General features: G+C 69.9%; 47 protein-coding genes and 6 pseudogenes (1 of these 53 running past the window's edge). 23 read left to right on the top strand and 30 right to left on the bottom strand.

Annotated features, from left to right (window positions below):
• The 8 genes and pseudogenes from ACGFU7_RS37665 to ACGFU7_RS37630 form a co-directional block, all read right to left on the bottom strand.
• Positions 1-771: the 5' portion of a PhzF family phenazine biosynthesis protein gene (locus ACGFU7_RS37665; protein ID WP_393702144.1), read on the bottom strand. 51 nt of this gene lie to the left of the window's left edge; 771 of the gene's 822 nt are visible here — the first part of the coding sequence; its start codon is at positions 769-771; its stop codon lies beyond the left edge, outside the window.
• Positions 772-1141: 370 nt separating this feature from the next.
• On the bottom strand, positions 1142-1558 hold the full coding sequence (locus ACGFU7_RS37660; RefSeq protein ID WP_393702142.1) for a VOC family protein: 417 nt from the start codon (positions 1556-1558) through the stop codon (positions 1142-1144).
• Between the two features lie 10 nt (positions 1559-1568).
• Entirely contained in the window at positions 1569-1943 is a 375-nt protein-coding gene (locus ACGFU7_RS37655; protein WP_393702170.1) for a helix-turn-helix transcriptional regulator, read from the bottom strand.
• Between the two features lie 335 nt (positions 1944-2278).
• Positions 2279-4669, bottom strand: a complete 2391-nt coding sequence (locus ACGFU7_RS37650; RefSeq protein WP_393702140.1) for an ATP-binding cassette domain-containing protein — start codon at positions 4667-4669, stop codon at positions 2279-2281.
• 151 nt (positions 4670-4820) lie between these two features.
• A complete protein-coding gene (locus ACGFU7_RS37645) occupies positions 4821-5288 on the bottom strand; it encodes a pyridoxamine 5'-phosphate oxidase family protein (RefSeq protein ID WP_393702138.1) in 468 nt (155 codons plus the stop codon).
• Entirely contained in the window at positions 5289-5645 is a 357-nt protein-coding gene (locus ACGFU7_RS37640; RefSeq protein ID WP_393702137.1) for a VOC family protein, read from the bottom strand.
• Positions 5646-5760: 115 nt separating this feature from the next.
• Positions 5761-5886 carry a hypothetical protein gene (locus tag ACGFU7_RS37635; RefSeq protein WP_393702135.1) on the bottom strand — a complete coding sequence of 42 codons (126 nt, stop codon included), beginning with the start codon at positions 5884-5886 and terminating at the stop codon, positions 5761-5763.
• 5 nt (positions 5887-5891) lie between these two features.
• Positions 5892-6094: pseudogene (locus tag ACGFU7_RS37630) on the bottom strand (AraC family transcriptional regulator); the annotation flags it as partial.
• 271 nt (positions 6095-6365) lie between these two features.
• Between ACGFU7_RS37630 and ACGFU7_RS37625 the strand changes: the two are divergent.
• Positions 6366-6992 (top strand): PadR family transcriptional regulator, encoded by a 627-nt coding sequence (locus tag ACGFU7_RS37625; protein ID WP_393702134.1) that lies wholly within the window; start codon positions 6366-6368, stop codon positions 6990-6992.
• A 68-nt stretch (positions 6993-7060) separates the two neighbouring features.
• Here ACGFU7_RS37625 and ACGFU7_RS37620 read toward each other — a convergent pair whose 3' ends face one another.
• Both ACGFU7_RS37620 and ACGFU7_RS37615 read right to left on the bottom strand, forming a co-directional pair.
• Positions 7061-7492 (bottom strand): SRPBCC family protein, encoded by a 432-nt coding sequence (locus tag ACGFU7_RS37620; RefSeq protein WP_393702132.1) that lies wholly within the window; start codon positions 7490-7492, stop codon positions 7061-7063.
• 61 nt (positions 7493-7553) lie between these two features.
• Complete coding sequence (locus ACGFU7_RS37615; RefSeq protein ID WP_393702130.1) at positions 7554-7775, bottom strand: hypothetical protein; 222 nt, start codon at positions 7773-7775, stop codon at positions 7554-7556.
• Positions 7776-8014: 239 nt separating this feature from the next.
• Between ACGFU7_RS37615 and ACGFU7_RS37610 the strand changes: the two genes are divergently transcribed.
• Positions 8015-8584 (top strand): Clp protease N-terminal domain-containing protein, encoded by a 570-nt coding sequence (locus ACGFU7_RS37610; protein WP_393702128.1) that lies wholly within the window; start codon positions 8015-8017, stop codon positions 8582-8584.
• A gap of 15 nt (positions 8585-8599) precedes the next feature.
• Here the strand turns inward: ACGFU7_RS37610 and ACGFU7_RS37605 are convergent, their stop codons facing one another.
• Entirely contained in the window at positions 8600-9166 is a 567-nt protein-coding gene (locus ACGFU7_RS37605; protein ID WP_393702126.1) for a TetR family transcriptional regulator, read from the bottom strand.
• An 86-nt stretch (positions 9167-9252) separates the two neighbouring features.
• Between ACGFU7_RS37605 and ACGFU7_RS37600 the strand changes: the two genes are divergently transcribed.
• The 3 genes from ACGFU7_RS37600 to ACGFU7_RS37590 all read left to right on the top strand — a co-directional run bounded on the left by ACGFU7_RS37600 (position 9253) and on the right by ACGFU7_RS37590 (position 11916).
• Positions 9253-9741 carry a nuclear transport factor 2 family protein gene (locus ACGFU7_RS37600; protein WP_393702124.1) on the top strand — a complete coding sequence of 163 codons (489 nt, stop codon included), beginning with the start codon at positions 9253-9255 and terminating at the stop codon, positions 9739-9741.
• A gap of 31 nt (positions 9742-9772) precedes the next feature.
• Positions 9773-10801: a DMT family transporter gene (locus ACGFU7_RS37595; protein ID WP_393702122.1), complete on the top strand. Its 1029-nt coding sequence runs from the start codon at positions 9773-9775 to the stop codon at positions 10799-10801.
• Between the two features lie 158 nt (positions 10802-10959).
• The gene (locus tag ACGFU7_RS37590) at positions 10960-11916 is read left to right on the top strand and encodes a DMT family transporter (RefSeq protein ID WP_393702121.1); all 957 of its coding nucleotides are present in this window, start codon (positions 10960-10962) and stop codon (positions 11914-11916) included.
• Positions 11917-11975: 59 nt separating this feature from the next.
• On the opposite strand, the gene ACGFU7_RS37585 is transcribed toward ACGFU7_RS37590, so the two are convergent.
• Positions 11976-12671: a pyridoxamine 5'-phosphate oxidase family protein gene (locus ACGFU7_RS37585; RefSeq protein ID WP_393702119.1), complete on the bottom strand. Its 696-nt coding sequence runs from the start codon at positions 12669-12671 to the stop codon at positions 11976-11978.
• 35 nt (positions 12672-12706) lie between these two features.
• Here ACGFU7_RS37585 and ACGFU7_RS37580 point away from each other — a divergent pair, with 35 nt between their 5' ends.
• Entirely contained in the window at positions 12707-14038 is a 1332-nt protein-coding gene (locus ACGFU7_RS37580; RefSeq protein ID WP_393702117.1) for an aminotransferase class I/II-fold pyridoxal phosphate-dependent enzyme, read from the top strand.
• On the opposite strand, the gene ACGFU7_RS37575 is transcribed toward ACGFU7_RS37580, so the two are convergent.
• Entirely contained in the window at positions 14029-15039 is a 1011-nt protein-coding gene (locus tag ACGFU7_RS37575) for a DMT family transporter (protein WP_393702115.1), read from the bottom strand. The two genes, ACGFU7_RS37580 and ACGFU7_RS37575, sit on opposite strands and share 10 nt — an antisense overlap.
• A gap of 74 nt (positions 15040-15113) precedes the next feature.
• Between ACGFU7_RS37575 and ACGFU7_RS37570 the strand changes: the two genes are divergently transcribed.
• On the top strand, positions 15114-16028 hold the full coding sequence (locus ACGFU7_RS37570) for a LysR family transcriptional regulator (protein ID WP_393702114.1): 915 nt from the start codon (positions 15114-15116) through the stop codon (positions 16026-16028).
• A gap of 18 nt (positions 16029-16046) precedes the next feature.
• Here ACGFU7_RS37570 and ACGFU7_RS37565 read toward each other — a convergent pair whose 3' ends face one another.
• Positions 16047-16523 (bottom strand): pyridoxamine 5'-phosphate oxidase family protein, encoded by a 477-nt coding sequence (locus tag ACGFU7_RS37565; protein WP_393702112.1) that lies wholly within the window; start codon positions 16521-16523, stop codon positions 16047-16049.
• 112 nt (positions 16524-16635) lie between these two features.
• On the opposite strand from ACGFU7_RS37565, the gene ACGFU7_RS37560 reads away from it, so the two are divergent.
• Positions 16636-17310, top strand: a complete 675-nt coding sequence (locus ACGFU7_RS37560) for an isochorismatase family protein (RefSeq protein ID WP_393702110.1) — start codon at positions 16636-16638, stop codon at positions 17308-17310.
• Here ACGFU7_RS37560 and ACGFU7_RS37555 read toward each other — a convergent pair.
• Together ACGFU7_RS37555 and ACGFU7_RS37550 are read right to left on the bottom strand one after the other, a co-directional pair.
• Positions 17307-17759: a Rieske (2Fe-2S) protein gene (locus ACGFU7_RS37555; RefSeq protein ID WP_393702109.1), complete on the bottom strand. Its 453-nt coding sequence runs from the start codon at positions 17757-17759 to the stop codon at positions 17307-17309. The genes ACGFU7_RS37560 and ACGFU7_RS37555 overlap by 4 nt on opposite strands.
• 102 nt (positions 17760-17861) lie before the next feature.
• Entirely contained in the window at positions 17862-20027 is a 2166-nt protein-coding gene (locus tag ACGFU7_RS37550; RefSeq protein ID WP_393702108.1) for a prolyl oligopeptidase family serine peptidase, read from the bottom strand.
• 115 nt (positions 20028-20142) lie between these two features.
• Between ACGFU7_RS37550 and ACGFU7_RS37545 the strand changes: the two genes are divergently transcribed.
• Positions 20143-20526 carry a hypothetical protein gene (locus tag ACGFU7_RS37545; RefSeq protein WP_393702106.1) on the top strand — a complete coding sequence of 128 codons (384 nt, stop codon included), beginning with the start codon at positions 20143-20145 and terminating at the stop codon, positions 20524-20526.
• A gap of 41 nt (positions 20527-20567) precedes the next feature.
• On the opposite strand, the pseudogene ACGFU7_RS37540 reads toward ACGFU7_RS37545, so the two are convergent.
• A pseudogene (locus tag ACGFU7_RS37540) lies at positions 20568-21616 on the bottom strand (amidohydrolase); the annotation flags it as partial.
• Between ACGFU7_RS37540 and ACGFU7_RS37535 the strand changes: the two are divergent.
• Positions 21612-22337: pseudogene (locus ACGFU7_RS37535) on the top strand (cytosine permease); the annotation flags it as partial. The pseudogenes ACGFU7_RS37540 and ACGFU7_RS37535 sit on opposite strands and share 5 nt — an antisense overlap.
• A gap of 139 nt (positions 22338-22476) precedes the next feature.
• Here ACGFU7_RS37535 and ACGFU7_RS37530 read toward each other — a convergent pair.
• On the bottom strand, positions 22477-24426 hold the full coding sequence (locus ACGFU7_RS37530; protein ID WP_393702104.1) for an amino acid transporter: 1950 nt from the start codon (positions 24424-24426) through the stop codon (positions 22477-22479).
• A gap of 236 nt (positions 24427-24662) precedes the next feature.
• Positions 24663-26804: a potassium-transporting ATPase subunit KdpB gene (gene kdpB, locus ACGFU7_RS37525; protein WP_393702168.1), complete on the bottom strand. Its 2142-nt coding sequence runs from the start codon at positions 26802-26804 to the stop codon at positions 24663-24665.
• Positions 26805-27338: 534 nt separating this feature from the next.
• Between kdpB (ACGFU7_RS37525) and ACGFU7_RS37520 the strand changes: the two genes are divergently transcribed.
• The gene (locus ACGFU7_RS37520) at positions 27339-28847 is read left to right on the top strand and encodes a hypothetical protein (protein WP_393702102.1); all 1509 of its coding nucleotides are present in this window, start codon (positions 27339-27341) and stop codon (positions 28845-28847) included.
• A gap of 33 nt (positions 28848-28880) precedes the next feature.
• Here ACGFU7_RS37520 and ACGFU7_RS37515 read toward each other — a convergent pair whose 3' ends face one another.
• Positions 28881-29177: a YnfA family protein gene (locus tag ACGFU7_RS37515; protein WP_393702101.1), complete on the bottom strand. Its 297-nt coding sequence runs from the start codon at positions 29175-29177 to the stop codon at positions 28881-28883.
• Between the two features lie 5 nt (positions 29178-29182).
• Positions 29183-30757 (bottom strand): Na+/H+ antiporter, encoded by a 1575-nt coding sequence (locus ACGFU7_RS37510; protein ID WP_393702099.1) that lies wholly within the window; start codon positions 30755-30757, stop codon positions 29183-29185.
• 257 nt (positions 30758-31014) lie between these two features.
• Between ACGFU7_RS37510 and ACGFU7_RS37505 the strand changes: the two genes are divergently transcribed.
• The 3 genes from ACGFU7_RS37505 to ACGFU7_RS37495 all read left to right on the top strand — a co-directional run bounded on the left by ACGFU7_RS37505 (position 31015) and on the right by ACGFU7_RS37495 (position 36454).
• Complete coding sequence (locus ACGFU7_RS37505) at positions 31015-33570, top strand: ATP-binding protein (protein WP_393702167.1); 2556 nt, start codon at positions 31015-31017, stop codon at positions 33568-33570.
• Entirely contained in the window at positions 33567-34388 is an 822-nt protein-coding gene (locus tag ACGFU7_RS37500; protein ID WP_393702097.1) for a DUF4118 domain-containing protein, read from the top strand. The genes ACGFU7_RS37505 and ACGFU7_RS37500 overlap by 4 nt, the downstream gene beginning before the upstream one ends.
• Positions 34389-34525: 137 nt before the next feature.
• Positions 34526-36454 carry an NAD-binding protein gene (locus tag ACGFU7_RS37495; RefSeq protein WP_393702165.1) on the top strand — a complete coding sequence of 643 codons (1929 nt, stop codon included), beginning with the start codon at positions 34526-34528 and terminating at the stop codon, positions 36452-36454.
• Between the two features lie 83 nt (positions 36455-36537).
• On the opposite strand, the gene ACGFU7_RS37490 is transcribed toward ACGFU7_RS37495, so the two are convergent.
• Positions 36538-37095, bottom strand: coding sequence for a hypothetical protein (locus ACGFU7_RS37490; RefSeq protein ID WP_393702095.1), 558 nt, complete (start codon positions 37093-37095; stop codon positions 36538-36540).
• Positions 37096-37480: 385 nt separating this feature from the next.
• Here ACGFU7_RS37490 and ACGFU7_RS37485 point away from each other — a divergent pair.
• The 8 genes and pseudogenes from ACGFU7_RS37485 to ACGFU7_RS37450 form a co-directional block, all read left to right on the top strand.
• Positions 37481-37765: pseudogene (locus ACGFU7_RS37485) on the top strand (amino acid permease); the annotation flags it as partial.
• 298 nt (positions 37766-38063) lie between these two features.
• Positions 38064-38153, top strand: coding sequence for a K(+)-transporting ATPase subunit F (kdpF, locus tag ACGFU7_RS37480; RefSeq protein WP_018566520.1), 90 nt, complete (start codon positions 38064-38066; stop codon positions 38151-38153).
• Between the two features lie 8 nt (positions 38154-38161).
• Positions 38162-39826, top strand: a complete 1665-nt coding sequence (gene kdpA / locus ACGFU7_RS37475; RefSeq protein ID WP_393702093.1) for a potassium-transporting ATPase subunit KdpA — start codon at positions 38162-38164, stop codon at positions 39824-39826.
• Complete coding sequence (gene kdpB, locus ACGFU7_RS37470; RefSeq protein WP_393702091.1) at positions 39823-41952, top strand: potassium-transporting ATPase subunit KdpB; 2130 nt, start codon at positions 39823-39825, stop codon at positions 41950-41952. Before kdpA (ACGFU7_RS37475) ends, kdpB (ACGFU7_RS37470) begins: the two co-directional genes overlap by 4 nt.
• 5 nt (positions 41953-41957) lie before the next feature.
• The gene (locus tag ACGFU7_RS37465; protein WP_393702089.1) at positions 41958-42626 is read left to right on the top strand and encodes a potassium-transporting ATPase subunit C; all 669 of its coding nucleotides are present in this window, start codon (positions 41958-41960) and stop codon (positions 42624-42626) included.
• Positions 42627-42784: 158 nt separating this feature from the next.
• Positions 42785-43468 (top strand): response regulator, encoded by a 684-nt coding sequence (locus ACGFU7_RS37460; RefSeq protein ID WP_393702088.1) that lies wholly within the window; start codon positions 42785-42787, stop codon positions 43466-43468.
• Between the two features lie 66 nt (positions 43469-43534).
• Positions 43535-46081 (top strand): DUF4118 domain-containing protein, encoded by a 2547-nt coding sequence (locus ACGFU7_RS37455; RefSeq protein ID WP_393702086.1) that lies wholly within the window; start codon positions 43535-43537, stop codon positions 46079-46081.
• A 173-nt stretch (positions 46082-46254) separates the two neighbouring features.
• The gene (locus ACGFU7_RS37450) at positions 46255-48069 is read left to right on the top strand and encodes an APC family permease (RefSeq protein ID WP_393702084.1); all 1815 of its coding nucleotides are present in this window, start codon (positions 46255-46257) and stop codon (positions 48067-48069) included.
• 31 nt (positions 48070-48100) lie between these two features.
• On the opposite strand, the gene kdpA (ACGFU7_RS37445) is transcribed toward ACGFU7_RS37450, so the two are convergent.
• The 8 genes and pseudogenes from kdpA (ACGFU7_RS37445) to ACGFU7_RS37410 form a co-directional block, all read right to left on the bottom strand.
• Positions 48101-49759: a potassium-transporting ATPase subunit KdpA gene (gene kdpA / locus ACGFU7_RS37445; protein ID WP_393702082.1), complete on the bottom strand. Its 1659-nt coding sequence runs from the start codon at positions 49757-49759 to the stop codon at positions 48101-48103.
• A gap of 2 nt (positions 49760-49761) precedes the next feature.
• Positions 49762-50022 (bottom strand): annotated as a pseudogene (locus ACGFU7_RS37440) (potassium-transporting ATPase subunit C); the annotation flags it as partial.
• A gap of 237 nt (positions 50023-50259) precedes the next feature.
• Positions 50260-50640, bottom strand: a complete 381-nt coding sequence (locus ACGFU7_RS37435) for a potassium-transporting ATPase subunit C (RefSeq protein ID WP_393702080.1) — start codon at positions 50638-50640, stop codon at positions 50260-50262.
• A 2-nt stretch (positions 50641-50642) separates the two neighbouring features.
• Positions 50643-52799: a potassium-transporting ATPase subunit KdpB gene (kdpB, locus tag ACGFU7_RS37430; RefSeq protein WP_393702078.1), complete on the bottom strand. Its 2157-nt coding sequence runs from the start codon at positions 52797-52799 to the stop codon at positions 50643-50645.
• The gene (gene kdpF / locus ACGFU7_RS37425) at positions 52799-52888 is read right to left on the bottom strand and encodes a K(+)-transporting ATPase subunit F (protein ID WP_393702077.1); all 90 of its coding nucleotides are present in this window, start codon (positions 52886-52888) and stop codon (positions 52799-52801) included. Before kdpF (ACGFU7_RS37425) ends, kdpB (ACGFU7_RS37430) begins: the two co-directional genes overlap by 1 nt.
• Positions 52889-53021: 133 nt before the next feature.
• A complete protein-coding gene (gene lysA, locus ACGFU7_RS37420; protein WP_393702075.1) occupies positions 53022-54422 on the bottom strand; it encodes a diaminopimelate decarboxylase in 1401 nt (466 codons plus the stop codon).
• Between the two features lie 9 nt (positions 54423-54431).
• Positions 54432-54848: an SAV_915 family protein gene (locus tag ACGFU7_RS37415; protein WP_393702073.1), complete on the bottom strand. Its 417-nt coding sequence runs from the start codon at positions 54846-54848 to the stop codon at positions 54432-54434.
• Between the two features lie 518 nt (positions 54849-55366).
• Complete coding sequence (locus ACGFU7_RS37410; RefSeq protein WP_393702071.1) at positions 55367-55903, bottom strand: universal stress protein; 537 nt, start codon at positions 55901-55903, stop codon at positions 55367-55369.
• 578 nt (positions 55904-56481) lie between these two features.
• Here ACGFU7_RS37410 and ACGFU7_RS37405 point away from each other — a divergent pair.
• Positions 56482-56600, top strand: a pseudogene (locus ACGFU7_RS37405) (SigE family RNA polymerase sigma factor); the annotation flags it as partial.

Raw genomic sequence — 56600 nt, 5'->3', positions numbered from 1 at the left:
CAGCAGGGTGCGGTCGCCGCGCAGAGAGGTGCGGACCAGACCGGAACGGGCGGAGGCCTGCAGCCCGGTCAGCTCGTCACGGCCGAACCGGGCCGACCAGAAGGGGGCCAGCGCGGTGTGGGAGCTGCCGGTCACCGGGTCCTCGTCGATCCCGACGCGCGGGAAGAAGCCGCGGGAGACGAAGTCGTAGCCGCGGGCGGGGTCCTCGGCGGCGGCCGTGGCGATGATGCCCCGCCGGGAGAGGCGGGCCAGTGCGGCGAGATCCGGGGTCAGTCCTCGTACGGTCGCCTCGTCGGCCAGTTCCACGACCAGATCGCCGATGTGAGGGCCGGTGTCGTGGACGGAGAGCGGTTCCGCGCCCAGGGCGACGGCCAGACCGGCCGGGGCGGTCTCCGGTGTCAGCGGGGCTGTGGGGAAGTCGAGCGTGATCGTGCCGTCGGGGTGGGCAGTCGCGGTGAGGATGCCGCACCGTGCCGCGAAACGTACCGTGCCGCTCGCTGCCCGGGTGGTGTGCAGGACGTGCGCGGTCGCGAGGGTGGCATGCCCGCACATGTCGACCTCGGTGGTCGGGGTGAACCAGCGCAGCGCCCAGTCCGCGTCGCCGCCCGGCGGCAGCGGGTGGGCGAACGCGGTCTCGGAGAGGTTCAGCTCCATGGCGATCCGCTGGAGCTGTTCGTCGTCGGCAAAGGCGTCGGAATCCAGCAGAAGGACTCCCGCCGGGTTGCCGGTGAAGGGGCGGTCGGTGAACGTATCGACGATTCGGATCCTCATGACGTGACCGTACGTGCGGCGGAAAGCCACAGGCCAAGGCCAATTCCGTGTTGCTGGACCGAAAAGCCCGGCCGGTGACAGGGACTTCGGCCGTCTGCCACCGATTGCATCTGCCTGCTGGGGCCGGCGGCCGGTGCCATGGCGATGATGAGCAGCCGCTCCAAAGGCGCCTGAGCCTCGGGCTCGTCCGAGCCTCTGAGCTCGTCCGAGTCTGCGGGCTCACCCGAGTCCGCCTGAAGCGGCCGACCGCTGCGGACCCTGAACGACCGCCGTCCGCGAGGGGGCGCGGACGGCGGCCTTCGCATGCCGGGCGTGGGCCTTCAGGACGCGGTCCGGAACCCCAGACCCCTGAGCGGGGCCCGCCAAGGCCTCACTTCCCGAGGGGCTGGGTGAAGCGCAACAGGTTGCCGGCGGGGTCGCGGAACGCGCAGTCGCGGACGCCGTAGGGCTGGTCCGTCGGCTCCTGCAGCACCTCGCCGCCCGCGGCGCTGATGCGCTCGAAGGTGGCGTCGCAGTCGTCCGTCGCGAAGATGACGCCGCGCAGCATGCCCTTGGCCATCAGCTCCGCCATGGCCTGTTTGTCGGCCGGTGAGGCGTTCGGGTCGGCGGCGGGCGGTTCCAGGACGATGTTCACGTCCGGCTGCGAGGGCGCTCCGACGGTCACCCAGCGCATCCCCTCGAACCCGACGTCGTTGCGTACCTCAAGGCCGAGCACATCGCGGTAGAAGGCGATCGCCTTGTCGTGGTCGTCGACGGCGATGAAGCATTGGGAAAGGCTGATGTCCATGCCGTTCACGCTACGGACTGGCGGCGGGGCTCGCGCCACCGTTCCTGACCGGCCGCGTGTGGATCTTGGCCATGCACGCCGGGATGGCGGCGCCTCGGTCATGGCTCCGCGCCCGGTAGGTGCTCGGGCTCTCGCCGACCAGCTGGGTGAAGCGCGAGCTGAACGACCCCAGCGACGTGCAGCCGACCGCGAAGCAGACCTCGGTCACCGCGAGGTCGCCGCGCCGCAGCAGCGCTTTGGCCCGCTCGATGCGGCGGGTCATCAGGTAGCTGTATGGCGTCTCGCCGAAAGCGGCGCGGAAGCTGCGGGAGAAATGGCCCGGCGACATCAGGGCGTCACGCGCCAGCGCCGGGACGTCGAGCGGCTCGGCGTAGTCGCGGTCCATCCGATCGCGGGCCCGCCGCAGCCGGACGAGGTCGTCGAGGTTCTGCCGTCTCACCCGATCAGTTTCCCACAGCACCCGAGGCCGGTGATGAGGAGCATGGACGACGCCCTGGAGTCCAGAGCTGACCGAGGACGAGCCGAGCGACCTGCTCAGCGACCACGACCGCGAGGCTTGCGTCCGCGGCGGTCATTGCCGAAGCCCTCGGGTGGTCCCCCAGGGTGTCGAACGCTCCTTACTCGTCACTCGTCCTACTCGAATACGTCTCGCTACCAGTCGAGTGGGACGAGTCGAAACAGATGAGAGAACTCGTCCCACGGTGTCCGCGAGGGCCTCGGTCAGGTGCCGACGTAGGCCGCGAGGTGCTCGCCGGTGAGGGTGGAGCGGGCGGCGACGAGGTCGGCGGGTGTGCCCTCGAAGACGATCTGGCCGCCGTCATGGCCGGCGCCGGGGCCGAGGTCGATGATCCAGTCGGCGTGCGCCATGACCGCCTGGTGGTGCTCGACGACGATGACCGACTTGCCGGAGTCGACGAGCCGGTCGAGCAGGCCGAGCAGCTGCTCGACGTCGGCAAGGTGCAGGCCGGCGGTCGGCTCGTCGAGGACGTAGACGCCGCCCTTCTCAGCCATGTGGGTGGCCAGCTTGAGCCGCTGCCGCTCGCCGCCGGACAGCGTGGTGAGCGGCTGGCCGAGGCTGAGGTAGCCGAGCCCGACGTCGGCGAGCCGGTCGAGGATGTGGTGCGCGGCCGGTGTGTGCGCCTCGCCGGAGCCGAAGAACTCCTCGGCCTCGGTCACCGACATCGCCAGCACCTCGCTGATGTCGCGGCCGCCGAGGTGGTATTCAAGGACCGATGCCTGGAACCGCTTCCCCTCGCACTCCTCGCAGGTGGTGGCGACGCCGGCCATCACCGCCAGGTCGGTGTAGATGACGCCGGCGCCGTTGCAGGTGGGGCAGGCACCCTCGGAGTTGGCGCTGAACAGCGCCGGCTTCATGCCGTTGGCCTTCGCGAACGCCTTGCGGATCGGGTCGAGCAGTCCGGTGTACGTCGCCGGGTTGCTGCGTCGGGAGCCCTTGATGGCTCCCTGGTCCACCGACACCACACCCTCGCCGGCCGGGATCGACCCGTGCACGAGCGAGCTCTTGCCGGAGCCGGCGACGCCGGTGACGACGCACAGGACCCCGAGCGGGATGTCGACGTCGACGTTGCACAGGTTGTGCGTCGTCGCGCCGCGGATCTCCAGCGTGCCGGTGGGCTTCCGCACCGTCTCCTTGGCGGAGGCCCGGTCGTCGAAATGGCGCCCGGTGATGGTGCCGCCGGCCCGCAGTCCCTCGACGGTGCCCTCGAAGCAGACGGTGCCGCCCGCCGTACCGGCGCCGGGGCCGAGGTCGACGACGTGGTCGGCGATCGCGATGGTCTCCGGCTTGTGCTCGACGACGAGCACCGTGTTGCCCTTGTCCCGCAACCGCAGCAGCAGGTCGTTCATCCGCTGGATGTCGTGGGGGTGCAGCCCGATGGTGGGCTCGTCGAAGACATAGGTGGTGTCGGTGAGCGAGGAGCCGAGGTGGCGGATCATCTTGACGCGCTGCGCCTCGCCGCCCGACAGCGTGCCCGACGGCCGGTCGAGGGAGAGGTAGCCAAGGCCGATCTCCACGAACGACTCGAGGGTCTGCTGCAGCGCGGCGAGCAGTGGCGCCACCGACGGCTCGTCGAGACCGCGGACCCATGCGGCCAGGTCACTGATCTGCATCGCGCAGGCGTCGGCGATGCTGATCCGCTTGATCTTCGACGACCGGGCCCCCTCGCTGAGCCGTGTGCCGTCGCACTCGGGGCAGGTGGTGAAGGTGACCGCCCGCTCCACGAACGCCCGGATGTGCGGCTGCAGCGCCTCCTTGTCCTTGGACAGGAACGACTTCTGGATCTTGGGGATCAGCCCCTCGTAGGTGAGGTTCACGCCCTCGACCTTCACCTTGGTCGGCTCCCGGTAGAGGAAGTCCTGCATCTCCTTCTTGGTGTACTTGCGGATCGGCTTGTCCGGGTCGAGGAGGCCCGACTCGGCGTAGACCCGCACGGTCCAGAAGCTGTCGGACTTCCAGCCGGGGATGGTGAACGCGCCCTCGGCGAGCGACTTGGAGTCGTCGTAGAGCTGGGTGAGGTCGATGTCGGAGACCGTGCCCCGGCCTTCGCAGCGCGTACACATGCCACCGGTGCGGTTGAAGGTTGCCTTCACCGCCTTCTTGGCACCGCGCTCCACGGTGATCGCACCGCTCGCCCGGACCGAGGGGACGTTGAAGGCATACGCGCTGGGTGGGCCGATGTGCGGCTTCCCGAGCCGGCTGAAGAGGATGCGCAGCATCGCGTTGGCGTCGGTGGCAGTGCCGACCGTGGAGCGGGGGTCGGCACCCATCCGCTGCTGGTCGACGATGATCGCGGTCGTCAGCCCATCGAGTACGTCGACCTCGGGCCGCGCCATCGTCGGCATGAAGCCCTGCACGAAGGTGCTGTAGGTCTCGTTGATCAGCCGCTGCGACTCCGCCGCGATCGTGTTGAACACCAGCGAGCTCTTGCCCGAGCCGGAGACACCGGTGAACACCGTCAGCCGGCGCTTCGGGAGCTCGATGCTGACGTCCTTGAGGTTGTTCACGCGCGCGCCGTGCACACGGATCAGATCGTGGCTGTCGGCAACGTGCAGCGCAGGCGACTGCGTACCCGTCCTCTTGGCGGTGCTCATCGTGTCTCCATCTGTTACGCGGACCGCCTTCGCGGTCTCCGCCGGCGTCGCCTGGCTCGATCTGGCCAGCCTCGCACAGTACGTCTGGTTGTCCTTCACTTCGGCCCGTGGAACCTCTGGGCCCCAGCCACGCGGCCTGCCCGCCGAGGCGTCAGACCGCCCAGCGGCCGTCGCGCATCAGCTCGCGGCCGGGCATCTCGTTCACCTCGCGCCAAGCCCGGAACCAGCGGTACGGGGTGGCCGGCGCCAGGGGGTCTCCCCTGCTCGAACGAAGTTGAGAGCTTGGGGAAGGGCCGAAGCCGGTGTGCGCGACGAACCGGTCACCCCGCTCCTGCGGCAGCGCGTCGATCTCGAGGACCTCGACTTCGCCCTCGATCATGGACACGTCGCGGGTGTGGCCCAGCCCCGGCTGAACGGTTCGGGTGGCGGCCAGGTTCCTGCCGGTGGGGCTGTCCGTCGGCGTGGCCACCAGCAGCGCTTCGCCGTCCCAGTCGAAGGACAACGGCACCGGATACGGAGCACCGTCCGCCGAGGCACTGGCCACCCGGACATCGATGTCGTGGGTGAGCCGATGCCCGGTGTCGCGACGACGCCGAGCACGGGAGCGGGGGGTCGGCACTCATCGGTCCTGAAGCAGCCCGAGGACGTTGCCATCGGGGTCGGTGACGGTGGCCACCAGGCGGCCGCCACCGACGTCGTGCGCGGGCTCCTTCACGGTGGCACCCGCGGCGGTCACCTCGGCCAGCTTCGCCTCGATGTCCGGCACGTGCCAGTAGGCCACCGGTGAGGTCATGCCCTGCGGTCCACCGCCCGGCACCAGCCCGATGTGCTGGCCCTCGGCCTCGAAGCCGACGTAGTAGGACTCGTCGGCCTGCGGCCGTACGCCGAGCAGGGCGGCGTACACCTCCTTGGCCTTCGCCAGGTCGGAAACGGGATGCAGCACGGTCTTGATTCCCTGGGTGGAAGAGCCGGTCATGGTCACTCCTGAAGTCGTGGGTCTGGTCGGGATTGTCTGGCTCAAAGACGAACGGGAGTCCGGAAATCGACAGCCCGATCGCCCCGGATGGCGATGTCGCCGTTGGCCGTTCGTCTTAACCGGGCCCAGCCCGCAAGAGAAGAAGGACCACCGGGATCACCTCCGGGCGGTAGCGATGGAAGGCCAGGGATGCGTCCGGGGCGTCGTGCGGGAGGAGGCTCGCGTGAATGGTGATGTCCATGGCGATCACGCTAACTCCGGCTCAAGGGTCCGCGCTTCTCCATTCCTGATCGGTCTGGTCACCTGTTTCGCGACGCACGACGGCATCTCCGCCGTCACGCGAGCTGTCTGGCCCCGGTAGGTGCTGGGCGGCACACCGGCCAACTCGGTGAAGCGGGTGCTGACAGGTGCCCCAGTGACGCGCAGCCGACCGCGAAGCAGACCTCGGTGCACCCCACAGCGGCCACCGTCCGCCGGGTCCTCGCCGAAGCGGATGACGCAGCCTGAGCATCACGTTCAGCTACATGTCGGTTGGTTCGCCGCTCGTCAACGGCACCCCGAGTCGGGTGCTCGCTCGGCGCCACGGGTCGCCTTGCCGATGAAGTCAGTCGCCGTCACTGAGGCAGGTCGCACAGTGACCGACCAGGGTGTTTGTCAAGCGACCGGTTCCGATATATCGTTGACGCATCGCGACAGATCAACGATGGAAGGAGCGTAGCGATGCGTTCACATGGACACGACCATGAGCACGGGCACGGACATGGGCACTGCGGGCCCGGTCATCAGGGTCGGGGCGACTTCGAGGGGCGGCGGGCGGCCTTCGGGCAGTTCGGTCCGCCGTTCGGGGGCGGTCCCTTCGGGGGCGGTCCCTTCGGTGGCGGGCGCGGCCGGGGCGGCGGCCGGGGGAGGGCGCGCCGGGGTGACGTACGTGCGTCGATCCTGGCGCTGCTGAAGGACCGGTCGATGCACGGGTACGAGATGATCCAGGAGATCGGCGAGCGCAGCGGCGGGGCCTGGCGGCCCAGTCCGGGCTCGGTCTATCCGACCCTCCAGTTGCTGGAGGACGAGGGTCTGATCGTCAGTGCGAGCGAGGGTGGCAAGAAGCTGTTCACACTCACCGACACCGGCCGCTCCGAGGCGGAGTCGGGTCCCGACGCGCCCTGGGAGGAAGCCGGGCGCGGAGTCGACTGGGAGAGCGTCAACGAGATCCGGCAGGCCGGCTTCGGTCTGATGGAGGCGTTCGGCCAGGTCTGGAAGACCGGCTCGGCCGATCAGCGTCAGAAGGCGCTCACGGTCATCAATGACGCCCGTAAGAAGCTCTATCTGATCCTTGCCGACGAGCACTGAGCCCCTGGGCAGGGCGCCAAGGGCCTCGCGGCCGAGCCGCGAGGCCCTTCCCGTTGGTCCGGTGGCCGTCAGGCGGCGACGAGTCCGCCCAGTCTGCGCAGCGACTCGACGAGCGCGGCGGTCGCCGAGTCCTTGAGTTTGCCCGCCATCAGGGAGACCGCGGCGCCGGTGAACTCTCCGTCGATGCGGACCGTGGTGGCATCTCCGTCGGGCGTCAGTGAGTAGCGCATGGCCAGATTGACGCCCATGGGCCCCTTGCCCTTGGTGGTCAGCAGTCGGGCGGTCTCCAGCTCCGCCACCGTCCAGGTCACCTCGGCGGGGAAGCCCATGAGCTTCATGTTCTCCTCATAGGTGGCCGCGAGTTCGAGTGTTGCCGGGCCGCCCTTGGGGAAACCGGTGTGGGTGGCGTTCCACCGGCCGTACGCGGTGAAGTCCGTCAGCTGGGCCCAGACCTTCTCGGCCGGTGCTTCGATGCGTGCTTCTGCACTGACTTCGGCCATGCGACCACCCCTTCTCGGCGGGTTACGGTGTCGCGGAACGTAGCCGCAGCGACGCGAACATTCAATACTGATGAACTGTCAGATCTGCGTGGTCCGTTCCTCCCGCTCCCGCCCGCCAGATCAGTGCGGCATCGAATCGATCGGATACGCGCGGGTGCGGGCCGTCGTCATGGCAGTGGAACGCGGCCCAGAAGAGATCGGCGCGCAGTGCGTCCGCCGGTGCGTGGATCCGGTATACGTACTCCCGTCCGTCTAGCGCCGGCAGGGCGACCAACCAGGACACGTCCGCAGTCTCCCTTCCGGCTGCCGTATGGATGGTGTGGGACGTACGAGGGCGGCTTGCGGTTGCTCCAGGAGTGCGGCGCAAGGCGGCGCGCGCCGTTTTTCCGGATCGGATCCCGGAATGGCGAGATCTCATCCGCAAGGAGGAGGAACCGCTCTGGTGTGCCCAACTTGCGTGGGATGCCTAAATGGGCCCCTCCGGTGATGCCTCGGCGCTGTGGGACTGATGGGGTAAGAGGTGTGCAAAACCGGACGCCGCGGATCCCTCAGCAGCCCGCACCGAACCGTGCTGAGTTCGACGCCAGACTCACTGTGGAGCTGGCCGCCGTGGTGACCGGTGCCCGAAGGCGTGCACTTCGCGACGGTGACCGGCAGATCGACACTGCGCATCTGCTGCACTCCCTCATCGAATCGGACCCCGAGGTGCGGGCGGCCTTCGAGGGCGGACCCCAACTGGCCAAGGTGCTCGGCTATCTCGTCCAGCGCAGTATCGGATACGGGCTCCGATGGCAGGGCGCGGTGGAGGACTCCGGCGCTGTCCGGGTCGTCGAGAACCTGGATTCAGCTGTGCGGGACACCGGGGTGGAGGGCTGGTCGCCCTCGGCCGCTTCGGCGATGGCCGAAGCCCGCGAGCGGGCGGAGCTGCGCGGCGACGCGCGGGCCGGAGGGCTCGATCTGCTCGCGGCACTGGCCTCGGACCACGAGTGCCGGGCCGTCGAGGTGCTGGAGCGGGCCGGCGTCGACGCGGGGCAGCTCGCGGCCCGGATCGTGGGGGCGTCCGGCCAGGGGTGGCGGGGGGCCGGGGGCTGACGTGCCGGAGCCGATTCAGTGCGGCGGTTCGGTCAGGGCCTTGAAGGCCGGGCGGAGCAGGGCGGCGATGCGGTCGGCGGGGGCGTCGCGGAGGGCGTCGAGGCCCAGGAGCTGGTGGCCGATGGTGACGCCGACCATGGTGGTGATGACCAGTGCGGCGCGCAGCTCGGGGTCGTCGACCTCCGGCAGTGCCGCACCGATGCTGTCGATCTGCCGGCCGAGGCTCTCGCGGGCGTGATCGGCTGCGGCTGGATCGGTGAGCATGGAGCGCATCATTGCCAGCGTGCCGTCGGGAAGGCCGCCGAGCTTGAGGCCGAGTGTGGCGAGCAGTTGATCCACAAGTGCGTCGGCGGCGGTGTCGGCAGGCAGGGCGGGGGGCGCCTGCAGAGCCTGGGTGAACAACTCGCGTTTCGACCCGAAGTACTGCATGACCAGCGCCGGATCGACGCCTGCCGCGGCTGCCACGGCGCGGATGGTGGCGCGATCGAAGCCCCGCTCGGCGAACAGCTCGCGGGCGCAGTCGAGGATGCGTGCCTCTGTGGCTCGGCGGCGGTCGGCGCGGGAGATGTGAGGGGCGGTCACGAGTTCACTCTACAGGCGTTGACCGATGCCGGACGGGCTCGTACCGTCATTGGGTCAACACTCGTTGAGTGAATGGAGTGAGTTCTGTGTCAGGTCTGCAGAGATCCTCGGCCCGTACGCCCCGCGAGGTGCTGGACCGCTACCACCAGGCCATGCTCGACAAGTCCGCGGACGACCTCGCCGACCTCTACGCAGTGGACGCGGTGCATGAGTTCCCGTTCGCGTCCCCCGGCTTTCCCCCGCGTTATGAGGGGCGCGAGGAGGTGCGTGCCGGATACCGGGCGGCCTGGGGTGCCAGTTCGGTTCGCGTGGAGGCGATCGAGGGCATCGAGATCCACGAGACCGCCGATCCGGAGGTGATCATCGGTGAGCATGTCGTGATCGGCGAACTCCCGGCCGGCGGTGGCACCTTCACCGTGCCCGGGATGCTGGTCATCCGCGTCCATGACGGGATGATCGCCGGGGTCCGCGACTACATGGACGGCGTGGCCGTCGCCGGGCTCGGACAGCTGATGGCGAAGGCCGCCGTGGAGCGGGGCGCCCGAGAGGGGGTGCGTCAGGGGTCACAGGGGTGACGCTCCTGACCGTAGCTGTCATGATGTGCCGATGCACGCGTCTCAGGGGAGAAGCGCCGGCCTGGGACTTGCCCTGGCCTCGGCGTTCGCATTCGGTGGTTCAGGGGTGGCGGCCAAGCCGCTGATCGAGGCAGGTCTCGATCCGCTCCATGTGGTGTGGCTACGGGTGGCGGGCGCCGCCCTTGTCATGCTGCCCGTCGCCTGGCGCCACCGGGATCTCGTGCGCAGCCGGCCCGTCCTGCTGCTGGGGTTCGGGCTGCTCGCCGTGGCCGGTGTGCAGGCGTTCTACTTCGCTGCGCTCTCCCGTATCCCCGTCGGTGTCGCTCTTCTCGTCGAGTATCTGGCGCCCGCACTCGTGCTCGGCTGGGTCCGCTTCGTCCAGCGCCGGCCGGTCACCCGTCGTGCCGCGGTCGGTGTGGTGCTCGCCGTCGGGGGACTCACCTGCGTGGTCGAAATCTGGTCGGGGCTGAGCTTCGACGTGGTCGGGCTGCTGCTCGCGCTCGGCGCCGCCTGCTGCCAGGTCGGGTACTTCGTCCTGTCGGACCAGGGCAGCGCGGACAGCGCGGGAGGGGTCGAACCTCCGCATCCGGTCGGTGTCATCGCGTACGGGCTGCTGATCGGCACGGTGGTCCTCACCGCGGTCGCACGGCCCTGGGGCATGGACTGGTCGGTCCTGGGTGGCAGTGCGGGCATGGACGGCACGGATGTACCCGCCGGGCTGCTGCTCGTCTGGATCGTGCTGGTATCGACGGTGATCGCCTACGTCACCGGGGTGATCTCGGTCCGGCTGCTCTCACCCGCGGTGGCGGGCGTCGTCGCCTGTCTTGAGGCGGTCATCGCCACCGTGCTGGCCTGGGTGATGCTCGGCGAGCACCTGTCGGCGCCGCAGCTCATCGGCGGTTCCATGGTGCTGATCGGTGCCTTCATCGCCCAGTCGGCGACACCGAAGACGCCCTCCGGTCCCGTCGCATCGGGACGGGGCGAGGGGCACGTTGCGGGATCGGACGGGGACCGCGGCGCTGCTGAGGGGGAGTTGTCCGCCGGCCGCGCCGCGACGTAATGTGACGACCATGCATTCGACCGTACTTCCGCCGCCTGCCGCATAGCGCGGGCGGCCACTCCTGACGAAGACCGGGCTCGGGCAGTCCCCGAGCGGTTCGTCGCTGCCCGTGTGCGGAGCCGAGCGACCACCGTCCTGTCTTCATCTGGAGAAGTCACGTGTCGAACCCTGTTTCCGGCCTGCCCGTCGGGCGGAGCCTCTTCTATCTGATCGTCGCCGGTGTGGCCTGGGGCACAGCCGGAGCCGCCGCTTCGCTGATCTTCGAGGTCAGCGATCTGGGCCCGCTCGCCCTGTCGTTCTGGCGCTGCCTGGGCGGCCTCGTGCTGCTGCTCGCCGCGCTGGCGCTACGGCCCCGACGCGCGGACGTCCCCGCCGAACCGCGCCGCCGTCGGCTGCTGCGCATCCTGGGAACCGGCGTGGGTCTCACCGTCTTTCAGAGCGCGTACTTCGCGGCCGTCGAGGCGACCGGCCTCGCGGTCGGGACTGTCGTCACCCTCGGAGCGGGCCCCGTGTTCATCGCGGTCGGCGCGCGGCTGACCATGGGGGAGCGGCTGGGACGCGGCGGACTCACCGCGGTGGTGGGCGCGCTGGCCGGGCTCGCCGTACTGGTGCTCGGCGGCGACGGCGCCACCGTGCGGCCCGCCGGAGTCGCCCTGGCACTGCTCTCCGCGGCCGGTTACGCGACGATCACCCTGCTGACCCGGTGGCTCGGCCGCCACGGCGGCGCCACCGACTCGCTCGCCACCAGTGCCTGGGCCTTCGGGATCGGAGCCGTCGGACTGCTGCCGATGGCTGTGGCCGAAGGACTCGTACCGCACACCGCTCAGGCAGTGCAGGTGGTGACGCTGCTGGTCTACGTGGCGGCGGTACCGACCGCGCTCGCCTATGCGCTCTACTTCGCGGGCGCCGCGGTGGTGCGTGCCGCGACGGTGTCCGTGATCATGCTGCTCGAACCGGTCAGCGCGGCGGTCATCGCTGTGGTGGTGCTCCGTGAGCAGCTCACCGCGGCCACCGTCATCGGGACGCTGCTGCTCCTTGCGGCCGTGGCGGGACTGGCGCTCGCCGAGGCGCGCAGCGCCGCGCAGGCCCGCCGACGGGCGGCCGTGCCGGCCTGACCACCAGGGGCGGACGGGCCCGCGTACCCGGCGGCGGGCCCGTACATCCCTGGGACGGTTCAGAGCGCGGTGATGTAGTCCGGCACCCCGATGGCGGGATCGAGGTCGTCCGAAGGGAGCGGCGTCGCATAGCCGTGGGCGAGCGGGACGACGCCCGCCCAGTGGGGCAGCGCAAGGTCGCGGGGTTCGTCGTTGGGGCCGCCGGTGCGGATCTTGGCGGAGACCTCCTGGAGGTCCAGGCGGATGACCGCTGTCGCGGCCAGTTCCTTTTCGTCGGCGGGCCGCGAGTCCGCGGACCGGCCCGGCACCACGTGGTCGACGATCGCGTCGAGGGCGGTCCGCCGCTCCTGCGGGTCGGTGACCGTGCGCGCGATGCCGTGGACCACCACGGAGCGGTAGTTGATCGAGTGGTGGAAGGCGGAGCGGGCCAGCACCAGCCCGTCGACATGCGTCACCGTCAGGCAGACCGGCAGGCCGGGGTCGGTACGGCCGGTCTCCCGCAGCGGCCGGGAGCCGGTCGAGCCGTGTACGTAGAGCCGCTCGCCGATCCGGCCGAAGAGCGTCGGCAGGACGACCGGCGCACCGTCACGGACGAAGCCGAGATGGCAGACGTACGCCTCGTCGAGTATCGAGTGGACCATTTCCCGGTCGTACGCCGCGCGATCGCGGGAACGGGTCGGGACGGTCCGCTCGGTCGGCTGGTATCCCTCTGCGGCGTCCGGGCCCGTGGTCTGCGGCGGTGCGGTGTCCGGCATTGCGTACTCCATTGCACTAGTGCATAATCTGTTTTGTGCTAGGAGAGTATCGGATCGTCGGGCAGCGTGCATCGGAAATTGCCGTCAGTGTGGAGCGCGGGGTCGGCTCGGGGGACCTCGCGCCCGGGCAAGTGCTGCCGCCCATGCGGGAGTTGGCGCAAGTGCTGGGGGTGAATCCCAATACTGTGGCGGCCGCCTACCGCACGCTCCGCGAGCGCGGGGTGATCGAGACGGCCGGGCGCCGGGGCAGCAGGGTGCGGCCGCGCCCCGCAAGTACGGCGCGCGGTTCGCTCCGGGTCGAGGCGCCGCCCGGGGTGCGGGACCTGGGAGAGGGGAACCCCGATCCGGCACTGCTGCCCGCGCTGGGGGAGGCGTTCGCGGCGGCCACGGACGAATATGCGCGGCGGCCCGGAATGTACGGACAGGCGCCGGTGGACCAGGAGTTCGCCGCACTCGCCCGCGCCGCGCTGGATGCCGACGGAGTGCCGGCCGGGTCCGTGGTCGCGACCTCCGGATCGCTGGACGCGATCGAGCGCGTACTGGTCGCGCACCTCAAGCCCGGTGACGCGGTGGCCGTCGAGGACCCGGGGTGGGGCAGCCTGCTGGATCTCGTGCCGGCGCTGGGGCTGCGGCCCGTACCCGTCGCGCTCGACGACGAGGGACCGCTGCCCGATGCCGTCGAGCACGCGCTGAACGCCGGTGCCCGCGCGCTGGTGGTCACCGACCGCGCGCAGAATCCGACCGGGGCCGCGATCAGCGCCGGGCGCGCCTTCGAGCTGCGGGGCGTCCTCGCCGGACACCGCGGCGTCCTCCTGATCGAGGACGACCACGGTCACGCCATCGTCGATCTGCCGTTGTACCCGCTGGCGGGCGCCACGGACCGCTGGGCGTTCGTGCGGTCCGTCGCCAAGGCGTACGGGCCTGATCTGCGGGTCGCCGTACTGACCGGCGACCCGGTCACGGTCGATCGCGTGTCGGGCCGGCAGCGGCTGGGCCCCGGCTGGGTCAGCCGACTGCTGCAACGGGCCGTGGCGCACCTGTGGTCCTCGGGTGCGGTCGACTCGGGCGAGGTGGCGCGGGCGTACGCGAAGCGGCGGGACGCACTCGTGAAGGCGCTGGAGGAACGGGGCGTGGAGGCGCACGGGCGCAGCGGCATGAACGTATGGGTGCCGGTCAGCGACGAGACCGGTGCCGTGGCACGGCTGCTGCACGCGGGCTGGGCGGTGGCGCCCGGGGCGCGGTTCCGGATGACCGCACCCCAGGGGGTCCGGCTCACCGTCTCACCGCTCACCGCGGCCGACATCGGGCCGCTGGCCGATGCGGTGGCGGCAGCGGCGGGACCGGCGAAACCGCTGAACTACGGCTGAGCCTCGGTCCTGGCCCTGGTGCTGCGCGCCCTGCTCTGGGTGAGAGCGGCACCTGCCAGGACCACGAGCGCGCCGACCGGAGTGTTCCAGCTCAGCTGCTCACCGAGCACGACCACTCCGGCCACGGTGGCGATCACCGGAAGGAAGTAGGTGACCATCTGTGCTGTCGTCGGTCCGACCTCCTCCACCACGCCGTACTGCATCAGCACCGCGAGGCCCGTGCCGAGCGCCCCCAGGGCAACCACGGCAAGCGTCGGGATCAACGGGAATCCATCGGGAGCCGAGGTGAACAGCGGGGTCACCAGGGCTAGCTGCACCGTGCCGAGAAAGAGCTGGCTGCCGGTCAGGGCGAGCGTGGAGGAGCTGTTGTCCGCCAGCGTCCTGCGGACGTAGATCCAGCCGATCGGATAGCTGAGGGAGGCGAGCAGAGCCATGGCCGTACCGCTGAAGTCCAGCCCGGAGAAGCCCTGCCAGGCGCCGAGCACGGTCAGTACACCGAGGAATCCGAGCCCGAGTCCGGCGACGCGTCGACGGGTCGGCCGGTCCTCGGAGAGCGCGACGAGCGAAAGCGCCATGCCCCACAGGGGCGAGGTCGCATTGCATATACCGGCCAGCGTCGACGGGATGCTCAGCTCGGCATACGCGAAGAGCGAGAACGGCAGTGCGTTCAGGAAGAACGCGGCGACGGCCAGATGCCCCCACGTACGGGCGCCGCGTGGCAGCCGCGCACGCCGTACCGCCATCGCGACGGCCAGCACCGCCGTGCCCGACAGGAGGCGGCCGAGAGTGACCTGGAACGGTGCGTACCCCTCGGTGCCGACCTTGATCAGAAGGAAGCTGAAACCCCAGATGAGCGAGAGCGCCCCGAACCGGATCCGCCAGTCCAGCGCCCGTCGCGCGGCAGGTGCTGAGGCCGGAGCCGGTGAGGTCGTCCCGGCCGGCAGGGCAGGGGTGGAGGACTTGGTGGGAGGAGTGGTTCTCGGCGTGGCAGGGGCGCTCATGGGGTCAACCATGACGAAAGCAATCGCGTAGGACAAGTGAGATTTTCTGCGGGAATTCGCGTAGCATTGCTTACATGTTGAACCTGGAGCGCCTGCGCACCCTGGATGCCCTCGCCCGGCACGGTTCGGTCAGCGGTGCCGCCGAGGGGCTGCATGTCACCACATCGGCGGTCTCCCAGCAGATGTCGAAGCTGGAGCGGGAGGTGGGGCAGCAGCTCCTCGCCAAGAACGGCCGCGGGGTCCGGCTCACCGACGCCGGTCAGCTGCTCGCCGACCACGCCGCCCGGATCCTGTCCCAGGTCGAGCTGGCCCAGTCCGACATCGAGGCGCAGCGAGGCGAGGTGGTGGGCGAGATCCGGCTCTCCGCCTTTCCGACCGCGGCGCGCGGACTCTTCCCCGCGGTGCTCCTCGCGCTGCGTGCGGACCACCCCGAACTACGCGTGTGCACACGCGAATTGGAGCCCGATGCCGGAATTCGGGCGGTGATCAGGGGGGACGTCGACCTTGCGGTGGTGCTGGACTGGAGCAACAAGCGGCTGCCGGTGCCCGGTGGCCTGGCCAAGGCCGAGCTCCTGGACGATGCGCCGGACGTCGCGATGCCGGCCGGTCATCGGCTCGCGGACCGGGCGGAGGTGGACCTGGAGGAGTTCGCCGACGACGACTGGGTCTCCTGGCCCGAGGGGGAGTTCTGCTACGACTGGCTGATGTTCACCCTGCGCTCGCAGGGCATCGAACCGCGCATCGCGCATCTGGCGGGCGAGCATCACACCCAACTCGCCCTGATCGCTGCCGGGATGGGAGTCTGTGTGGCGCCTCGACTGGGCCGTGGGCCGGTGCCCGACGGGGTACGACTCGTGCCCGTACGGCAGAAAATGCGACGGCACGTCCATGCCGTGTGGCGTACCGACGCGGACCGGCGTCCGTCGATCAGGGCGGCGGTGGCGGCGCTGCGGACGGCCGGTCGGGAGCTGGCTGCGCCGTCGGCGTAGGACCCGGAAAGGGCGTCCTCAGGTCGCGGACGGCCCTGCGAGCTTCCGGAAGTCCCAGGAGGTGATGGCCTCCGGCGTGAGTCGCAGCCAGGCGTGCCGGCCGTCGTGCGGCATGGCGTCCATCCCGAAGTACTTCGCCGCGAACAGCCGTTCCGGCACGTCGAGTTCGGGGCAGGGTTCGCCGGTACGGGGTGCCTCGCCGACAGGGACGGCCGCGCCGGAGAGTTCGATGCCGCGCAGATCCGCGTACTCCACCCCGTCGTCCACGACCACCGCGATCCTCGGGTCGTTGCGCAGCTGGGACCAGCGCAGGCTGCGGGTGATCGAGTACTGCCAGAGCGAGGTGCCGTCCCAGACGAACCAGAGGGCGCCGATATGCGGGCGGCCGTCCGCGGACACGGTGGCGACCCGGCAGGTGCGCTGCCCGGCGAGATAGGTGTCGCGTTCCGCGTCCGTCATCATGATCCGACGGCCTCGTCGCTGAATGGCGGTCATGGGACGCCCCCTCCCGATAGCTGACGTTGTGTCAGAGATCATGGGGCCTCTTCCCTCATCACGCAATGGCGGTTAACCTCGCGCGCCCGATCCGCCACCGAAAGGGGCAGCCGTGCCGTCGAAGGAACAGCTCGCCGAGCAGCTCGATCCGGCCACCACCGTGCTTCTGACGGTCGAATGCCAGCAGGGTGTCGTGGGCCCCGGGAGCGCGCTGCCCGAACTGGCCGAGGAGGCCAGGTCCTCCGGCGCCCTCCACCGCGTCGCCCGACTGGCCGCAGCCGCCCACGAGGCCGGGGTCCAGGTATTGCACGCGGTGGCCGAACGCCGTCCCGACGGGCGGGGTGCCAACAACAATGCCCGCCTTTTCCGGGCCGCCGGCCGGTTGCCCGTACAACAGCACTCGGGCACCACGGCGGTACGGATCGCCGCGCCCATCGTGGTGGCGGACGAGGACCTCGTCGTGCGCAGGCTGCACGGTCTCTCGCCCATCGCCGGTACGGATGTGGACGCGCTGCTCCGCAACCTCGGCTGCCGGACGCTCGTCGTCACCGGGGTATCGGCCAATGTCGCCATCCCCAACGCCGTGTTCGACGCGGTGAATCTCGGATACACGGCGGTGGTGCCGTCCGACGCCATCGCGGGGGTGCCGGCCGACTACACCCCCGCGATGATCCGCAACACACTCGCCCTCGTCGCCACCATCACGACCACCGATGACGTACTCGGCTGCTGGCTGGGCCGAGGGCGGTCCAGGGCCTGTCCGGCGGATCAGGGTCGAACGGCCTAGGGCGCGAGCGTGATCGAGTCGCCCGCGACCGTGATCGGCCGGGCGGGCAGCGGCTGAGTGGCCGGACCTGACGCGACGCTGCCCGTCGCCACATCGAACTTGCTGCCGTGACACGGGCAGTTGATGGTGCCGTCCGACACGCTCGACACCGCGCATCCCTGGTGGGTGCACTTCGACGAGAACGCCTTGAACTCGCCGGCCTTGGGCTGCGTCACCACGACGCCCTTGTCGGCGAAGATCTTTCCGCCGCCCTCCGGGATATCAGCGGTCTTCGCCAGAGCGTCCCCGCTGCCGTCCAGTCCGTCATCGGCCGGCTTGACCGCATCCGAACCGCCCGAGTCCTTCTGGTTGCCGCACGCGGTGAGTACGGCAGCCACCGAGACGGCCCCGACCGCTGCCACAACGGTCCGACGCCCGGGACGGACCTCGTGGTCCTGCGATGCGCTCATGCTGGCTTTCCCTTCCGCGATGTTCATAACTTCGGTGTTCACGACTTCGGTGTTCACGACTTCCGTGTCCGACCAGAGGTACGCGCAGCGGGACCCCCGTGTTCAACGGCCCAGGGACTTCTTGAGGAAGTCCCGCTCCAGCAGCAACAGATTGCTCACCGTCTCCTCCTGGGTGACCAGATGGCCGGCCCCGGACAACGGCAGTACCGTGTGTGACCGGCCCGCGGCCAGGAGCGCGGCGGAGAACCGCAGCATGTGGGCGACGGCCACATTGTCATCGGCAAGTCCGTGCACCAGCATGAGCGGGCGCGTCAGCCCGGCCGCCTCCGAGAGCAGTGAGCTGCGCTCGTAGTTCTCCGGAAGTACATCCGGGTGGCCGAGAAACCGTTCCTCCCAATGGGTGTCGTAGAGCCGCCGGTCGGTCGGCGCACCACCGGCGACCGCCGCGTGGAAGACCTCCGGGTGACGCAGCACAGCGGCAGCCGCGAGATACCCGCTGAACGACCAGCCGCGCATGGCGACCCGCGCCAGGTCCAGCTCGGGATACTGTGCGGCGGCCGCGTACAGCGCGTCGATCTGGTCCTCGAGAACGGCCGTCAGCCGGTCTCCGTACACCGATTTCTCCCAGGCCTCTCCACGCCCCGGAGTGCCGCGGCCATCCGTGACCAGCACCGCGAAACCCTGCTCGGCGAACCACTGGGCGACCGCGACCCACCAGGTACGCACCTTCAGGACGACCTGCATGCCGTGGCCCGCGTACGGGTTGAGCAGCACCGGCAGCGGGGCGTCCCCCGGCCGGTGCCACGACGGCAGATACAGCCTGCTGCGCAGCTCACGCTTCCCGAGGCTCAGCACAGCGGGCCGTGGGGTGACCGAAGGAGTCTCGGTGAGGACCGCGATCCGTCCCACCGGTGCCCCGTCGCGGAGCACGGTCACCGTCTGACCGCCCGGGGTCCTGCTGTCCAGCACCACGGTGGGGCCGCCGACCGAGGCCGTGTGCACACCGGGTGCCGTGCTGACGCGCACGAGAGCGTCTCCGGGGGCTCCGCTCGCCCAGGACCAGACATGGACCTCGGTCGGTTCCTCGCTCGCGGTGAAGAACACCCTGTCACCGGCGGTGCCGACCACCTCACGGACCTCAAGGCCCGGAGGTGTCGGCCTGTCGCCGATCCTCAGCCCCTGCGTGTCGCCGCCCGGCTGCGCGGGAACGACGAGCGCCCCGGACGGAAGCCGCAATGGCGTACCCGGCCTGAGGGCGACCCACGCACGGTCATGGGCGCGGCTCAGGATTCGCGTCTCTCCCGTGGCGGCATCCACCGCGAGGACGTGCACCGAACGCTGATCACGCGTCTGTACGGAGACCAGCGGGCCGTGCCCGTCCCACGCCGCCGACGCCACGTACTCGAACGACCGGTCCGTCCACACCCCCTCGGGATGGTCCTCGCCGGCGGCAGCGGGCAGCCGGACCGCGCGCCGCTCCCCTGACACCCGCACGAGGTGCAACGACACTTCGGCGTTCGCCGTGCCCGCCGCCGGATACGCGATCTCGCGCGGCGGTCGCTCCGGGTGGGCCGGATCGCCGATGTACCGGCGCGGCACCATCGAGGTGTCCACCCGCGCCACCAGAAGCGCATCGCTTCCCGGTGACCACCAGTGGCCGCGCGAGCGTCCGATCGACTCGGCCGATACGTAATCGGACAGTCCGTAGGTCACCTGCTCGCCGTCCGGGGCGGCGAGCGCACGGTCGTCTGTGCCCTCCGTCGTCACGATCCGGAGCGCACCCCCGGACACGTACGCGATCAGGGCGCCGTCCGGTGAAGGCCGGGGATCGACCACCGGACCGGCGGTGACGATCCGGCGCGGAGCGCCCCCGTCCGTCCGTACCACCCAGAGTTCGCCGCTCAGCGCGAAGGCCACGAGCCGCACCTGTGCATCGGTCGCGTAGGACACCACGCCCGACGAGGTCTCCCTGGCCCGTTCGCGGCGGGCCAGCTCCTCCGGTGGCACCGCACCCGACGTGTCGTCGCTGTGGCCCGCCCCGAGCGGATCGGCGAGCATCCGCTCCTTGCCGTCCTCGTACAGCCAGAGCCGGCTCACCTGATCCGTACCGGACGTGGTCCGTACGAAGAGCACCCGGGCGCCGTCCGGTGAGACGGAGAACTGCCGGGGCACTCCGAGCGAGAAACGCCGGGTGCGGGCGAACTGCCGGGGAAACCGCAGGGCGTTGTTGAGAGCGTCGTCAGCCGTGGAGTCGAATGGGGGAGTCATGGAGACACCATGACAGGCGGAATCCGGATCGACCGGCCCGTGCCCGGGCACGGGCCAGGCTGCGGGGGCCATGCATCGCGCGTGATTGTCAGAGGCGTCTGCGAGGCTGAGAGGCATGACACCGCTGAGGAACGTCGACGACCTTGAGCAGGCCATTCGCGGTGGTTGGGGTGCGGACACCGCGACGCCGGATCACCGTCCGAACTGGACCCCGGACAATCCGGCGCGCGACCAGTGCGGTGTCACCGCCCTGGTGGTGAACGATCTGTTGGGCGGTGAGCTGATCCGCGGCGAGGTTCATGTCAACGGCGAGCGAGTGGACTACCACTGGTGGAACCGTCTGGGCATGGGGATCGAAGTCGATCTCACCCGCGAGCAGTTCGGCCCCGACGAGACAGTCGTCGGCGGAGATGTGATTGAACGGCCTGCGGAGATCGTGCGGCTCCGTGAGGAGTATGAGCTTCTCCGCAGCCGAGTCGAGGCGGTGCTGCGTTCGTAGGCGTCGGAGCCATGGGCAGTGGGTCGGTGGCGGCGAGCGTGTCAGAGGCTCGGTTCGCGATGGGTGGGCTGTCCGTCGAGGACGGTGAGCAGCACAGGGAGTTGGGGCAGGTCCGTGGCCGGCGTGCTGAGCGGGCTGTCCGCGAAGACGGTGAGGTCGGCGCGGTGGCCGACGGCGAGGCGGCCGGCATGCCGTTCTTCGCCCGCGGCGTAGGCGGCGTTGAGGGTCATTCCCTGGAGCGCCTCCAGCGGTGTCAGCGCCTGTTCGGGGCCGTGCGGGGGCTGGGTCAGGTCACGGCCGGGGCGGCGGTGGCGGGCGCCGGCCATGACAGCCAGCGGGGGATAGGGAGCGATCGGCCAGTCGGAACCGAGGACGACGGTGGCGCCGGAGTCCCACAGGTCCCGGCGGCGCCAGGCGCGTGAGGCGCGCTCCTCGCCGAGGCGCCGGGACCAGTTGTCGGTGTGGTCGGCGCGGGTGAAGTCGCAGCAGTGCGTGGGCTGCATGGAAGCGATGACGCCGAGTTCCGCGAAGCGGCGCAGCGTGTCGTCGGGGACCGTCTCGATGTGTTCGATACGGTGCCGGACGCCCGTGTCCCCGATGGTGCGCGCCTTCTCGACGGAGTCGAGTACGCGCCGCACCGCAGCGTCTTTGATGGCGTGCGTCGCGGTGGGCACACCGGCGTGGTGGAGCTCTGCAACGACCTTCGTACAGGCGTCCGGGTCGGGCCAGTATGCGTGCGTGGACTCGCCGTGGCAGTCGGGGCGCTCCAGCCATGCGGTGCCGCTGTCGATCGTGCCGTCCATGAAGAGCTTGACGCCCTCCGTCCGCCACAGCCTGCCGCCCCTGCCCTGCTGGTCCATGAGCGCGCGCAGTGCCTCCGCATCGGTGCCGGGCCGGCACCAGGGGCGACCCGTAGCCGGAGCGGGAGCGCGTCGTCGGCGTCGAGTTCGGTGTACAGGGGGAGGCTCTCGCCGTTGGCGTCCATGGCGTGGCCGCCGGTGAGTCCGGCGGCAGCCATGCTCTGGAGGGTGGCGGCGAGGCGGCCACGGAGTTCTGCGCGGGTGGGCTGCGGGGTCGCGGCTTCGACGACTCTCGCGGGCGGGATCGCCCTCATCGCCTCGGGGCCGCTCTCGTACACCAACAGCGCGGACTTCTCTCGCCATCTGCCCCGTACGACCTCTCCTCGGGCGGTCGCGGGCTGGACGGCGCCGGGCGGATTCCTGCCGAGCGTCCTGGTCACCGCACTGGGCACCTGCGCCGCCACCGCGATCGACATGACCGACCCGCAGACCGCGCTCGAAGCGATCCTGCCCCGATGGTTCACGCCACTGTTCCTGCTCGCCCTCGTCCTCGGCACCATCGCCATCAACGCGATGACGGCCTACAGCTCAGGCCCAGCCCTGCAGGCCGTCGGCGTGCGCATCCGCCGGTCCCTCAGCGTCATCGTCGACGGGGTCTTCGGTGTGGCCCTGACGCTCTACGCACTGCTCGTGTCCAATTTCCTCGACACCGTCAGCAACGTCCTCCAGCTCACCGTCGTGCTGCTCGGCCCCAGTATGGCGATCTACGCCGTCGACATCCTGCTGCGCCGCAACCGGTACGACGGCCTCGCACTGACCGACGAGACACCGAACAGCCCGTACTGGTACGTCGCCGGCGTCAACTGGGCAGGTGCCATTGCGCTGGCCACCGGCACCGCCGCCGCCTTCCTCTGCGTGAACACCGAGCTGTACGAGGGCCCGCTCGCCCGAGCCCTGGGCGGCGCCGACCTCGCCCTGCCCGTCGGAGTCGTGGTCGCGCCGACCGTCTAGGCGCTCATGATGCGCTCCGGCCTCGGGCTCGGCTCCCGTGCCCGCGCGGCAGGCTTGCCGGTCCGCTCCGCACGGCAACGGACGGATGATGCCAGGAGGTTTGTGGATGGAGCAGATGCCGGTCCGCTGTGCGCGGCGCTCAGCCGACGTGCACCCGCGGCCGCCGCTTCCGGTCGGGTTCGGCCTCGCGGAGGACCTCGCGGGTGACGGGAGCGACCTCGCCCTGGCCGAAGAGGAAGAAGCGCAGGAAGTTGGCGAAGGGGTTGCCCTCCGTCCACTCGAAGTAGATGTGCGGGCGCTGTCCGGTGATGTCGCGGACGTGCAGGACCAGGGCGGCCAGGGCGTTGGGGACGGAGGAGCTCTCCAGGGTCAGGACCCGGTAGCGGCCGTGCAGGACTTCGCCGCGTACGGTCAGGCCCGCCTCGAACTCCGAGGGGTCGAGAACGGTGACCTCGACGAAGACGAAGTCCTCCTGGGTCGGGACGTCGTTGTCGTGACGAATCTGCTCGATCTTGTCGCGGTACTCGGCGATGTCGCGGTTGTCGGGTTCATTGGCGATGAACCGGATCCTGCGGCTGGCGACGTCCCGCACGAAGCGCTCCGCCATGTCGTCCAGCGTCACGCTGGTGACCCGAAGCTCGAAGGCGCGGGCCAGCCGTGAAAGGAGGGAGACGAGGATGATTCCGGCGATGAAGCAGGCACCGATTTTCACGCCGTCGGGGCGCTCGATGACGTTCACCACGGTGGTGTAGAGGAAGACCGCCGAGATGACGGCGAAGGCAATGGTCCAGTTGCGCTGGCCGGCCTTGCGCGCGGCGATGGTGACGGCGATGGCGGCGGAGCTGATCAGCACGAGGACGCCGGTGGCGTAGGCGCCACCCTGGGCGTCGACATCGGCGTCGAAGATCCATGTGACCAGGAATGCGACCAGCGTGAAGACGATCACCATCGGGCGGACGGCGCGCGCCCAGTGCGGGGCCATGCCGTACCGGGGCAGGTAGCGGGGCATCAGGTTGAGCAGGCCGGCCATGGCGGAGGCGCCTGCGAACCACAGGATGGCGATAGTGGAGACGTCGTAGACCGTGCCGAAGGTGTTTCCGAGATACTCGTGCGCCAGATACGCGAGTGCGCGGCCGTTGGCCTGGCCGCCCGACTCGAACTCCTTCTCCGGGATGAGCACGGTGGTGATGAAGCTGGTGGCGATCAGGAACACGCTCATGATCACCGCGGCGGTGGTCAGCAGCTTCTTCGTGTCCCGGATGCGGCCGGTGGGCTTCTCCTCGGTGTCGTCGGGGTCGCCTTCGACGTGCGGCATGACCGCCACGCCGGTCTCGAAGCCGGACAGGCCAAGGGCCAGCTTCGGGAAGACCAGCAGCGCGACGCCGACCATGGCGATGACGTTTCCGTGCTGGGTGGTCAGGGCGGTGGTCCAGTCGGTGACCACGTGCGCAGCGGAGGCGACGTGCCACAGGCCCACCACCACGACGACGACGTTCAGGGTCAGGTAGATCCCCACCAGGACGACCGCGACGCCGATCGCCTCCAGGAAGCCCTTGAGGAACACCGCGCCCAGCAGCGCCACGAGAATGAGTGTGATCAGCATCTGTTTGTCGTGCAGCGCATCGGTCAGGTGGGGGTTCTCCACCAGGTGGGTGGAGGCGTCTGCTGCCGACAGCGTGATGGTGATCAGGAAGTCGGTGGCGGCGAAGCCGAGCAGCGTCAGGACGAACAGCTTGCCCTTCCAGAACGACAGCAGCCGCTCCAGCATCGCGATCGAGCCCTCGCCACGCGGGCTCTCCTCAGCCACCCGCCGGTAGACCGGCAACGCGCCCGCCAGAGTGACGATCACGAGCACGATGGTGGCCACCGGCGACAGGAGCCCGGCCGCGAGGGCGGCGATGCCCGGCTGATAGCCCAGCGTGGAGAAGTAGTCGACGCCGGTCAGGCACATCACCCGCCACCACCGCTGCCCTTTGTGCGCGGGCACCGGCTTGGCATGCGGCCCCTGCTGATGCCCGGCCATGTCGGACAGGCCCTCCAGCATCCACGCGCGCAGGCGACTCGTACGGACGTGGGCGGGGGTGGTCATCGGTGTGCTCCTGACGTACGGCTATACGAACGGTTCCGGCCATCAAGGAGACCGCCGCATCAGCGTACGCAAGGAGTGATCCACGGCCGAGGGCTCCCCCGCACCGAGAAGAGACGTGTCCGCGCCGAGCGCGACTGTCTCCACCGGCCCTCGCAACGCCTTCAGTGCGCGGACCTCGTTCTCCTTTCCCTGCGCGCCTCTGACGTGCGAAGACGCCTTCTTGACGAGTACGTGACTCAGCCCAGCCCCGGCAGACCTGAGATGAGCAGATCGATCAGCTTGATGCCGGCGAAGGGGAGGACGAGCCCGCCGAGTCCGTACCGCATGAGGTTGCGGCGCAGCAGGTCGTGCGCGGACGACGGCGTGTAGCGGACGCCCCGCAGCGCGAGCGGGATCAGGGCGATGATGATGAGCGCGTTGAAGATGATCGCCGAGGCGATCGCGGACGTCGGGCTGTGCAGACCCATGACGTTGAGCGACTCCAGGCCCGGATAGACCGCCGCGAACATCGCCGGGATGATCGCGAAGTACTTCGCGACGTCGTTCGTGATGGAGAACGTCGTCAGTGCGCCCCGGGTGATGAGGAGTTGCTTGCCGATCTCCACGATCTCGATGAGCTTGGTCGGGTTGGAGTCGAGGTCGACCATGTTGCCGGCCTCCTTGGCGGCCGACGTACCCGTGTTCATCGCGACACCCACGTCCGCCTGCGCCAGGGCCGGCGCATCGTTCGTGCCGTCACCGGTCATCGCGACGAGCTTGCCGCCCGCCTGCTCCCGTTTGATCAGCGCGAGCTTGTCCTCAGGAGTTGCCTCAGCCAGGTAATCGTCCACGCCCGCCTCTTCGGCGATGGCGCGGGCGGTGAGCGGGTTGTCGCCCGTGATCATCACTGTGCGGATGCCCATGCGGCGCAGCTCGGCGAAGCGTTCGCGGATGCCGTCCTTGAGATGGATCAGGCCCAGCACGCGCGGTCCGTCCCAGTCGTGCACGGCAACCAGCAGGGGAGTGCCGCCAGAGGCCGCTACGGAATCGGCGAACCGCCGTGCCTCGGGCGGGACTTGGCCGCCGTACATCTCCACCCACTCGATGATCTGCTGGGCGGCGCCCTTGCGGATGGCGCACACCGCGCCGTTGTCCCAGCGCAGGTCGACGCCGCTCATTCGGGTCCGGGCAGTGAACTTCACCCATCGCGCGTGGCTCAGCTCGCCCTGTGCGGGGGCGCGCAGCCCGTACTGGGCCTTCGCCAGTACGACGACGGAGCGGCCCTCGGGTGTCTCGTCGGCCAGGGACGACAGCTGTGCGGCGTCGGCGAGTTGGACTTCGGTGATGCCGGGCAGCGGGACGAAGGCGGCCGCCTCGCGGTTGCCGAGGGTGATGGTGCCGGTCTTGTCGAGGAGCAGGGTGTTGACGTCGCCGGCGGCCTCGACCGCGCGGCCCGACATGGCGAGGACGTTGCGCTGGACGAGACGGTCCATGCCCGCGATGCCGATCGCGGACAGCAGCGCGCCGATCGTCGTAGGGATGAGGGTGACGAGGAGAGCGACCAGCACGGTAGTGGACTGGGCGGCGCCGGCGTACTCGGCCATCGGCTGGAGCGTGACGACGACCAGGATGAAGATGATCGTCAGCGCGGCCAGCAGGATGTTCAGCGCGATCTCGTTCGGGGTCTTCTGGCGGGAGGCGCCTTCGACGAGCGCGATCATCCGATCCAGGAAGGAGTGTCCCGGGCGTGCGCTGACGCGGACCACGATCCGGTCCGACAGTACCGTCGTGCCGCCGGTGACACCGCTGCGGTCGCCGCCCGACTCCCGGATGACGGGCGCCGACTCGCCGGTGACGGCGGATTCGTCGACCGCCGCGATGCCGTCGATGATGTCGCCGTCGGCGGGGATCAGTTCGCCCGCCTCGACCAGGATGACGTCGAGCGGCTTGAGGTCGGTGGCGGGCACCGCCTCCGTCTCGGCGTGCCGCGCGTCGGTGCCATAACTCCAGTGGCGCAGGCGCAGCGCGACTGTGTCGGTGCGGGCCTTGCGCAGCGACTCGGCCTGCGCCTTGCCGCGGCCCTCGGCGACGGCTTCCGCGAGGTTCGCGAAGACCACTGTCAGCCACAGCCAGGCGCTGATCACCCAGGTGAAGACGGCTGGGTGGAGGACCGCGGAGAGTGTGGTCAGGACGGCTCCGACGGAGACGACGAACAGCACCGGGTTCTTGACGAGGACCCGCGGGTGCAGTTTGCGCAGCGCCTCGGGGAAGGACCGCGCGAGCTGGACGGGTTCGAACAGCCCGCTCGGCGTGCGGCGTCTCGGACCCCCCTCCGATCCGGGCTGGGGCGTGCGCTGAGGGCGGGACGGCGGGGCCTGCTGGGGAGCGGCGGGAAACATGGGGACCTTCATGCCTCGGTGGGGAACCGCGCCCACGCGCAGGGCGGCGCGTCGGCGACCGGTCGGGCTGACAGAGTGTGTGGTGGCCGCCTGGCCCCGGCACCGCAGGGCTGCGCACGGACATCGGCGACGGGACGCCGCCGCGTGCTGGGCCGCCCGTGAGGTGCCCTGGCTGGTAGCACCCGATGGATGCACCCGGAGGAGAGCCGTCATGCCACTGACGTCCGCGTGCCTCCGCGGCGGCCGAGGGGAAATCTAGCCCGGCCGGATGTCCGAACTGCGCCGTCCGGTACGGAATTTGCGCCCCTCTTACGGCCCTTCGGGCGACCGCGTCAAAGCCCTGTCAACGGCAGCTGAAAAGGCGTCAGAGGGGCGTCAATGGACCACGCACGTGGCTGATTCCGGTCGCAGGCTGAGCGGCACGGGGTGACACGGGCGACCGTCCGTGGCGTGACGTTGGAGGGCTCGTGACCATCACGGCCGGTACCACACGCAGTCCTGTGGCGGGGGCCAGTACGGTGGCACAGCCACAGCATGGACCGGTCGCCCCGCCCGGGGGTGGGCCCGGCCCGCGGCCGCTACGGGGGTCGCCGGCCGGGCAGCCCGGGGCGTCGCCTCCGCAGCGGGGCTGTGGCCGCGTGGGCCGCTCTGCGCCGCCGCTGCTGGGCCACCCTGCCCGCGCGGCTGCGTCTCCTGCGCGCGGCCACGGTCTCGCTCGCAGCCGCCCTCGCCCTGCTGCTCGCGCCGGCCGGACTCGCTGCCATCGGCACCTGGGACGCCGTCGCCGGTCGCGACGCGCCCCGCACCACCAGCGCCGCCGACCTCAACTTCGCCCTCAACGACATGGATGCGCAGGCCGCCAACCTCCTGCTGTCCAGCGGCAACGCAGGCACTGGGCGCCTGCACACGCCGTACGACAAGGCAGTCGCCTTCTACCGTGACGCCCGCCGCGAGATCGGCCACGACCTGCGTGCCCTCGCCGTCGCCGCCCAGGGCAACCGCACCGACGAGCGGACCGTCGAATCCCTCACTGACAACTTTGCCGAGTACCAGGAGCTGATAGGACGCGCTCTCGAAAACGACGGCCGCACCGGCGGCAAGGCGTCCGCACTCGTCGACTACCGGAAGGCGACGGACCTGCTCCAGCGGCAGCTCCTGCCGGAGTCACGAGAGTTGGTGGCCTCCAACAATCTGGCGTTCAACACGCGGTACGCGCAGGACCGCTCGGCCCTGTCGGCCCAGCTCGCCGCCGCCATCGCGCTCGGCGTGGCGCTCCTCGCCTCGCTCGGTGTCCTCCAGTGGTACTTGGCGCGCCGCTTCCATCGGATCCTCAACCCCGTCGTACTGGCCGCCACCGTCTGCGCTCTGCTCGCCGTCCTCCTCGGTGCCCAAGCGCTCTACGGCACAGCCGAGAATCTGCGCGGCGCCCGCCGCGATGCCTTCGACTCCGTCGTCGCCCTCTCCCGCGCCCGCGCGATCGCGTACGACGCGAACGCCGACGAGAGCCGTTACCTCCTCGATCCGGAGCGTCGCGGTCAGTACGAGCGCGCGTTCCTGGAGAAGTCGCAGAAGCTGTACGGCATGCAGGGCGCGACCCTCGCCACGTACGACGACGAACTCGTCACGACCTGGCAGGCGTACCGCTCCGACCACGAAGAACTGCGCTTCACCGGCGAGTTCCGGCGCGAGCTCGACAACGTCACCTTCCCCGGCGAGCGGGCCGCGGCCGAGAAGACAGTCGAGACGTACGCCGTCTACCAGCGCGACGACCGCAAGGTCCGCGCACTGGTCGCGCAGGGCAAGGAACGCGAGGCCGTCGCGTTCGGCATCAGCTGGGAGCCCGGCATGTCCAACGCGCACTTCGGGGCATGGATGACGGCGCTGGACAAGGTGACCGAGATCAACCGCCGCCACTTCACCGCCTCGGTACAGGCAGGCCGCTCCTCGGTGGGCGATCTGCTGCCCTGTGCTCTTGGCACCCTCCTCGCGGCGGCCGCACTCACCGTCATCGGGCTGCGGCCGCGGTTCGCCGAGTTCCGCTGAAGCGCACGGCGCGGTTGCGTCTGGTCGAGGAGGTCAGTGGCTGCGGGGCGCGTACATGATGACGGCCATTCCGGCGAGACAGACGAGTGCACCGATGATGTGGAACCGGTCGGGAAGGCAGCCGTTGGCGACCATGCCCCAGGCGATGGACCCGGCGACGAAGATGCCACCGTAGGCGGCCGGGATGCGGCCAAAATTGTCGCCGTTCTGCCAGGTGGCCACCACCCCGTACAGGCCGAGATCGATGACGCCGGCACCGATCCGGATCCAGCCTTCCCGACCGAAGGGACTTGTGATTTTCCGGCCTCGGAAGAGGATGTGCGCTCGCATACCCACTAGGCGTCCGCGAGGCGCGCCTCCTCCAGGTCGAGTGAGCGTTGCAGCCGACGGCGCGTCGTGTCGCCTATGCGGTGCTCGTCGTACAGGCGCTGGAGCTCGGCCGCCTCCACGGTGATCAGGTCGCGGCGCAGCTGGCGGTAGGTGAGGTCGGCGGATTCCGTCGGGGTCCCATCGCCGTTGGCCTGCGCGAGCCGGTCGCGGGCGTGGTCGAGTCGGGCCGTCAGGCCGCGGCGGAGGCGGTCGAGGACGACGTCCGGGACGGCTTCCAGGTCCGAGATCTCCTCCAGGCGGCTCAGTCCTGCGGTCGCCAGGCTGCAGCGGGCCTCGGCCTCCTCCCGTTCCGTGTGGTCGGGTTCCAGGGCGATGCCGGAGCGGCGGACGACCGGGGCGAGGGTGAAGCCCTGGACGACGAGGGTGGCGACCACGACCGAAGTGGTGAGGACGAGGACGAGGGGGCGTTCCGAGAGCGTGGCCCCCGCCTTTGTGGTCACCGGGATGGACAGGGCGGCGGCCAGCGGTACGACACCCCGGGTGCCGGCCCAGGTCAGCACCACCGGCACTCGCCAGTTCATGCGCTGGATGCCGCCCTTGCGCTGCACCACCGCCGACAGCGGCGCCAGCCACAGCATGCGCATGGCGATCAGCGTGGCGGCAACGGCGAGCGCATACAGCGGCCACGCCCGGTCACCGTCGGAGAGCGCGCGTACCTGGGCCGGCAAGGCCAGGCCGATGAGGCCGAAGACGACGCTCTCCAGCAGGAAGACCACGGTGCCGTAGACGGCGTGCAACTGGAGCCGTATGCGGGCGTTGGTGAGCCGATCGCCCCGGCCGCCCAGGACGACACCGGCCACCACCACGGAGGTGACACCCGACGCGTGCGCCGCCTCGGCCAGAACGTAGGCCGCGTACGGGGTGACGAGGGAAATCACCGTCTCCAGAACCGGGTCCTCCGTACGCCTGCGGATCAGGGCCACCACGCTCGCAACGGCCGCCCCGATGACCATGCCGCCGCCCGCCAGCAGCGCGAACTCCCCTGCCGCAGCACCCCAGCCGACCGCTGCCGATGCCACGGCGACGCTCACCGCGACCCGGAACAGGACCAGCGACGTCGCATCGTTGAACAGGCTCTCGGCCTGGACCAGTACCTGCACCTTGGGCGGCAGCGCCAGGCGCCTGCCCAGCGCGGTGACGGCCACCGGGTCCGTACTGGCCAGCACCGCGCCCAGCACCAACGCCATCTGCCACGACAGCGGAGTGACGAGGGACGCCACCGCGCCGACCGCTGCCGCCGAGGCCAGCACCAGGCCGATCGACAGCACCCCGACCGGCTTCCACACCGCGCGCAGCTCGCGCCAGGACAGCTCCTCGGCGCTCGCGTACAGCAGTGGTGGCAGCACGACGAGCCCGATGATCTCGGGGCTGATCTGGATATCGGGAGTGCCCGGCAGTAGGGCGACGGCGAGGCCGGCGACCACAAGAAGAGAGGGAGCGGGGATCCGCCGGCGGCGCGCGAAGGTCGCCACCACGGTGGCGAGTACCACGAGAGCCAGGACCGTTCCTACGCTGCGCATGCCGTCCCCTTGGCCATGAGAAGGAGACCTTTTGGCTCCCTGCCGACCAGACTTCCCGGCGCACCGTCTTCACCCTATCGGTCCAGGGCTCGTCAAAGTGGTGTCAACGTCCACGTGACCGGTGCCAAGGATGCGTCAAGGGGCGCGCCGAGTGACTCGCACGAGCGCTTCGGTAGGGGGAAGCAACCCTTCCCTCCGGGGAGTTGATCGCCAGTGAGCGGAGCACGTCGGCTGCAATGAGTGACGTACGGGCCAATATGACTGTCGTACGGACCGGTGGGGGTGAGGTACGGACCGGCGGCGGTGGGGTACGCCCCGGACGCCTGAAGGTCTACCTCGGGGCAGCCCCGGGGGTGGGCAAGACCTACCGCATGCTCGACGAGGCGCGACGCAGGGCGGCGCGCGGCGCCGATGTCGTCGTGGGGTTCGTCGAGTGCCACGGGCGCCCCGGCACGAAGGCGATGCTCGACGGCCTGGAAGTCGTCGAGCGAGCCTCGTGCGCCTACCGTGGCGGCGAGTTCACGGAGATGGACCTCGCCGCAGTCCTGGCGCGCCGCCCGCAGGTCGCGATCGTCGACGAGTTCGCCCACAGCAACGTCCCTGGCGGCGACCGCAACCCCAAGCGCCGGCAGGACATCGAGGAGCTGCTCGCGGCGGGGATCGATGTCATCAGCGCGCTCAACATCCAGCATCTCGAATCCCTCAACGACGTCGTTGAGAAGATCACCAGGGTGCCGCAGCACGAGACGGTGCCCGATGAGGTCGTCCGCAGAGCCCATCAGATCGAGCTGGTGGACATGCCACCCGAGGGGCTGCGCCGCCGGATGGCGCACGGCAACATCTATGCGCCCGAGAAGGTCGACGCGGCGCTCGCCAACTACTTCCGCCCCGGCAATCTGACCGCGCTGCGTCAGCTTGCCCTGCTGTGGGTGGCCGACCGCGTCGACGAGGCGCTTCAGTCGTACCGCGCCGAGCACGGCATCGGCGGGGTGTGGGAGACCCGGGAGCGGGTCGTGGTCGCGCTCACCGGCGGCCCCGAGGGCGACACCCTCATCCGGCGGGCCGCCCGCATCGCCGACCGGTCGGCCGGCGGTGACCTGCTCTCCGTCCACGTCACGCGCAGCGACGGGCTCGCCGCGGGCGCCTCGCACGCCTCCCTGGTCCGGCAGCGGCGGCTGATCGAGGACCTCGGCGGCAGCTACCACTCCGTGGTCGGCGACGACGTCGCCACCGCCCTGGTGGAGTTCGCGCGTGCCGAGAACGCCACCCAGCTCGTACTCGGCACCAGCCGCCGGGGCCGCCTCGAACGCTTCGTCACCGGACGCGGCACCGGCGAGACGGTCGTCGAACTCTCCGGCGACATCGACATCCACACGGTCACGCACGAACGCGCCGGGCGCGGCACACTGCTGCCCTCGCGCAGACGTACTTTGTCGACCGTTCGCCGGATCGCGGGCCCGGTCGCCGGCCTGCTGCTGCCGGTGGCGCTCACCTTCCTGTTGGATCTGGGCGCAGCCCGGGACAGACTCAACCTCACCAGCGAGGCCCTGCTCTTCCTGCTCGCTGTGGTGGGGGTGGCCTGCATAGGCGGGGTCGCGTCGGCGGTGATCGCGTCGGTGACGGCGTCCCTGCTGCTCAACTACTGGTTCATCCCGCCCATCGGGCAATTCACGCTGAACGATCCGAATGCGCTGCTGGCCCTGGCGGTGTTCGCGGTGGTGGCCGCCATAGTGGCTGCTGTCGTCGACCGTTCCCTGCGTCTGTCGAGGCGCTCGGCGCGGGCCACCGCCGAGGCGGAGACCATGTCGTCCCTCGCGGGCACCATCGTGCGCGGCGGCGCGACGATCCCGGCGCTGGTGGAACGCACCCGCGAAACCTTCGGCATGGACTCGGCGGAGCTGGTGGACGAGCCGCCCGGAGGGGATGACGTGACGGCCGTACCCGCGGGACCCGGCGCCTTCCTGGTGCTGCGCGGCCGCCCCCTCCCGTCCTCCGAACGGCGCGTCCTGGCCGCCTTCGCGGCGCACGTGGGCGCCGCCGTCGAACGGGCCCGGCTCGCCGAGGCCGCCGCCGAGGTCGAACCGGTCAAGGCCGCCGACCGGATGCGTACGGCGCTGCTGCGGGCGGTCGGCCACGACCTGCGCACCCCGCTCGCCGCCGGCTGGGCAGCCGTCTCCTCGCTGCGCAGCCGTGACGTGGAGTTCTCCGACGAGGACCGGGGCGAGCTCCTCGCCACCGCCGACGAGTCGATGGCCAAGCTGAACCGACTGGTGGAGAACCTGCTCGACCTCAGCCGGCTGCAGGCAGGGGCGCTCACCCTGAACCTGCGCGCCACCACATTCGAAGAGATCCTGCCGGCGGCGCTGGCAGACACCCCTGAGGTCGAGGTGGGGGACCTGGAGGAGGTTCCCGCCGTTCTGGCCGACCCGCCCTTGCTGGAGCGGGTGGTCGCCAACCTCGCGGGTAACGCCGCCCGCCACAGTCCGGCCGGGCACAAGGTGCTGCTGACCGCCAGCATCCACGCAGGCCGTGTCGAACTGCGCGTCGTCGACCGCGGCCCCGGCCTCCCGCCCACCGACCGCGACCGCCTCTTCGAACCCTTCCAGCGCCTCGGCGACACCGACAACACCACCGGACTCGGCCTGGGCCTGGCCCTCTCCCGGGGCCTGACCGAGGCGATGGACGGCACCCTCACCCCGGAGGACACTCCCGGCGGGGGCCTGACCATGGTGCTGTCCCTGCCCTTCGCCGAGCGGGCGGAGCACCCCAGTGGTACGCAGAGTGTAGGGGGAGAGCGTAGGAGGGGCGTATGACCCCTGAAATCGGCGTACGAGGGCGCAGGCCCGGAGCCGCCGCAGTGAATGCAGGAGGTGACGGCGTGATGACCGGCTATCCGCTCCGGGACCGGCTCGCCCTGCTGGCGGGCCTCGCTGGACCGTTTCTGGTGGCGCTCGCACTTGTGCCCTTCCGTACCGACCTGTCGCGCACGAACGCGGCGCTGATCCTGGTCGTGGTGGTCGTCGCGGTGGCCGCCATCGGGAGCCGTATGGCGGGCGCGCTCGCGGCGCTCTCGGCCGCCGCTTGGTTCGACTTCTTTCTCACCCGCCCGTACCGGACCTTCAACATCACCGCCTCCGCCGACATCGAGACAGCGGTACTGCTCCTGGTCGTCGGCGTGATCGTGTCCCAGCTCGCGGCCCGCGCCCGCCGCCTCGAAGTAATCACGGTGACGGACGCCGGTTACCTCGCCCGCATCCACGAGACTGCCGACCTCGCCCAGTCCGCCAAGTCCTCGGACACAGTGGTCGACCACGTCCGCAGCCAGCTGACCGAGCTGCTCGGCCTGCGCGCCTGCCGCTTCGAGTACGGCACTCTCATGGGAAAGCCGTCCCGCCTGCAACAGGACGGGAGCGTCGCGGTCGGCCGCAAGCGCTGGGACGTCGACAGCCGGGGCTGGCCGGAGGGCGAGATCGAACTTCGCACGTACGGCAAGGGCCACTACCTCGGCCGCTTCATGCTCACCCCCGGCCCGGGCCCCGTCCCGCCGCTCCAGGCCCGCCTCGTCGCGGTGACCCTCGCCGACCAGACGGGCGCGGCCCTCGACACGGCCGGACCCGTGAAGGACGGCTGAAACCTGGTACGGCATGGGCGGCCGGCCCGCGGGACGCCAGACACGCCCCAAACCGCTGACGGACGCATACGGAATGTTGACGCCGAACCCTCGCTCACCTGGAACCGGGCACGTCTGCCCTGTCGTTCTTGACTGATGTGACGTCAACTCTCCATCTCCGCACGGAGCTTGGCCCCCGCTCCCAGCACATGGTGATCTGCGGCGACGACGGGCTCGCCCGCCGGCTCGCCGTCGAACTGGACGCCGTTTGCGGCGAGGCCGTTACCGTCGTACTGCCGTCACGACGGGACGAGCACGGCGCCGAGATCGCCGCGCTGCACCGCGACCCGCACTCGCCCATCGAGCTGCTGGTGGCGACGCACTTGGACGAACAGACCCTGCGGGCCGCGGGTGTACAGCGCGCCGCGGCCCTCGCGCTGACCTACGCCGACGACCAGGTCAACATGACCGCGGCGCTGCTGGCCCGCGGCCTCAACCCGTCCATACGCCTGGTCATCCGCATGTTCAACCGTGAGCGCGGACGCCACCTGGAGCGCCTCCTGGACCGTGCGGCCGCTGAGGCCAGGGGCGGAAGCGACGACGATTCCCGGCCGGACATGTCGACCACGGTGCTGTCCGATGCCGACCCCGCCGTGCCCGAGCTGGTGGCCGCCGCTGCGGTCGGCCACGGCCACACCCTCCAGGTCGAGGGCAAGGTCTTCCGCGGCGTCGTACGAGCCGCGGGCGCGCCGCCTCGGTCGACCGATCTGGCCACACTCGCCGTGCTCTCCGGCGCGCACCAGGACGACCCGGCGAGCGACGACAGCCCCGAGACACCGGGCGAGGACGGCACCCAGCTGCTGCCGGACACCCGCACCGCCTACCACCGGCAGTTCACACACGGCCGGCTGATGCTCGAAGAGGTCACCCACCACCACGCGCCCGAGCCGGCCGCCCGGGAGCGGCGCGGCCCCGTCGGCGGCTGGCTGAGGGCGCGGCTCGCGCATCTGCCGTGGAGGGTCTTTCTCTCCCGCGAGGTCATCGCCGTCTTCGGCGCGCTGGCCGCGATCGTCGTCGCGCTCACGGTCGCCACGGCGTTGTTCGCACACGAGCACCCTTGGTGGAAGAACGTCTACCTGCCCTTGCTGGACATCTTCACCATGGGCGACCCGGCCACCGACGAGGCAGCGGCCCGCCGGGTGCTGCAACTGATCGCGGGCTTCGTCGGGCTCGCCGTGCTCCCGCTCGTCGTGGCCGCGACCATGAACGCCACCGACGCGTTCCGCACCGCCTCCGTCGGCCTCCCGCCCGCCGACGACCTCACCGACCACATCGTCGTGATCGGTCTCGGAAAGATCGGCACCCGTGTGCTCGCTCAGCTGCGCACCACCGACCACAAGGTCGTGGCCGTCGAACGGGACCCGCACGCGCGCGGCGTCGCCCTCGCCCGCGAACTCGACGTACCGCTGGTGCTGGAGGACGCCGGAGCACCAGGTGTCCTCGACCGGGCGCGCATCCGGCACAGCAAGTCGCTGCTGGTCCTCACCCGCGACGACAGCGAGAACCTCGACATCGTGATGGCCGCACGTGAGACCACCCCGGGTGTACGAGTGGTGATGCGGCTGTACGACGACGACTTCGCGGCCACCGTCCAGCGCACCCTGCGCGCCTCCTACCCTCAGGCCCCCACCCGCAGCCGCAGTGTCTCGGCGCTCGCCGCTCCGTCCTTCGCCGCCGCGATGATGGGCCGTCATGTGCTGGGGGTGATGCCGGTCGAGCGCGGCTCGCTGCTGTTCACCGTGGTGGACGTGGCCGGGCATCCCGAGCTCGAAGGACGCTCGATCCACCAGGCGTTCCGGGAGCACGAGTGGCGGGTCCTGGCCGTCGGTTCGGCCGTGGCCCAGCCCACGCCGTCCTCGACGGATACCCTCGCCGGCATCCGGTTCCGCCAACCCGGCTTCGACTGGCGCCCGTCGCACGGGCGGGTTCTGCGTGCGGGCGACCGTGTCGTGCTGGCGACGACGCGGCGAGGCCTGGACATCCTCATGACTGGGGTGCAGCCGCATCCGGCGGACAGGCGGGGATGAGGTCTGCCGGTTTCGCCACCACCGGTGTTGCGGACACCCGACCGGTCTGCCGTGCGGGACTTCGTGTGACGGGCGCGGCGGGCTCAGTCCAGGCCGGACATTTTGAACACGGTCAAGACCGTCTCGCGGTCGATCCGCTCCGAGATCTGGCGCAGCGCGGTTGCCCCGCAGGTCAGGGATCCGCAGGCGTCGGACTTGCGGGCGTCCTCGTCGAGGCGGTGCCACAGATCGGGGTTGTTCACGAGGACCTGGGGGTTGATCTCGACCCGTCCGCCGAACGCGTCCCGCAGGCGGAGCCGTTGGGAGACGCCGTCCAGGCAGCGCACCGACACCAACACGTCGGTGCGTACCCGCTGCTCCCGCAGGAGACCGCGTGAGGCCAGCCAGCCCTCGCCCGCGGTGACCCGGGCGGGGTACAGGACCACGAACAGCAGGACGGCGAGCCCGGCCCACAGCGCGCCGCGAACGATCGTGAGGCCGTCGGCCCCCCAGTCGACCAGCAGCAGAAGGCCGAGGAGCACGGCCGAACAACGGATCGAGCTGCGCAGATCCCCTGCCCAGCGGCGGTCGTACGTCACTTCCGAGGGGGGCTCTTCGTGACTGTGGACCGCGTCGTTTCGCGTGGCGTTGCGGCGTCGCATAGCGCCGACGGTAGAGCCCCCGGGGAGCCGGGACCCCGTACCTTGACGCGACTCTGATGGGCTTCCTGCCCCTCCTTGACGCCCCGGTCGTGGTGGGGGCCGCCGGGAGGGTTTCACTCCGGCGGGAGTCGTGTGAGTCACATGACGGTCAAGGCCACGTCAAGGTCCGGGGCTTCGGCGCGAAGAAGCCGCAAGGAGCGGTCGGAGACGGCGGGAAAACGACAGAACCTGGGCGCACCCGCGCATCGCCTCCCCGCGTGCGCGGGCCTTTTCGTGAAGGAGCACGTAGTTCATGTCTGCCCTGACCATCGAGCCGGCGCCACCCACGCCGACGAGGAGCCGCCGGATAACGGTGAGCGCCACCGGGTGACTGCCCTCACCGGCCGCCCACGCCCATGCGCCGGCGCGCGACCAGGCGCAGTGGAACCCCGGAGTGCCGCTGATCCAGCTCACCTCAGAGCGGCGCGCCCTGGGCCGCCCGATCGCTGCGTACGCAGGCGAGACGGCCGCTGCCGAGCCCGGTACCCGCGTATCCGTGTTGATCCCCGCGGTCGAGCCCGACTGGCTGTGGCAGCGGCTGCTGCAGAACCAGCGGGGCGCGGTCGTAGTCCACGCGGTGTGCCGGGACACGGACGCGGTGATCTGCCGGCTTCGGTTCCGTCCCTCCTGATGCCTGATTCCGACGCCCGCACCGCGCTGCCGAGGGCCACCGGCGTGTTCGGACAGATGAGGGGGGATTGGTTCCCGTAGATGGATCAGTTGTCCGTAAGAGTTCTATCAAAAGCGTACGAGCTGCCGTAAGGGAGGTGTCAACGGCGACCGATTCCGGCCACGGAGACGGTTTCCTCAAACCGTCCGTTCGATCCGAACCTCATCTAGGAGCACACGATGGCCGACCTGGCCTTCGTCGTCACCACGATCGCGGTGTTCGCGCTGGTGGCTCTCGTCGCCAAGGGGGTGACGAAGCTGTGACCGCCGAAAACGTCGTCGGCCTGATCGTGGCCGTCGCCCTGCTGGGCTATCTCGTCCTCGCCCTGATCTTCCCGGAGAGGTTCTGAGAAGCGATATGAGTCCCGTCCTCGCCGGCGTGCTCCAGCTGCTCGCCCTCATAGCGGCACTGGCACTCGCCTACCGTCCCCTCGGCGACTACATGGCCAAGGTCTACTCCTCCGACAAGCACCTGCGTGTGGAGAAGTGGATCTACAAGGGCATCGGCGCCAACCCGAACACGGAGATGCGCTGGCCCGCCTATCTGCGCGGCGTCCTCGCCTTCTCCGCCGTCAGCGTCCTGTTCCTGTATCTGCTGCAGCGTGTCCAGGGCAGCCTGCCCGGCTCGCTCGGCTTCTCCTCGATCGATCCGGACCAGGCGTTCAACACCGCTGCCTCGTTCGTGTCGAACACCAACTGGCAGTCGTACTACGGCGAGCAGGCCATGGGCCATGTCGTGCAGACCGGTGGCCTCGCGGTGCAGAACTTCGTCTCGGCCGCGGTGGGTATCGCGGTCGCGGTGGCGCTGGTGCGGGGCTTCGCCCGCTCGCGCACCGGTGAGCTCGGCAACTTCTGGTCCGACCTGGTGCGCGGCACCGTCCGCATCCTGATCCCGATCTCCGTGATCGGCGCGATCGTCCTGGTCGCGGCCGGCGCGATCCAGAACTTCGCCGGGATCCACGAGGTCGGCCAGTTCATGGGCGGCTCGCAGCAGTGGAACGGCGGAGCGGTCGCCTCCCAGGAAACAATCAAGGAGCTGGGCACCAACGGCGGCGGTTACTTCAACGCCAACTCGGCCCACCCCTTCGAGAACCCCAACGCCTTCTCCAACCTCTTCGAGATCTTCCTGATCCTGCTGATCCCGTTCGCGCTGACCCGCACTTTCGGAAAGATGGTCGGCAGCATCAAGCAGGGCTACGCGATCCTCGCCACCATGGCCACCATCTGGATCGGGTTCACCGCGCTGATGATGTGGACCGAGTTCCACCACGGCGGACCGGCGTTCGACATCGCGGGCGGGGCGATGGAGGGCAAGGAGACCCGCTTCGGGGTCGGCGGATCGTCGATCTTCGCGGTGGCCACCACGCTCACCTCGACGGGGGCGGTGGACTCGTTCCACTCCTCGTTCACCGGCTTCGGCGGCGGCATCACCATGCTGGGCATGCAGCTCGGCGAGATCGCCCCCGGTGGTACCGGCTCCGGCCTCTACGGCATGCTGATCATGGCGATCATCGCGGTGTTCATCGCGGGTCTGATGGTCGGCCGTACCCCCGAGTACCTCGGCAAGAAGATCGGCACCCGCGAGATCAAGCTCGCGGCCTGCTACATCCTGATCACCCCGGCGCTGGTGCTCATCTTCACCGCCGCGGCGATGGCTCTGCCGACCCCGGGCAACTCGATGACCAACTCGGGCGCGCACGGCTTCTCCGAGATCCTGTACGCCTACAGCTCGGGTGCCAACAACAACGGTTCGGCCTTCGCGGGTCTGAACGCGGACACGCAGTGGTTCAACACCACGATCGGGCTGGCCATGCTGCTCGGACGGTTCCTTCCCATGGTGTTCGTCCTCGCCCTGGCCGGTTCGCTCGCCGAGCAGAAGCCGGTCCCGGCGACGGCAGGCACGCTTCGTACCGAGAAGCCGCTGTTCACGGGTCTCCTCGTAGGCGCGATTCTGATCATCACCGGTCTGACCTACTTCCCGGCGCTGGCGCTGGGTCCGCTGGCCGAGGGGCTGGCGTCATGACCACTCGTATAGAGAAGCAAGAGGACACTGTGTCCACGACTACTCCCACTCGGGCGCCGCACAGCGACGTGCCCACGGGGCACAAGGATGAAGGACGTGTCGGCGCGGGTCTGTTCGACCCGAAGCAGCTGATCAAGTCGCTGCCGGACGCCGTCCGCAAGCTCGACCCGCGGGTGATGGTCAAGTCCCCCGTGATGTTCGTGGTCCTCGTCGGCTCCATGCTGACGACGATCTTTTCCTTCAAGGACCCGAGCGACTGGTTCGGCTGGGTGATCAGCGCCTGGCTGTGGCTGACCGTGATCTTTGCCAACCTGGCGGAGGCGGTGGCCGAGGGACGTGGCAAGGCTCAGGCGGACACGCTCAGGAAGGCCAAGACGGACACGGTCGCCCGCCGGCTGGTGGGGGACCGCGAGGAGCAGGTGCCCGGCACCGAGCTGCGCGTGGGCGACCTGGTCGTCTGCGAGGCGGGCGACATCATCCCCGGCGACGGTGACGTCGTCGAGGGTGTCGCTTCGGTCGATGAGTCGGCCATCACCGGTGAGTCGGCTCCGGTCATCCGCGAGTCCGGCGGTGACCGGTCCGCGGTGACCGGCGGTACCAAGGTCCTCTCCGACCGCATCGTCATCAAGATCACGACGAAGCCGGGCGAGACCTTCATCGACCGGATGATCGCCCTGGTCGAGGGCGCCGCTCGGCAGAAGACGCCCAATGAGATCGCGCTGAACATCCTGCTCGCGTCGCTGACGATCGTCTTCCTGCTCGCCTGCACCACGCTGCCGCCGTTCGCCGACTATGCGGGCACGCACCTCACGATGGTCGTGCTGGTGGCCCTTCTGGTCTGTCTGATCCCGACGACGATCGGCGCGCTGCTCTCCGCGATCGGTATCGCGGGCATGGACCGGCTGGTCCAGCGCAACGTACTCGCCATGTCCGGAAGGGCCGTTGAGGCCGCAGGCGACGTGTCGACCCTGCTCCTCGACAAGACCGGAACCATCACCCTCGGCAACCGCCAGGCCTCCGAATTCGTGCCGGTCACCGGCACCACCGAGGCTGAGGTGGCCGACGCCGCCCAACTGTCCTCGCTGGCCGACGAGACGCCCGAGGGCCGCTCCATCGTCGTACTGGCAAAGGGGAAGTACGGGCTGCGCGAGCGGCACCAGGGCGAGCTGTCCGGAGCCGAGTGGATCGCCTTCACCGCCCAGACCCGTATGTCGGGTGTGGACGTCGACGGGCGCAAGATCCGCAAGGGTGCTGCCGGCTCGGTCATCGCCTGGGTCCACGAGCAGGGCGGAGAGGTGTCCGAGGACGCCGATACCCTCGCCAACCGGATCTCCGAGGCGGGCGGCACCCCGCTGCTCGTTGCCGTCGAAGACACGGACGGCGCTCGCGTGCTGGGTGTCATCCACCTCAAGGACGTCGTCAAGGAAGGCATGCGGGAGCGGTTCGACGAGCTGCGCCGCATGGGCATCAAGACCGTCATGATCACGGGTGACAACCCGCTGACGGCCAAGGCGATCGCCGAGGAGGCAGGCGTCGACGACTTCCTCGCGGAGGCGACTCCCGAGGACAAGATGGCGCTGATCAAGCGGGAGCAGGCGGGCGGCAAGCTCGTCGCGATGACCGGTGACGGCACGAACGATGCGCCGGCCCTGGCGCAGGCGGACGTGGGTGTCGCGATGAACACGGGTACGTCGGCCGCCAAGGAGGCCGGCAACATGGTCGACCTCGACTCCAACCCGACCAAGCTCATTGAGATCGTGGAGATCGGCAAGCAACTCCTCATCACCCGGGGCGCGCTGACGACGTTCTCCATCGCCAACGACGTCGCGAAGTACTTCGCGATCATCCCGGCGATGTTCGCGGTGGTCTACCCCGGCCTCGACAAGCTGAACATCATGCAGCTGTCCTCGCCCGACTCCGCGATCCTGTCCGCGGTCATCTTCAACGCGCTGGTCATCATCGCGCTGGTGCCGCTGGCCCTGCGGGGTGTGCAGTACCGGCCGGTGAGCGCCGACAAGATGCTCCGCCGCAACCTCGGGATCTATGGTCTCGGCGGGCTCGTCGCGCCCTTCATCGGCATCAAGATCATCGACCTGATCATCTCCCTCATCCCCGGAATCGGCTGATCGCCATGAACAACTCGGTTACGAACACTGCCCGGTTGCTCTGGGCCGGCCTGCGCGCCCTCCTGGTGCTCACCGTGGTGACGGGCGTCCTCTACCCGCTCGCCGTCACCGGCGTCGCCCAGGGCCTGTTCTCGGACAAGGCGAACGGCTCGGAGATCAAGGCGAACGGCAAGGTCGTCGGCTCCTCGCTGATCGGCCAGTCCTACAACTTGCCGCTGAAAAAGGGGCAGGAGACCCCGGAGCCGGACCTCAAGTGGTTCCAGCCCCGCCCGTCCAACGGCCTCGGCGCCAACAGCGTCAACACCCAGTACAAGCTGATCCTGTCCGGCGCCACCAACCGTTCCGGTGACAACAAGGACCTGATCGACTGGGTGACCGCAGCCAAGAAGGCCGTCATCAAGGACAACTCGGTGAACGGCTACACGGTCAAGCCCTCAGACGTACCCGCCGACGCGGTGACGTCCTCCGGCTCCGGCCTGGACCCGGACATCTCCCCGGCCTACGCCGACCTTCAGGTCCACCGCATCGCGGAGAAGAACAACCTGTCCGTCGCCCAGGTGCAGAAGCTGGTCAAGGCCCAGACCGACGGCCGCGCCCTCGGCTTCATCGGCGAACCCCGCGTCAACGTCCTCGAACTCAACATCGCGCTCAAGGAACTCGTGGTGAAGAGCTGATGGTCTTAGAGGGACCGCCCCCCAATTGCCGGTCCCTCTTACGTGCACCACGCGGGAGTTGGCGGACGGGGCGACACCTCCGATTCGTCAACTCCCGCCGCCATGAGGCCGGTTCCTCAGGCTTCGGCCCTCCGCACAACCTGGAAAGGCGGACACCGATGCCCTGGGTACTGGTGGTGGAGGACGATCCTCAGCTCGTCCGGGCCCTCGTGATCAACCTGCAGGCCCGCCAGTACGGAGTGGAGCCCGCGCCCGACGGCGCCACCGGCCTACGCCTCGCCGCCGCGCGCCGGCCTGACGTGGTCATACTCGACCTGGGCCTGCCGGACATGGACGGAGTGGACGTCATCAAGACGCTGCGCGGCTGGACCCGCGTGCCGATCCTGGTGCTGTCCGCCCGGCGGGCCTCGGACGAGAAGGTCGCCGCGCTCGACGCGGGCGCCGACGACTACATCACCAAGCCGTTCAGCATGGACGAACTACTGGCCCGGCTGCGGGCCGCCGTCCGCCGCACGGAGACCGCGCCGCTCACCCCCGAAGCCGTCCTCGTCGCGACGGACGACTTCACCATCGACCTGCTGGCCAAGAAGGCCACCCGAGGCAGACAAGACGTACACCTCACCCCGACCGAATGGCACCTGCTGGAGATCCTGGTCACCAACCCCGGGCGTCTCATCACGCAGAAACACCTGCTCCAGGAGGTGTGGGGCACCTCCCAGAGCAACAAGACCAACTATCTCCGCGTCTACATGGCCCAACTGCGCCGCAAACTGGAGACGAACCCCGCCCACCCCCGTTACCTCATCACCGAGCCCGGCATGGGATACCGCTTCGAGAACTGAATCGGGCTTCGAGACCGTCCCCGGCACCCCCACAGGGTCCGCCCGTAGAGACGAAGAAACGAGAAGATGGCACGCGGCAAGCTTCGTATATACCTCGGTGCGGCACCAGGCGTCGGCAAGACGTACGCGATGCTCTCCGAGGCACACCGCCGCGTCGAGCGGGGTACCGACTGTGTGGTCGCCTTCGTGGAGCACCACAACCGCCCGCGCACCGAGGTGATGCTGCACGGGCTGGAACAGATCCCCCGCAAGGAGATTGAGTACCGGGGCACCGTCTTCACCGAGATGGACGTGGACGCGGTGCTCTCCCGGAACCCCCGGGTGGCCCTCGTCGACGAGCTGCCCCACACGAACATCCCCGGCTCCCGCAACACCAAGCGCTGGCAGGACGTCGAGGAACTGCTGGCCGCCGGGATCGACGTGATCTCGACGGCCAACATCCAGCACCTGGAGTCGCTCGGCGACGTCGTCGAGTCCATCACCGGCATCCGGCAGCAGGAGACCGTACCGGACGAGACCGTACGACGGGCCGACCAGATCGAGCTGGTCGACATGTCGCCCGCTGCCCTGCGCCGCCGCATGGCGCACGGCAACATCTACAAGCCGGACAAGGTCGACGCGGCTCTGTCGAACTACTTCCGGCCCGGAAACCTGACCGCCCTGCGCGAGTTGGCGCTGCTGTGGGTGGCCGACCGGGTCGACGAATACCTGACCGAGTACCGCAGCGAGCATCGAGTATCGAAGATCTGGGGCTCCCGTGAGCGGATCGTCGTCGGCCTCACCGGCGGTCCCGAGGGCCGCACGCTGATCCGCCGTGCCGTGCGGCTGGCGGAGAAGGGCGCGGGCGGCGAGGTGCTCGCCGTCTACATCTCCCGCAGCGACGGACTGACCAACGCCTCGCCCAAGGAACTGGCCGTCCAGCGCACCCTAGTGGAGGAACTGGGCGGCACCTTCCACCACGTCATCGGGGACGACGTACCGACGGCGCTCCTGGACTTCGCCCGCGGCGTCAACGCCACCCAGATCGCCCTCGGGGTGTCCCGGCGCAAGGGATGGCAGTACGTCTTCGGGCCGGGCGTCGGCGCGACGGTAGCCCGGGAGTCGGGGCCCGACCTCGACGTCCACCTCATCACGCACGACGAGGCGGGCAAGGGGCGCGGGCTGCCCGTGGCCCGGAGTGCACGGCTGGGCCGCCCCCGGGTCATCTGGGGCTGGCTGGTCGGGGTGGCCGGCCCGGCCCTCCTGACGCTGCTGCTCACCGGCGTCACGTCTGAAGTCGGCCTGGCCAACGACATGCTGCTGTTCCTGACGCTGACGGTGGCCGCGGCCCTGCTGGGCGGGCTCTACCCGGCGCTGGCCTCGGCAGTGGTGGGCTCCTTGCTGCTGAACTGGTTCTTCACCCCGCCTGTCCACACCCTGACGATCGCCGACCCCAAGAACATCGTCGCTATCGCGATCTTCGTCGGCGTTGCCGTCTCGGTGGCTTCCGTGGTGGACCTCGCGGCCCGGCGCACGCATCAGGCTGCGCGGCTGCGCGCCGAGTCGGAGATCCTGTCTTTCCTGGCCGGCAGCGTGCTGCGTGGGGAGACCAGCCTGGAGGCACTGTTGGAGCGGGTCCGCGAGACCTTCGGCATGGAGTCGGTGGCGCTGCTGGAGCGGGAGAGCGACGTGGCCCCGTGGACCTGCGCCGGCAGCGTGGGCCCGGGCCTGCGCGTCGAGCGGCCGGAGGACGCGGACGCGGACATGCCGGTCGGCGACCGCATGGCGCTGGCCCTGTCGGGGCGGGTGCTGCCGGCCGAGGACCGGCGGGTCCTGGCTGCGTTCGCCGCCCAGGCCGCGGTGGTCCTGGATCGCCGGCGGCTGAAGTCCGATGCCGACCAGTCTCGCGCGCTGGCCGAAGGCAGCCGCATCCGCACCGCGCTGCTGGCCGCGGTCAGCCACGATCTGCGTACCCCGCTCGCCGGGATCAAGGCCGCCGTGTCCTCGCTGCGGTCCGACGACGTGGCCTGGTCCGAGGAGGACCAGGAGGAGCTGCTGGAGGGCATTGAGGAGGGCGCCGACCGGCTGGACCACCTGGTGGGCAACTTGCTGGACATGTCCCGCCTTCAGACCGGCACGGTCACCCCGCTGATCCGCGAGATCGACCTCGACGAGGTGGTGCCGATGGCGCTCGGTGGGGTTCCCGAGGACAGCGTGGACCTGGAGATCCCGGAAACCCTGCCGATGGTCGCCGTCGACCCCGGCCTGCTGGAGCGGTCGGTCGCCAACCTGGTGGAGAACGCGGTGAAGTACAGCCCCGCAGGCGAGCGGGTCCTGGTGTCCGCCAGTGCCATCGCCGACCGGGTGGAGGTGCGGGTGGTCGACCGTGGCCCTGGTGTCCCGGACGAGGCCAAGGACCGTATCTTCGAGCCCTTCCAGCGTTACGGCGACGCCCCGCGCGGGGCGGGCGTCGGCCTCGGTCTCGCGGTGGCCCGCGGCTTCGCCGAGGCCATGCACGGCACATTGAACGCCGAGGACACCCCCGGCGGCGGACTCACCATGGTCCTCACCGTCCCGGCCGCGTCCGGCCTCCAGCCGGTCCGCCCCGACCTTCCGGCGGACGCCACCTCCTAGCCGGCCCTGGGCCCGGCCGTGCGAGCCGCACGGTCCCGGCAGCAACCCGGCACAGAGGATTCCCCGCCGAAGCTCGGAGCCTTGGCGCGTCCTTGACGCGCCTTGCGTGGTGGCCCGGCCACACTGGCCTCGAACAGCCCCCATCCCGCTGCACCCTGCACCGCGAGGTCCCCATGGCGTACGGCTTGGCCCGCCGCGAACTGCGGCCGAAGGTTCCGTTGCGGCCCGGGGAAGGCGAACGGCACCACCTGACCAGTCTCGAAGGGCTCGCCGCGCTGTCCCTGGACGCGCTGAGTTCGGTCGCGTACGGGCCCGAGGCGATCGTGCTTGTCCTGATCGCGGCCGGGACGGGGGCGCTGACAGCCACGCTGCCGGTGACGCTGGTCATCGCCGCGCTGCTGGCCGTGCTCGTCGTGTCGTACGGGCAGGTGATCGCTGTGCATCCGGACGGGGGTGGCGCCTACGCGGTGGCGAAGAAGGACCTCGGGCCCAGTACGAGTCTCCTCGCGGCGGCCAGTCTCGTCGTGGACTACGTGCTGACCGTGACCGTCAGCCTGGCGGCGGGCGCGGCCAGTCTCGCCTCCGCCTTTCCCTCGCTCGGATCGCATCTGCTCGAAATCTGTCTCGCCGGGCTCGCGCTGCTCACCCTCGTGAATCTGCGAGGTGTGGCCGAGAGCGCCCGGGTGCTGATGCTGCCCACCATGCTGTTCATCGTGAGCATCCTCGGCATCATCGTGCTCGGTCTGCTGCGCGACCACCCTGCGGCTGTCGTCGGGACCGCCCACCCCGTCCATGCCACCCAGGCGTTGGGGGTGCTGCTGCTCCTGAAGGCGTTCTCCTCCGGCTGCTCGGCGCTGACCGGAGTGGAGGCCATCGCCAACGGCGTGCCCGCGTTCCGCGAGCCGCGCGTGAAGCGGGCGCAGCGCACCGAGCTGATGCTGGGCGCGTTGCTCGGGCTGATGCTGATCGGCCTGGCGGTGCTGATCCGCCGTGACCATGTGGCCCCGCGCGGCGGTGTAACCGTACTCGCGCAGTTGACGGCCGGCTCGTACGGGACGGGCTGGGCGTACTACGCGACCAACCTCATTGTCACGCTGGCGCTCGCGTTCGCCGCCAACACGAGTTTCGGAGGTCTGCCCGTCCTGATGAGCCTGCTGGCCAAGGACCACCGGCTGCCGCATCTGTTCGGGCTGCGCAAGGAACGCCCCGTCTACCGCTGGGGCGTGGTGGCCCTGGCCCTGCTCGCGGCGCTGCTGCTGATCGCCGTGAACGCCGACACGCACCGGATGATCCCGCTGTTCGCGATCGGCGTGTTCATCGGCTTCACCATCAGCCAGATCGGGCTCGTACGGCACTGGGCGGGGCAGCGGCCGCGCGGCTGGCTCCGGCGTGCGGTGCTCAACGGCGTCGGCGCGGTGCTGACCACCGTGGCATTGCTGGTCCTGCTGACCACCAAGTTCCTCGAAGGGGCCTGGGTGGTGGTCGTGGCCATTCCGCTGCTGATGCTGCTGTTCGCCCGCGTCCAGCGGTACTACACGGCGGTCGGCCTGGAACTCGGGCTCGGTGAGGTTCCGCCGCCGCTCCGCGTCACCGGCTCCCTCGTCATCGTGCCGGTCGGCGAGGTCAGCAAGCTCACCCAGCACGCGTTGACGGCCGCCCGAGCCCTGGGTCACGACGTCGTGGCGGTCGCCGTGCAGGCCGATCCCGCCAAGGTCAGTGCCCTGGAGGAAAGTTGGAGCCGCTGGAACCCGGGCGTACCTCTCGACATCATCGACAGCCCGCAGCGCTCGCTCGTGCAGCCGATTGTCGAGTACGTCCAGCGGGCGGCGGAGGGGGGACAGCAGATCGCCGTCCTCATCCCCGAGGTGGAGCCCCTCCACCGCCGGTACCAGATCTTGCAGAACCAGCGCGGCCTCCTGCTGGCCGCCGCGCTGAGGGCGCGTACCGATGTCGTCGTGTGCGTCGTGCCGTACCGGCTGAACCTGTGAGGGATCGCAGGCTCAGCCGGTACCCGGGCGGCTACAGCAGTCCGTCGGCGATGGTGCCGAGGGAGAGTGCCGGAAGGAAGTTGAGCAGCGCCAGGACGACGGCCGCCGCGGTGGCCAGGACGACGAAGTTGGCGCCCTGGGCGCGCAGCGTGCCGACCGTGACGACGCCCGGCTGCTGCCTGGCGAGGCGTCCGGCCAGGGCCAGGACGCAGAGGATCGGGAGGTAGCGGCCGGCCAGCATCGCGAACACCATCAGCAGGTTGTGGAAGTCGGTGGCGCCGTTGAAGCCCGCCATCGCGCTGCCGTTGCTGTTGGTGTTGCTGGTGTAGGCGTAGATGAGTTCGGTCAGGCCGTGCGCTCCCGGGTTGCCCATCGAGGTCTGGCCGTCGCCGAAGGCGAGCGCGATCCCCGTGCACGCGAGGATCACGGTGGGCGGGATCAGCGCGTACACGACGACCCAGCGCATCTCCGCGTACCCGATCCGCTTGCGCAGGTATTCGGGTGTGCGGCCGACCATCAGGCCGCCGATGAAGACGGCCACCAGGACGACCACGATCAGGCCGTAGAGGCCGCTGCCGGTGCCGCCGGGGGCGATCTCGCCGAGCATCATCGCGGACAGCAGCACCCCGCCGCCGATGCTGGAGAAGCTGTCGTACGAGGAGTTGGCGGCGCCGTCCGCGGAGCCCGTGGCCGCCACGCCGAAGAGCGTGGAGCCGGGGATGCCGAAGCGGGCCTCGGTGCCTTCGTACTGTCCGCCGACCGCCTGGGTGACCGTGCCGGTGTGGGCGCTCTGCGCGAGCGTGCCCGCGGCGAGCAGCAGGCCGAAGAGGATGCCGACGACCGTGAGCAGCGTCCAGCTCTGCTTCAGGCTGCCGATCATCCGGCCGAACATGCGGATGCAGGCTGTCGGGATGAGCAGCATCAGCACGATCTCGAAGGCGTTGGTCCACGCCGAAGGGTTCTCGAAGGGGTGGGCGCTGTTGGCGTTGAAGACGCCGCCGCCGTCGCCGGTGAACAGCTTGATCGGTTCCCAGGAGGCGACCGGTCCGTCGAGGATCGTCTGCTTGCCGCCCGCGACCGTGGTGACGGTGTGTCCGGCGCCGAGGCTCTGGATGACGCCGCCCGCCATCAGGATCAGCCCGCCGACGACCGCCATCGGGACCAGGATGCAGAAGATCGTACGCAGCAGGTCGACCCAGAAGTTGCCGAGGTCTTCCGTGCTGCGCCGGACCAGACCCCGGATCAGGGCGAGGGCGGCGCAGAGGGCGACGGCCGCCGACGCGAAGGCCTGGACGCCCAGGCCCGCCATGACGGCGAGATGCCCGGTGGTCGACTCGCCCGCGTAGTTCTGCCAGCTGGTGTTGGTCGTGAAGGAGACGGCGGTGTGCAGCGCGAGCCGCCACGGCATGCCCTCGTGCCCCGTCGCCCAGGGCAGCTTGCCCTGCAGGGTGAAGAGGGCGAAGAGCGCCGCGATGCTCATGACGGAGAAGGCGAGCAGGGCGGTCAGATAGTGCCGCCAGGTCTGTTCCCTGTCAGGGTCGATTCCGCAGACGCGGTAGAGGGCCTTCTCTCCCCGGCTGTGCTTGTTTCGGTCCCCGCCGTCGAGTACGCGGGCCATGTAGTCGCCGAGGGGGACGTGCAGCCCCACGACCACGGCGAGGACGAGCGATGCCTGGATCCAGGCCGCCATGATCAGGCTCCCTGCTTCGGAGACGTCGAAGACGTCGGATACCCACGGTCGAGAGCGATGTTGAGCTCCACGACATTGACGCCCGGCCGGCCGAGCACACCGAGCGCGCGCCCGGTGGTGTACTTGTCGATTAGCTTGCGGACGTCGGCCACGCTCATGGACCGCTCACGCGCGATCCGCGGCGCCTGGAGCTTCGCGTACGCCGGGCTGATGTGCGGGTCGAGGCCGCTGCCGCTCGCGGTGACCGCGTCGGCGGGGACCTTCGGGCCGGCCGGGGCGTCGCCGCGCACGGGGACGGTCACGGCGCGGCTGTAGTCCTTGCCGGGCTTGGCGCACTCGACGCCAACTCCCTTGTAGGTGGCGAGGAACGGTTTCGACGGGCAGGGCTGGTTGAGGCTGACGACCTTGGTGATACCGCCGCTCGTGCCGCCGCCGTGGAAGACGCCGAGGACCGCGCCGACGCCCTCGTCCGTGCAGTACGGGCGCGAGCCGTCGACGCCTTACAGGTCGCCGACCGACTTGCTGCGCCCGCACACCAGGGTGAGCAGGCTCGGCCTGTCTTCGGTGTCCACGACGGACTCGGGGCCCTGGTTGCCGGCCCCGGACGCCGTGGCGTCGTATCCCGTACCGGCGTTGGAGGGCCGGGACTGGAAGTACGTCTTGATCGGGTTTCCCTTGGAGTCGGTGAAGGACTGGCCGATCAGTGAGGAGCCGGCCGGTGTGCCGTCGGTACCGGTGACCTCGGACTTGCCGTCCAGGCCCGGGACTTGGGCCGCTGCGGTCATGACCAGCGGATAGATCAGACCGGTCAGCACCGTGAGGACGAGGACCACCCGGAGCGCTGCGATGTGCTGGGCGAGCCAGTGCGGGATGCGTGTCATGGTCAGATCCCCGGGATGAACTGGACGAGGGCGAAGTCGATGAACTTGATGGCCAGGAACGGGGCGATCACGCCGCCGAGTCCGTAGATCCACAGATTGCGGGTGAGCAGGGCCGAGGCGCTGCTCGGCCGGTAGCGCACGCCGCGCAGCGCGAGCGGGATCAGCGCCACGATGACCACCGCGTTGAAGACGACCGCGGAGAGGATCGCGGACAGCGGCGAGTGCAGATCCATGATGTTGAGCCGGTCGAGCCCCGGGTACACCGCGGCGAACATCGCGGGCAGGATCGCGAAGTACTTGGCGATGTCGTTGGCGATGGAGAAGGTCGTCAATGCGCCCCGGGTGACGAGGAGTTGTTTGCCGATCTCGATGATCTTCGTGGGGTCGGAGTCGAGGTCGACCATGTTGCCGGCCTCCTTGGCGGCCGACGTACCCGTGTTCATTGCCACGCCGACGTCCGCCTGCGCGAGAGCGGGCGCGTCGTTGGTGCCGTCGCCCGTCATCGCGATGAGGTGACCGTCGGCCTGCTCGCGCTTGATCAGCTCGAGCTTGTCCTCGGGCGTCGCCTCGGCCAGGAAGTCGTCGACGCCCGCTTCCTCGGCGATCGCCTTGGCGGTCACCGGGTTGTCGCCCGTGACCATCACCGTACGGATGCCCATCCGGCGCAGCTCGGCGAAGCGTTCGCGCAGGCCGGGCTTGACGACGTCCTTGAGGTGGACGACGCCGAGCACCTCGGCGGCACCATTGCTTCGCACCTCCGCCACGGCCAGCGGCGTGCCGCCGGACGCGGATACCTGCTCCACGGTCGCCTCAAGCGCGACCGGGACCTCGCCGCCCTGCTCGCGCACCCAGGCCGCGACCGAGGCCGCCGCGCCCTTGCGCAGTCGCCGGCCGCCGGGGAGATCGACTCCGGACATGCGAGTGGCGGCGGTGAACGGCACCCACTCGGCGCCATTCGCGGTCCGCTCGGTCAACTGGTGCTTCTCGTAGGCGAATTCGACGATGGACCGGCCCTCGGGTGTCTCGTCGGCCAGGCTGGACAGCAGCGAGGCCCTCGCCAGCCTCTCCATCGGGACGGCCCCGACCGGCAGGAACGCGCTCGCCCGCCGGTTGCCGAAGGTGATCGTGCCGGTCTTGTCGAGCAGCAGGGTGTTGATATCGCCCGCGGCCTCGACTGCCCGTCCGGACATGGCCAGTACGTTCCTCTGCACCAGTCGGTCCATGCCCGCGATGCCGATCGCCGAGAGCAGCGCACCGATGGTCGTCGGAATCAGACAGACCAGGAGCGAGACCAGCACGATGGAGGTGACGCCGTCCGCGGTCAGCGCCGCGGTGTCGTGCGCGGCGGCCATCGCATCCTTGGAGAAGATCGCCATCGGCTGCAGGGTCACGACTGCGACCAGGAAAACGAAGGTCAGCATGACCAGCAGCAGGTTGAGCGCCAGCTCGTTGGGGGTCTTCTGCCGGTTGGCGCCCTCGACCAGGGCGATCATCCGGTCCAGGAAGCTCTCTCCGGGCTCTTGGGTGATCCGTACGACCAGGCGGTCGGAGAGTACCCGGGTGCCGCCGGTGACAGCGCTGCGACCGCCCCCGGATTCGCGGATGACCGGCGCGGATTCACCGGTTATGGCGGACTCGTCGACGCTCGCGGCGCCCTCGATGACGTCGCCGTCACCGGGAATCAGTTCCCCGGCCGGTACGGACACGAGGTCGCCGCGCCTGAGCTCGGAGGCGGCGACGGCCTCTTCGACGTAAGAGTCCTCCGCCGCGCCTGGCTCCCAGCCCGCGAGCCGCCGTGCGGTGGTCTGCTGCCGGGTCTTGCGCAGAGTGTCGGCCTGCGCCTTGCCGCGGCTCTCGGCCACGGCCTCGGCGAGGTTGGCGAAGACCACCGTCAGCCACAGCCAGCCGGTGATCAGCCAGCCGAAGAGACTGGAGTGGACGACCGCTATGCCGGTGGTGAGCGCGGCGCCGACCTCGGTGACGAACATGACCGGATTGCGGAACAGGGTCACCGGATTCAGCTTGCGGAGCGCCTGGGGGAGCGCGAGCCACAGCTGCTTGGGATCGAGCATTCCGGCACCGACCCGGCGCGGCCGCTCTTCGCGCGGAGGTGGCGCGTCGTGGACGGGGGCGGGTTCGACCGTGGCGGGGGCGGACATCAGAACTTCTCCGGCTTGATCAAGGCAAAGATCAGATAGGCGAGCAAGGCGACGGCCACGACCAGGCCGACGGTGTTTTCGGTGGTCATCGCGACCTCGTCCTCACACATGGGGGTATGCGAATAGGGGGCATTTGGCGTGTTTCGGGCCGCCCGTGGCGTGCGCCGAGCGGCCTCCGCCGAGCGAAGGCTTCGGCGGAGGCACGGTGGACGGGGCCCGGCGCTACAGGCCGACGTCCCGGCGGCTCATGTCGTCCAGCGATTCGCGGCGTACGAGCACGCGCGCGGTGCCGTCGGACACGGCGACGACGGGCGGTCGGCCGACCAGGTTGTAACCGGAGGCCATGGAGAGGTGGTAGGCCCCGGCCGCCGGAACGGCGAGGAGGTCGCCGGGGCGTATGTCGCCCGGGAGCGCCACGTCGTCGGCCAGCACGTCGCCGGCTTCGCAGTGCCGGCCCACGACGGTGACGAGGCGGGGCGGCGCCGACGAGGGGCGGCCGATGAGGCGGGGCGCGTACTGCACGCCGTAGAGCGCGGGCCGGGGGTTGTCGCTCATGCCGCCGTCGACGGCGACGAAGGTGTGCCGGCCGGTGCGCTTGACGGCGAGCACATGGTAGACGGCGACTCCGGCCGGTCCGACGACCGCGCGGCCGGGCTCCAAGGTGAGCCGGGGCACGGGGAGCCCGGCGCGGGCGCAGCCGTCCTCGAGCTCGGCGCGGACCCGCCCGGCCAGCACGGCCACGTTCATGCTCTCCTCGCCGGGCCGGTAGGCGATGGCGTGGCCGCCGCCGATGTTCAGCTGGGGGAGGGTGATGCCGTGCTGGTCCCTGATCCGGGCCATCAGGCCGACCATGCGCCGCACGGCGACGACGTACGGCTTGACCGTGGCGATCTGCGAGCCGATGTGGCAGTGCAGGCCGACGAGTTCCAGGTGCGGCTGGTCGAGTATCCGGGTGATCGCGTGCTGCGCGGATCCGTCCGTGATCGACAGGCCGAACTTCTGGTCGTCGGTGCCGGTGCGGACCTTGGCGTGCCCGCCGGCCGCGATGCCCGGGACCACCCGCACCATGACCTTCTGGCGGGTGTCGGCGGGGGTGATCGCGGCGAGGCGGGCGATCTCGGAGGCGCTGTCCACGACGATGCGTCCGACACCGAGCTGAAGGGCGGTGCGCAGGTCCTCGGGGCTCTTGGCGTTTCCGTGCATCACGATCTTCTCGGGCGGGAAGCCGGTGGTGACGGCGAGCGCCAGCTCCCCTGCGGAGCAGACGTCCAGGCCCAGGCCCTCTTCTTGCACCCAGTGCGCGAGCGCACGGCACAGGAACGCCTTGGCGGCGTAGACGATGTCGGCTTCGGGGAACGCCGTGCGGTACGTACGGCAGCGCTCGCGGACCTCCTGTTCGTCCAGTACGTAGACGGGGGTGCCGAAGCGGTCGGCCGCCTCGGCGAGGGAGACCCCGCCGACGGAGACGTCCCCGTCGGCCTCGGGGCGGGCGGAGCGGGGCCAGACGGACAGGCCGTCGGTGTCGCCGAGGATCCGGGACAAGGCCTGGGGATCCGAGGGCAGGGAAGCCGGGAGTGACGCCGGAAGCGTGGACGCAAAGGACGACGGAACGGACACTGACATGGCGACTCCTCAGCCGATCAGCAGGTTCAGACACGCGACGACAGCAGCGGCGCCAGTCACTCGCAGGGCACCGACGTGCTGGGGATGCCATGCACGCGAGGAGCTCGCGCGCTCGCTGTCCTTGGAGACCGAATGGGTGGCCGCGGGGGCGGAGAACTGCGGGTCGACGGTGAGGGCAGTAACACCCAGGGGGGCCGCGAGAGCGCGCAGCGCGGGTTCGGAGAGCCTGATGCAGGCCTGGTCCGTGCCCAGAGTGGCGGTGAGCTTCGCCGCCGAGGTGAATCCGACGGCCGTCCGGCCACCCAGGGGGGTGCGGAAGAACCGGGTCGTACAGCCCGAGGGCCCCGACCGGACAGGGACGTGGAGAAGTCCGGCCGGGAAGCGTTCAGAAGGCTCGGGGTCCTCGGGAAACTCGACTGGAGACATGGTGCTGCTCCTTGAAGAAGGCGACTGGCGCCGCCCGGTCGGACCGGCCGGGCGCTCCAGTGAAGCTATGCCCGCCTACCCGGGGATCGGCCCCCTCGCTGACGGATGCTTGACGCGAAGCCCCCTGCCCGTAACGCGACGCTGACGGGGCACGGCGTTCCTGGTCAGCGTGGCGTCAGGGTCTTCGGGCAGAACCCGCAGGGGGCGGCTTCGCTCGCATGACGGGAGGCACAGAGACGAAGTGCGAGGGCGCGCCGTGCGTGGCGGATCCGGACGTCAGGCCGGACGGCTGAGCGTCTGACCGCACGGCATCTTCAAGCCATCACCGAGGTGCCGCAACCCGATACGGTGCCCGACGCCGTTCCGGGGCACCACTGCCCCGGGCACAGCATCAAGCACATGCAGAAGACCCACGAGCGAGTCGTCCTCGCCCTCAGCTACGACGACACGCATGGCGGAGGCCTGACCCCGGCGTGTATTACTGACCCTCGCTGACGAGACCGGCGCGCCCCGACCCGTCAGGACCTGCCGTCCGTCAATTCCCGGATATCGAGCGGCAGTCGCCAGCTGATTCTGCGGCGCACGGAGGTGATTTCGCTCTGCAGGGGCGAGGGCGGTACGGCCAGGACCGGGCAAGCGGCGTGGGCAACGCAGTACCGGGCGGCTGACGGGAACAGAGCGCGGTGCATCCTGCCACGGCATCCCGCGCCGATCACCAGGAGGTCGTCGGCTCGGTCGGCGGTCTCGACCAGTGCGTACCCCGGCTTGCCACGGGCGACCAGGCCTTGAAACGGAACCCCGGGCCCGGCATCGCCGAAGGCCGTGCGCAGAGCGGCAAGCAGCCGCTCGCCCGCCTCCCGCCGGAAGTCGACCACCGGCGGCCGGAACACCGAGCGCCGGTAGGCGAGTTCACCGCCAGGCGGTTCCCAGGCAAGTACGGCCAGCAGTTCGGCGCTGTGACGCCGGGCCTCGCTCGCGGCCCGGTGCAGCGCCACCAGGCTGCCCAGCGAACCACTTACTCCGGCAACGATGCGCCGCCCCTCGGCATCGCCCATCGCTCGATCACCCCTCGCCGTACGTCCACACAGACATCCGAGTCCCATCGAATGGCCTGGGGGCGACAGCGGACCGCTCTATTGGCGCTTACCTGATGTCCGGTGGAGGATTCATAACGCCCTTCTGACGCCTCTCAGAGGGCGTCATGAGGCTTGATGTCGGTTTCATTCTTGGGGTTGGGTGAGGTTCGCTGGTCGCGAGTTCGTAGCCGGCGCTATGGGTGGGGCTGGGCAAACAAGCCGGGTTCGGGCTCGGTGAGGATCCCCCGGCTGACCATGCGCTTGAACTTGAAGCGAATGCCCTCGGTGTTCTTCGGCAGGATGGGCAGGTCGAGGGCCTCGCACAGGTCCCGGGCCCGCATCGACCGGCCGGTTTCGGCGAAGACTTGAGAGGTACCGACAACGCACCCCAGTCGGCCCCCGCCGGGCCGGGCATCGTGCCTCCGACCCCCGCGGAACACCGCTGACGCGGCAGCGGTGGAAAAGAAGGTGCTCCTGCCGCGCGACATCCTGCCGTCTCACGTAGTCAAGAGGGGTATGCACGGGGATCACGGAACAAGAGAACGGTCGGGGGCCGAGTGAAATCAGCACAGGAGGATCAGTACCTGGAGTTCGTGGCCGCGAGGGCGAAGGCGCTGTACCGCTCGGCGTACGTACTCGCGGCCGGCGACACACATCTTGCCGAGGACCTGGTCCA

The sequence above is a fragment of the Streptomyces sp. NPDC048473 genome, from assembly GCF_043200155.1.
Taxonomy (GTDB): Bacteria; Actinomycetota; Actinomycetes; order Streptomycetales; family Streptomycetaceae; genus Streptomyces.
This window is presented reverse-complemented; position numbering and strand designations above follow the sequence as displayed.

What these genes read in the sequence shown, in the direction of transcription:
- ACGFU7_RS37660 (WP_393702142.1), bottom strand. Translation starts at nt 1,558, where the DNA reads ATGGACATCAGCCTTTCCCAATGCTTCATCGCCGTCGACGACCACGAC.
- ACGFU7_RS37655 (WP_393702170.1), bottom strand. Translation starts at nt 1,943, where the DNA reads ATGGACCGCGACTACGCCGAGCCGCTCGACGTCCCGGCGCTGGCGCGT.
- ACGFU7_RS37650 (WP_393702140.1), bottom strand. Translation starts at nt 4,669, where the DNA reads ATGAGCACCGCCAAGAGGACGGGTACGCAGTCGCCTGCGCTGCACGTT.
- ACGFU7_RS37640 (WP_393702137.1), bottom strand. Translation starts at nt 5,645, where the DNA reads ATGACCGGCTCTTCCACCCAGGGAATCAAGACCGTGCTGCATCCCGTT.
- ACGFU7_RS37635 (WP_393702135.1), bottom strand. Translation starts at nt 5,886, where the DNA reads ATGGACATCACCATTCACGCGAGCCTCCTCCCGCACGACGCCCCGGAC.
- ACGFU7_RS37625 (WP_393702134.1), top strand. Translation starts at nt 6,366, where the DNA reads ATGCGTTCACATGGACACGACCATGAGCACGGGCACGGACATGGGCAC.
- ACGFU7_RS37620 (WP_393702132.1), bottom strand. Translation starts at nt 7,492, where the DNA reads ATGGCCGAAGTCAGTGCAGAAGCACGCATCGAAGCACCGGCCGAGAAG.
- ACGFU7_RS37595 (WP_393702122.1), top strand. Translation starts at nt 9,773, where the DNA reads ATGCACGCGTCTCAGGGGAGAAGCGCCGGCCTGGGACTTGCCCTGGCC.
- ACGFU7_RS37585 (WP_393702119.1), bottom strand. Translation starts at nt 12,671, where the DNA reads ATGCCGGACACCGCACCGCCGCAGACCACGGGCCCGGACGCCGCAGAG.
- ACGFU7_RS37575 (WP_393702115.1), bottom strand. Translation starts at nt 15,039, where the DNA reads ATGAGCGCCCCTGCCACGCCGAGAACCACTCCTCCCACCAAGTCCTCC.
- ACGFU7_RS37570 (WP_393702114.1), top strand. Translation starts at nt 15,114, where the DNA reads ATGTTGAACCTGGAGCGCCTGCGCACCCTGGATGCCCTCGCCCGGCAC.
- ACGFU7_RS37565 (WP_393702112.1), bottom strand. Translation starts at nt 16,523, where the DNA reads ATGACCGCCATTCAGCGACGAGGCCGTCGGATCATGATGACGGACGCG.
- ACGFU7_RS37555 (WP_393702109.1), bottom strand. Translation starts at nt 17,759, where the DNA reads ATGAGCGCATCGCAGGACCACGAGGTCCGTCCCGGGCGTCGGACCGTT.
- ACGFU7_RS37550 (WP_393702108.1), bottom strand. Translation starts at nt 20,027, where the DNA reads ATGACTCCCCCATTCGACTCCACGGCTGACGACGCTCTCAACAACGCC.
- ACGFU7_RS37545 (WP_393702106.1), top strand. Translation starts at nt 20,143, where the DNA reads ATGACACCGCTGAGGAACGTCGACGACCTTGAGCAGGCCATTCGCGGT.
- ACGFU7_RS37530 (WP_393702104.1), bottom strand. Translation starts at nt 24,426, where the DNA reads ATGACCACCCCCGCCCACGTCCGTACGAGTCGCCTGCGCGCGTGGATG.
- kdpB (WP_393702168.1), bottom strand. Translation starts at nt 26,804, where the DNA reads ATGTTTCCCGCCGCTCCCCAGCAGGCCCCGCCGTCCCGCCCTCAGCGC.
- ACGFU7_RS37520 (WP_393702102.1), top strand. Translation starts at nt 27,339, where the DNA reads ATGGACCGGTCGCCCCGCCCGGGGGTGGGCCCGGCCCGCGGCCGCTAC.
- ACGFU7_RS37515 (WP_393702101.1), bottom strand. Translation starts at nt 29,177, where the DNA reads ATGCGAGCGCACATCCTCTTCCGAGGCCGGAAAATCACAAGTCCCTTC.
- ACGFU7_RS37510 (WP_393702099.1), bottom strand. Translation starts at nt 30,757, where the DNA reads ATGCGCAGCGTAGGAACGGTCCTGGCTCTCGTGGTACTCGCCACCGTG.
- ACGFU7_RS37505 (WP_393702167.1), top strand. Translation starts at nt 31,015, where the DNA reads ATGACTGTCGTACGGACCGGTGGGGGTGAGGTACGGACCGGCGGCGGT.
- ACGFU7_RS37500 (WP_393702097.1), top strand. Translation starts at nt 33,567, where the DNA reads ATGACCCCTGAAATCGGCGTACGAGGGCGCAGGCCCGGAGCCGCCGCA.
- ACGFU7_RS37490 (WP_393702095.1), bottom strand. Translation starts at nt 37,095, where the DNA reads ATGCGACGCCGCAACGCCACGCGAAACGACGCGGTCCACAGTCACGAA.
- kdpA (WP_393702093.1), top strand. Translation starts at nt 38,162, where the DNA reads ATGAGTCCCGTCCTCGCCGGCGTGCTCCAGCTGCTCGCCCTCATAGCG.
- kdpB (WP_393702091.1), top strand. Translation starts at nt 39,823, where the DNA reads ATGACCACTCGTATAGAGAAGCAAGAGGACACTGTGTCCACGACTACT.
- ACGFU7_RS37465 (WP_393702089.1), top strand. Translation starts at nt 41,958, where the DNA reads ATGAACAACTCGGTTACGAACACTGCCCGGTTGCTCTGGGCCGGCCTG.
- ACGFU7_RS37460 (WP_393702088.1), top strand. Translation starts at nt 42,785, where the DNA reads ATGCCCTGGGTACTGGTGGTGGAGGACGATCCTCAGCTCGTCCGGGCC.
- ACGFU7_RS37455 (WP_393702086.1), top strand. Translation starts at nt 43,535, where the DNA reads ATGGCACGCGGCAAGCTTCGTATATACCTCGGTGCGGCACCAGGCGTC.
- ACGFU7_RS37450 (WP_393702084.1), top strand. Translation starts at nt 46,255, where the DNA reads ATGGCGTACGGCTTGGCCCGCCGCGAACTGCGGCCGAAGGTTCCGTTG.
- kdpA (WP_393702082.1), bottom strand. Translation starts at nt 49,759, where the DNA reads ATGGCGGCCTGGATCCAGGCATCGCTCGTCCTCGCCGTGGTCGTGGGG.
- ACGFU7_RS37435 (WP_393702080.1), bottom strand. Translation starts at nt 50,640, where the DNA reads ATGACACGCATCCCGCACTGGCTCGCCCAGCACATCGCAGCGCTCCGG.
- kdpB (WP_393702078.1), bottom strand. Translation starts at nt 52,799, where the DNA reads ATGTCCGCCCCCGCCACGGTCGAACCCGCCCCCGTCCACGACGCGCCA.
- kdpF (WP_393702077.1), bottom strand. Translation starts at nt 52,888, where the DNA reads ATGACCACCGAAAACACCGTCGGCCTGGTCGTGGCCGTCGCCTTGCTC.
- lysA (WP_393702075.1), bottom strand. Translation starts at nt 54,422, where the DNA reads ATGTCAGTGTCCGTTCCGTCGTCCTTTGCGTCCACGCTTCCGGCGTCA.
- ACGFU7_RS37415 (WP_393702073.1), bottom strand. Translation starts at nt 54,848, where the DNA reads ATGTCTCCAGTCGAGTTTCCCGAGGACCCCGAGCCTTCTGAACGCTTC.
- ACGFU7_RS37410 (WP_393702071.1), bottom strand. Translation starts at nt 55,903, where the DNA reads ATGGGCGATGCCGAGGGGCGGCGCATCGTTGCCGGAGTAAGTGGTTCG.